Annotated in this window: 39 protein-coding genes and 1 pseudogene (1 of these 40 only partly in view); 9 read left to right on the top strand and 31 right to left on the bottom strand. The window is 41.5% G+C overall.

The window, feature by feature from the left end; translation table 11 throughout:
* A protein-coding gene (locus N482_RS02430) for an enoyl-CoA hydratase-related protein (protein ID WP_063375571.1) crosses the window boundary here: on the bottom strand, positions 1–459 show its 5' portion. Its footprint begins 330 nt before the window's first position; only the first 459 of its 789 coding nucleotides appear in the window; its start codon is at positions 457–459; the stop codon falls past the left edge of the window.
* Positions 460–619: 160 nt separating this feature from the next.
* On the opposite strand from N482_RS02430, the gene N482_RS02435 reads away from it, so the two are divergent.
* A complete protein-coding gene (locus tag N482_RS02435; RefSeq protein WP_063375572.1) occupies positions 620–1,231 on the top strand; it encodes a FecR family protein in 612 nt (203 codons plus the stop codon).
* A gap of 467 nt (positions 1,232–1,698) precedes the next feature.
* Positions 1,699–2,487, top strand: a complete 789-nt coding sequence (locus tag N482_RS02440) for a hypothetical protein (RefSeq protein ID WP_063375573.1) — start codon at positions 1,699–1,701, stop codon at positions 2,485–2,487.
* Between the two features lie 50 nt (positions 2,488–2,537).
* Here N482_RS02440 and N482_RS02445 read toward each other — a convergent pair whose 3' ends face one another.
* From N482_RS02445 to N482_RS02520, 16 genes are all read right to left on the bottom strand, one after another.
* On the bottom strand, positions 2,538–3,653 hold the full coding sequence (locus N482_RS02445; protein WP_155730450.1) for a hypothetical protein: 1,116 nt from the start codon (positions 3,651–3,653) through the stop codon (positions 2,538–2,540).
* A 647-nt stretch (positions 3,654–4,300) separates the two neighbouring features.
* Positions 4,301–7,129, bottom strand: coding sequence for a hypothetical protein (locus N482_RS02450; protein ID WP_063375575.1), 2,829 nt, complete (start codon positions 7,127–7,129; stop codon positions 4,301–4,303).
* A 350-nt stretch (positions 7,130–7,479) separates the two neighbouring features.
* Positions 7,480–9,228: a hypothetical protein gene (locus tag N482_RS02455; protein WP_063375576.1), complete on the bottom strand. Its 1,749-nt coding sequence runs from the start codon at positions 9,226–9,228 to the stop codon at positions 7,480–7,482.
* A gap of 148 nt (positions 9,229–9,376) precedes the next feature.
* Complete coding sequence (locus N482_RS02460; protein ID WP_063375577.1) at positions 9,377–10,543, bottom strand: hypothetical protein; 1,167 nt, start codon at positions 10,541–10,543, stop codon at positions 9,377–9,379.
* Between the two features lie 70 nt (positions 10,544–10,613).
* Positions 10,614–12,881, bottom strand: coding sequence for a GNAT family N-acetyltransferase (locus tag N482_RS02465; protein ID WP_063375578.1), 2,268 nt, complete (start codon positions 12,879–12,881; stop codon positions 10,614–10,616).
* Between the two features lie 40 nt (positions 12,882–12,921).
* Complete coding sequence (locus tag N482_RS02470) at positions 12,922–13,320, bottom strand: hypothetical protein (protein ID WP_063375579.1); 399 nt, start codon at positions 13,318–13,320, stop codon at positions 12,922–12,924.
* A gap of 37 nt (positions 13,321–13,357) precedes the next feature.
* Positions 13,358–13,714: a hypothetical protein gene (locus N482_RS02475; protein WP_063375580.1), complete on the bottom strand. Its 357-nt coding sequence runs from the start codon at positions 13,712–13,714 to the stop codon at positions 13,358–13,360.
* A 54-nt stretch (positions 13,715–13,768) separates the two neighbouring features.
* Positions 13,769–14,188, bottom strand: a complete 420-nt coding sequence (locus tag N482_RS02480; protein WP_063375581.1) for a hypothetical protein — start codon at positions 14,186–14,188, stop codon at positions 13,769–13,771.
* A 145-nt stretch (positions 14,189–14,333) separates the two neighbouring features.
* Positions 14,334–16,358, bottom strand: a complete 2,025-nt coding sequence (locus N482_RS02485; protein ID WP_063375582.1) for an Ig-like domain-containing protein — start codon at positions 16,356–16,358, stop codon at positions 14,334–14,336.
* A gap of 17 nt (positions 16,359–16,375) precedes the next feature.
* Positions 16,376–18,439, bottom strand: coding sequence for a tail fiber domain-containing protein (locus N482_RS02490; RefSeq protein ID WP_063375583.1), 2,064 nt, complete (start codon positions 18,437–18,439; stop codon positions 16,376–16,378).
* 99 nt (positions 18,440–18,538) lie between these two features.
* Entirely contained in the window at positions 18,539–19,174 is a 636-nt protein-coding gene (locus N482_RS02495; protein WP_063375584.1) for a DUF4255 domain-containing protein, read from the bottom strand.
* A gap of 1 nt (position 19,175) precedes the next feature.
* A complete protein-coding gene (locus N482_RS02500; protein WP_063375585.1) occupies positions 19,176–21,116 on the bottom strand; it encodes an ATP-binding protein in 1,941 nt (646 codons plus the stop codon).
* Positions 21,117–21,119: 3 nt separating this feature from the next.
* Positions 21,120–21,554, bottom strand: a complete 435-nt coding sequence (locus N482_RS02505; protein ID WP_081227668.1) for a glycoside hydrolase family protein — start codon at positions 21,552–21,554, stop codon at positions 21,120–21,122.
* A complete protein-coding gene (gene nusG / locus N482_RS02510; RefSeq protein WP_063375586.1) occupies positions 21,551–22,066 on the bottom strand; it encodes a transcription termination/antitermination protein NusG in 516 nt (171 codons plus the stop codon). Before nusG ends, N482_RS02505 begins: the two co-directional genes overlap by 4 nt.
* Before the next feature lie 371 nt (positions 22,067–22,437).
* Positions 22,438–23,019, bottom strand: coding sequence for an RNA polymerase sigma factor (locus N482_RS02515; RefSeq protein WP_081227670.1), 582 nt, complete (start codon positions 23,017–23,019; stop codon positions 22,438–22,440).
* Positions 23,020–23,318: 299 nt separating this feature from the next.
* Positions 23,319–24,572, bottom strand: a complete 1,254-nt coding sequence (locus tag N482_RS02520; RefSeq protein ID WP_063375588.1) for a hypothetical protein — start codon at positions 24,570–24,572, stop codon at positions 23,319–23,321.
* 208 nt (positions 24,573–24,780) lie between these two features.
* Here N482_RS02520 and N482_RS02525 point away from each other — a divergent pair, with 208 nt between their 5' ends.
* Positions 24,781–25,851 (top strand): DUF3083 family protein, encoded by a 1,071-nt coding sequence (locus N482_RS02525; RefSeq protein ID WP_063375589.1) that lies wholly within the window; start codon positions 24,781–24,783, stop codon positions 25,849–25,851.
* A 29-nt stretch (positions 25,852–25,880) separates the two neighbouring features.
* Here the strand turns inward: N482_RS02525 and N482_RS02530 are convergent, their stop codons facing one another.
* Together N482_RS02530 and N482_RS02535 are read right to left on the bottom strand one after the other, a co-directional pair.
* Entirely contained in the window at positions 25,881–27,689 is a 1,809-nt protein-coding gene (locus tag N482_RS02530) for a diguanylate cyclase domain-containing protein (RefSeq protein ID WP_196765289.1), read from the bottom strand.
* A gap of 86 nt (positions 27,690–27,775) precedes the next feature.
* Entirely contained in the window at positions 27,776–28,810 is a 1,035-nt protein-coding gene (locus N482_RS02535; protein WP_063375591.1) for a hypothetical protein, read from the bottom strand.
* A 364-nt stretch (positions 28,811–29,174) separates the two neighbouring features.
* Here N482_RS02535 and N482_RS25415 point away from each other — a divergent pair.
* A pseudogene (locus N482_RS25415) lies at positions 29,175–30,329 on the top strand (IS4 family transposase); the annotation flags it as partial.
* Positions 30,330–30,376: 47 nt separating this feature from the next.
* On the opposite strand, the gene sucD reads toward N482_RS25415, so the two are convergent.
* From sucD to sdhC, 8 genes are all read right to left on the bottom strand, one after another.
* Positions 30,377–31,249 (bottom strand): succinate--CoA ligase subunit alpha, encoded by an 873-nt coding sequence (sucD, locus tag N482_RS02545; protein WP_063375593.1) that lies wholly within the window; start codon positions 31,247–31,249, stop codon positions 30,377–30,379.
* Positions 31,249–32,415: an ADP-forming succinate--CoA ligase subunit beta gene (sucC, locus tag N482_RS02550; protein ID WP_023399327.1), complete on the bottom strand. Its 1,167-nt coding sequence runs from the start codon at positions 32,413–32,415 to the stop codon at positions 31,249–31,251. The genes sucD and sucC overlap by 1 nt, the downstream gene beginning before the upstream one ends.
* Positions 32,416–32,600: 185 nt before the next feature.
* Positions 32,601–34,082 (bottom strand): 2-oxoglutarate dehydrogenase complex dihydrolipoyllysine-residue succinyltransferase, encoded by a 1,482-nt coding sequence (odhB, locus tag N482_RS02555; protein WP_063375594.1) that lies wholly within the window; start codon positions 34,080–34,082, stop codon positions 32,601–32,603.
* 10 nt (positions 34,083–34,092) lie between these two features.
* A complete protein-coding gene (gene sucA / locus N482_RS02560; protein WP_063375595.1) occupies positions 34,093–36,906 on the bottom strand; it encodes a 2-oxoglutarate dehydrogenase E1 component in 2,814 nt (937 codons plus the stop codon).
* A gap of 88 nt (positions 36,907–36,994) precedes the next feature.
* Complete coding sequence (locus tag N482_RS02565; protein ID WP_063375596.1) at positions 36,995–37,720, bottom strand: succinate dehydrogenase iron-sulfur subunit; 726 nt, start codon at positions 37,718–37,720, stop codon at positions 36,995–36,997.
* A gap of 10 nt (positions 37,721–37,730) precedes the next feature.
* A complete protein-coding gene (gene sdhA / locus N482_RS02570) occupies positions 37,731–39,503 on the bottom strand; it encodes a succinate dehydrogenase flavoprotein subunit (RefSeq protein ID WP_063375597.1) in 1,773 nt (590 codons plus the stop codon).
* The gene (gene sdhD, locus N482_RS02575) at positions 39,504–39,851 is read right to left on the bottom strand and encodes a succinate dehydrogenase, hydrophobic membrane anchor protein (RefSeq protein WP_063375598.1); all 348 of its coding nucleotides are present in this window, start codon (positions 39,849–39,851) and stop codon (positions 39,504–39,506) included.
* Positions 39,842–40,219, bottom strand: coding sequence for a succinate dehydrogenase, cytochrome b556 subunit (sdhC, locus tag N482_RS02580; RefSeq protein WP_081227671.1), 378 nt, complete (start codon positions 40,217–40,219; stop codon positions 39,842–39,844). Before sdhC ends, sdhD begins: the two co-directional genes overlap by 10 nt.
* A 415-nt stretch (positions 40,220–40,634) precedes the next feature.
* On the opposite strand from sdhC, the gene N482_RS02585 reads away from it, so the two are divergent.
* On the top strand, positions 40,635–41,921 hold the full coding sequence (locus N482_RS02585; protein ID WP_063375600.1) for a citrate synthase: 1,287 nt from the start codon (positions 40,635–40,637) through the stop codon (positions 41,919–41,921).
* A gap of 116 nt (positions 41,922–42,037) precedes the next feature.
* On the opposite strand, the gene yccX is transcribed toward N482_RS02585, so the two are convergent.
* The 3 genes from yccX to N482_RS02600 form a co-directional block, all read right to left on the bottom strand.
* Positions 42,038–42,304: an acylphosphatase gene (gene yccX, locus N482_RS02590; protein WP_063375601.1), complete on the bottom strand. Its 267-nt coding sequence runs from the start codon at positions 42,302–42,304 to the stop codon at positions 42,038–42,040.
* 182 nt (positions 42,305–42,486) lie between these two features.
* Positions 42,487–45,153: a TonB-dependent receptor plug domain-containing protein gene (locus tag N482_RS02595; protein ID WP_063375602.1), complete on the bottom strand. Its 2,667-nt coding sequence runs from the start codon at positions 45,151–45,153 to the stop codon at positions 42,487–42,489.
* A gap of 230 nt (positions 45,154–45,383) precedes the next feature.
* Positions 45,384–45,827 (bottom strand): hypothetical protein, encoded by a 444-nt coding sequence (locus N482_RS02600; protein ID WP_063375603.1) that lies wholly within the window; start codon positions 45,825–45,827, stop codon positions 45,384–45,386.
* Positions 45,828–46,066: 239 nt separating this feature from the next.
* Here N482_RS02600 and xthA point away from each other — a divergent pair, with 239 nt between their 5' ends.
* The 3 genes from xthA to N482_RS02615 are packed head-to-tail and all read left to right on the top strand — an operon-like array spanning position 46,067 to position 48,348.
* Positions 46,067–46,876 (top strand): exodeoxyribonuclease III, encoded by an 810-nt coding sequence (gene xthA, locus N482_RS02605; RefSeq protein WP_063375604.1) that lies wholly within the window; start codon positions 46,067–46,069, stop codon positions 46,874–46,876.
* A 39-nt stretch (positions 46,877–46,915) separates the two neighbouring features.
* Positions 46,916–47,539 carry an energy-coupling factor ABC transporter permease gene (locus N482_RS02610; protein WP_063375605.1) on the top strand — a complete coding sequence of 208 codons (624 nt, stop codon included), beginning with the start codon at positions 46,916–46,918 and terminating at the stop codon, positions 47,537–47,539.
* Entirely contained in the window at positions 47,536–48,348 is an 813-nt protein-coding gene (locus N482_RS02615; protein ID WP_063375606.1) for a putative RNA methyltransferase, read from the top strand. Before N482_RS02610 ends, N482_RS02615 begins: the two co-directional genes overlap by 4 nt.
* A 104-nt stretch (positions 48,349–48,452) precedes the next feature.
* Here N482_RS02615 and N482_RS02620 read toward each other — a convergent pair whose 3' ends face one another.
* Complete coding sequence (locus N482_RS02620; protein ID WP_063375607.1) at positions 48,453–52,214, bottom strand: M4 family metallopeptidase; 3,762 nt, start codon at positions 52,212–52,214, stop codon at positions 48,453–48,455.
* 213 nt (positions 52,215–52,427) lie between these two features.
* On the opposite strand from N482_RS02620, the gene N482_RS02625 reads away from it, so the two are divergent.
* A partial coding sequence (locus tag N482_RS02625) for an IS1595 family transposase (protein ID WP_063375608.1) occupies positions 52,428–53,315 on the top strand: 888 nt, incomplete at its 3' end.

The raw sequence follows: 53,315 nt of genomic DNA on the forward strand, positions 1-53,315 counted from the left end.
CGCTAACACCGCACATGGGTATTCTTCGAATAACATACTTGAGTTCATAAATTCAGCTTGAGACTCAACAACCACAATGTCCGCAGCAAGCGCAACCAACATACCAGCGCCAAAAGCACGCCCCTGCACCACCGCAACACTCGTAAAGTTTTCTCTCGAGCCACAAAGTAGTTGATTAACAAGTGTTAAGTAGTTTGTTGCATAACTATATAACCCTCTTTTATCTCTTCGCTCAACGAGCTCTGCTAACAATGTTAAATCACCACCTAAACAAAAATCACCGTCCATATTACTGCTAAGTACTTTAAAAATAGGAGAGTGAAGTATTGGTTCAGGCCTAAAGAAATGATTCAGTTGACCTAAAATAGAATCGTTCAGGCAAGACTTGGTGTGCAGTTGCATACGCGCCCACTGCATTGCACTTGTTTTCATTACAGCCAAAGGCTCACTTTGTTGCATTGATGTATTCACACGCACAAAAAATCGCTACCGTTTTTGTTTCTTTCACTCTGACGACGTAGCCGTCTTGAATTTGTGATTGATTATTTGCGCTAAATTTATAAAAGGACTAAAACCTTAGTTATGGATAAAATTTGTTGATGTCAGGTTTGAGGAACGAATGAAGCTTATTACAGCATTATGTTTTTGCTTTCTTTCACTTTCAGTAAGCTCTGAGCAAGTCGCGAAAACCATGTTAGCCAAACATTTCGTGGTAGCAGAGCAAAATAAAAATCAACGAAAGTTAAAGCGAAAGTCTGCAATTTACAATAACGATCTCATTTTTACAGGGGACAAAGCCCGCGCGCAAATAAAGTTTAGTGAAGGCACCATCCTCACATTAGGCGCGGAAACGCAGTTTTCAGTCTTAGAATTTAATCATGGAGCGCATCATCAAACGCCCAATGCCACTCTCGAATTTGTAACTGGTGCTTTTAGAGTTGTAACAGGAGAAATAACTAAAGTTGCACGGCCTAATTTCAAAATTAAAACACCATTGGGATCAATCGGTATTAGGGGCACTGACTTTTGGGGCGGTAACCTTTATAGCCAAGAAACAATTGATGTTATCTTGCTTGACAGCGAACACCCCCTCATCATTGAAAACCAATTTGGGCGAGTCGTTATTTCCGAGCCGGGTACTGGATCAACTTTACGTCAAGGAGAAGCCCCTTCAAAACCAGAGAAATGGTCAGAGCAAAAATTACAAGACGCTGTAAAAACTATTCAATAAAAGGTTACTAGCCTTACCATACAACTACGTAGCGTCTCTACAGCTTAACTTTCACCTCTAAAATACGTGTTCACAGAGCTATACGACAAGAACAACAAATGCGCACTTTTCGCTCTCGGTAACATATCACCCCAGATGCATATTCAGTAAAGCGCTTTTGCGAACATATAATTCATTACCTTAGTAAAATGAGTTACGCAGAATCCATGAGGGTTCATTATGAATTATTTCATTTACCTTAATTCAGTTTACGATCTTCACTTACAAAAAGCCTACCCAACTGTTTTTTATAAAAATAAATATTAATAAACACATAAATTGAAAAAGACACACCTGATTTGCCGACCTTATTTTTGTTTGCTACTTTTACTACGCGTTACCGCTTTGGGCCCAAGTGATAACTAAAACTGACAAGTGAAAGTCCAGCACAATGAGGCTGGTTTTAAAAACTATCCAAAGGATTAAAAATGAAAATGTTTAAATTAGGTACGTTCGCTGCTGCAATGTTAACTTCTGTAAGTGCGGTTGCTGCGCCTATCAATATCGCTGATACAAATGGTTATGATCGCCACACTGTATATGCTGATGGCCCTGTTAGCCGTGTAGTGATCACAAGTGAATTTGCTCATAACTTCTCAGCTGACATTGAGTTGCGTGACGGTGCACGTTGTGAGTACGGCAACCTATATTCAAACGTTGATGGCAGCCACATTGTTAATGCCGCTGTTCAACCAGATGCTAACATCGTTGGTCAAGCAACAATCGGTATTAATAACGGTATCCCTGAAGAGCGCCTAACAGATTCTAAATTACTTAAACTTGGCTGTTATGATGCCGACAACACTTGGTACCACGTACTTGTAAATGTACCTGGTGCACCAATTGTAAATTGGGATATTACAGTTGAGCCGGCTGGTGAATTCGTAAACCAACCATATTCTTTTGGTTACCATTCTGCATATCGTGTGAAGAGCACACTTAATGTAGATAACCAAAACCGTTCTCAATCATACTGCCACACAGTTGCAAACCGTGGTGTTTCACTGGGCTTATTCCACGGCGAAGATACATCTAATGTTTTCCACGCTGATGTATTCACTCAAGATAAAGTATACACAAATGACACTGCACAGCCTGTGCTTTATCAAATCATCGAGTGTGAAAATGCTGCGGGCAAAACAATGGCTGTTAAAGTGTTCAACCTAACAGATCCAAATGGCATCTATACTTACGAAGATCAACTTATCATCAAGTAATTGTCTTCTAAGTTTATATAGAAAAATGGCAGCTAAATAGCTGCCATTTTTTAATTCATCTGAAGCCTCTGTGTGGTACTAATAAATACCTTATCTCCTAATGAAGTCTTACCAAGATGTTTTTGAACATATTGTCTATAATCAACGACGTTCATTGGTGCACCATCGTAACCTGATAAATGAAGGGATGCACTTCGGGTGACACTTTTATTCGAAGCCTGAAACTCTTCTCCAAACGTTAACTTTGGGATCTCTGAATTTAAGGCGCTAGAAAAGCTCCATTGTAGATTTTTGTATGGTGAGCCGAGTAATTCAAAATTCATAGTTATTGTCGCATGTTGTAAGCGTGTATCTAAGCCCGTGAAGTTATAGGTATACACCTCTCCTTGTTCTTGCATTAACACAGCCTTAGTTAGCTCACCTGCAAGTTCAAACTGCGCTTCTGGTAGCGCGAATTCGTTTGTTTTTCCCACATTGTCAAGGTTTGCAATGACTCCCCATGAGTGAATAACGGGTAATTCTTCAGGATAAGTTAATACACTTTTATAGTTAAGCAGCTCATTAATGCTAGAAAGTGAGGGGTAAATTTTTAAATTAGAATGCTCGCTAGCATTATCGTAATTCAGTAAAATCTTCTCACCAACACTATCAAGGCCATTCACATGAACTTTCGACTTCTCAGCAAAATGTGCGGTCGGGACATTCACGCTGTCATGGGCAAAATCACTCCCTGTGACTACCACACTCGATGACGCTTTTGGTACATCAATGACCGCTAATCTGCTCATATCGTAGCCAGATTGGCTTATGGAATAATATAATTTTGGATTGTGTCCACATACGCTGGTGGAGTCTTGATAACCCTCGATAATCCCACTTCCAAACTTTGAAATATTGTAGTCACTATGAGTAACTGCGAGTTCACTAAAATCGACCGTTACATCTTGGCATGGGCACGAGCCAGTGACATCAAAAAACTCAATTGTTTCTAATTGTGCGCCCTCAGAGATTTCCAATGCGGTATGTATTTTGCGCACCTTACCTGTGTTGCCTGTCCCCACTCGATTGTTGCCATAATCTTCGACACCTAACACTGAAGCGTGCTCGGCACCAGCTGGTACATCTTGACTAAAAAAGCCCACGCTATCAGTTATATATGTCGCCATGGCGTTACCGTCTGCATCATGGAACACCACACTTGCATTGGGATAAGGAATGGTACCGCAGTCCGTACGAGTCTTAACATAGAATGTCAGTTTTGGCTTCTCTTAAACAACAGATAAATTCGGCTTATTTTCTGCAGAACTATCAGATGAGCCGCCACACCCTGCGAGCATCAAAAAACCAGTCATTAGCGCTGGTTTATACATTTTATTCACTATATTACTTCTCAAACTTATAGTTTTAGCGATTGTACCATAGAAATCTACCTATATCTTTCATGACTTTCCAAGTAATTCGGCACAAAAACAGGAAAATTCGAATTCATGGCTCTGTCCCTAAAACTACTAATCCCTTATCATCGGGCATATTAACTTAATAATTTTAATTATAAAAAAAGCAGCTCGTGGCTGCTTTACATTTTGACTCGCGTTTAAAAAACTAAAAGTGTGTAGATTGAGTCACGAAGTGTTAGATCCAATTAGATTAGACATACCTGTGTTCCTTTTACATGTTATATCGGTGTAGTTGAAAACCCGCCAAATGATGGACGATTACCCAACTTGCAGAAACCATAACTCTAAAAATTAACACTAGGTATTACACTCACCTTACATCTATTGTGGTAATATCAATAGAGAACGTGGTGCTACTACATCAAAATTAGCCTTTCTTTGTCAATGCTATCTAAGAACTCTTGTGCAGCGGCCTTATTTTCCTCACTTTTCGAGCGATTGGCCCGATAATCAGTGGCTATTTCTTCAAGCTTTTGTAAGATCATTCTTCGGTCTAGAATAGACTTCGCCTTGTGATACTGATCGAGTTTGTCAGCCACTTTTGCTTTACTCCAACTCAACTCAATGAACCAGAAGTTCTTACGCTGTACAGCTTCGCTCCATACCTTTGAAGTCCAAATATATGTGCCGCTGTTTGGCAGCTTTTCTCGCTCAGCCTTAAATTTCTGATAAATTTTCCCAAATTTCAATTGCTGTGGCATCAGCTTAAGTAAGTTTGTATACCTTTCTTTAATATCCTCTTTTTGATCTCGGCTTAGAGGGCTGTAAACAGTTTTTCTCGCGACTTCAGGTAACTTCCTTTTAGCTTCTTCATCTGTGTACTCTATGTGACTGCCATCTTTCTCTAACTGTGTAACCCACTTATCGACACCTAAGTTTTCTTTTGTAACTTTCACTGGCTTTTTGTTAGTAAATACCCCGCTGGAGCGTTCAATATGATAGCCTTTACCATCTGGGCTCTTTTTAATAGTACCATCCAAGGTATATTCACCTAATGTCCAATCACCAATAGAAATTGAAGCGATTTCCTTCTCAAATGTCAGTACTTTGGCTTTAATGGACGCTCCCACCTCAGCTTCGAGAGATCCGGTTAAACTAAAGTCACCTTGCATCGGCCAGTCTTTATCAATACCAAAATGGCCGAAGCTGTCTCCTCCTTTACCACGCGTATACTTTAGCCTTCCTGAAGCCAGAACTTTACCTTCTACCCCGCCTCTAATCTCACCAAATAGGCCACCCTGCACTTTTGCAAGGTAAGGTACTCCAACAAATGCGCCAGCTTCTATCCTTGCTTTTGCCTTAGCACTGGCAGATGCCTCACCAATAACGTTAAATATCATTTCGGTTTCGGTGTTTTCTTCTTCTTTATTGTTTAAGGTTGCGCCAATTCCTGCACCAAACTCAAACCCACCACTAACATCAATAGCAACCCCAGCAAACCCAGCCCCGACTGGAAAGTCTAATGAAAACGCAGGAAAATCAATGCCTTTTTTCCATTCCCCTTTAATGCCGCCTTCTCGCTTATCATTATCATAATAAGCCTCAAGACCTAAAATTCGGGCACGGAGTAGTTGCAGACCATTATTTTCATCTTTCTCATAAGTAAATTTACCCCCTTCAAACTTGATTGATGATAACCCTTGATGCACTTTTAACTGCTTGAGTTCAAAAACTTTACCAAAGTCGAAATTACCGGAGAAAAAACTAGAATCCACAATCGCCTTATCATTGGCTATCTTTGAGTTATCGTGGTCCAGCTCCATATACGCATTTTCTGCTTCAATTTTATCTTTCGTGAATTTTGCTTTACTCAAAGCCAGCGTCATTGTGGTATGCTTACTTACAGGTATTTCAACTTCAGCTTCCTCTATTTCACCGCCGAGCTGCTCATCGTGATACATAACCTTTGCTTGTGTTACCGAAGTTTTAACCCCTGCTGGCAAGCCATACAATGAAACATCTGTTCCTACCTCGAATTCAGGAACCGTATCCTTAGCAACTTCGACTTCACCGGAAAGGTTACTTACCGACAAATGATTTGGGATAACTTCAAACGTATCGGTTGACGAGATTTTTGCTCGTGAAGATTTAAATTTACCGGCTGTATCTAGCTTTAAATTAAAGTCACCATCGAGCTTTTTCTTATCCCAAAGCGGCACATGGGCATCACCTGAAAAATGTACATCTTTTTGCTGTTTGTTGTAGTGCAATGACAATAGGTCTGAATAAACGCGTTTATCCGCAATATCTAACCCGACAATACTGGCTTTAAAGCTAGATAACCCCTCTTCATTTACAACAAGCTCATCACCTACCACTTGATGCGCGCTGATAAACCCACTAAAACCAACACCTTGCTGGCTGGCAAACACAGGCGCGACTGAAACTTCCCAGCCTGAGCCAAATGGCAATTTAATATCAATGTCACCGCCAAACTGCTGGCCTAGCAGATTTACCTTCGCCACGCCCGTACCATGAAGCCCAGCTCGCTTCGGTCGATTTACACCGTCTTCCCACTCCATTAGGTCCGGCTGATTAATACCCAATGAAATAAACTTATTGTCTACAATGTTTGGCGATGTCTCAGAGTCGGAGTCTGTATCAGATGGTTGCTCCTCAGAGAGATCGCTATCAGCGCTCACTCCGATTAAGCCCGCCACTCTGCTCGATAACTTATCTTGAATATACTTAACCCACGCTTCTAGGTTTTCTACTAATGCACTTAATGCTGCGTGGGCATCTTTACCTTTTTTGAGCCACTGATAGATATACGCTTCATCTATATCACCCCAGGCCATGGCTACCCAGCCTCCATTGTAAAATTTATTGGCTACCCACAACCACATTTTACCGATAGCCCATAAAACGGCAGACACGACTCCCGCAGGTACTTTAGCCAGAAAAACCAACGCCTGAGCAATGGCTGTCACCCATGGATTTAAAGACTTAAGTGAAGTCATTGCGTAGTTAAAAACACTGGCAATGATTAACTTTGCTGTTTGGTCTCCATTAAAGTGATCCCAAACAACTTGAGATGCATAACGTTTTGCAACGTCGACGCCTGAAGACAGTAAATCGACACTTACAGAATCTGCATCAAGTGCCTTGCTGACTGATAGCGCTGTTTTGGTGGGGTAAAGTTGCGAAACAGGGTTTAACTCCTGTTCTTGCTGTTGCTTTTGCATTTAAAAGTTTTCCTTTTTTTGAGACAAGAAATATGAAGAGGTGTGAATAGAATTAAAAAGGCTTGAAAACCTGCGCTATAGAAAAGCCAACTTACACTTAAATTGGCTACCTGCTGCGGACAGCACTTACATACCTTCGACAGTGTAATTCATAGCCCTTTCAGGTTGTTGCGGAGCAACGCGGTAACTTAGGTTTGGTAGGTGCTCCAAAGCGGCTTCGAAATCTAGATGAAGCGTTCAATGTAATAGGTTAAGTAGGCAGCAATTGAGGTGAAATTTTAAGGACCTGATTTAAGTGATATATTTTGAATGCCCTCTAGCCCTGTATTAAAAATAGAGCTATTTTTTAATTAAGCGTAATCGCTTTTAACTTGATCTGTATACGCACTTATCGCTGTGTTAATTTCACCAAGATATTTAATATATTCGGTTTCACCAGTCACGTAATCTAGTTCGAATGGGTTTTCAGTTCGGCTCGTATTTTGGCTATCTGTTAACGCATCAACAACGTCAGCATAATCAACTTCTTCAAAATTCATATGTTCACTAAAAGTTTCATTCACATATTTCACAGTATCGAGCACTTTTTCTTCCCAGTAGCGCTTAACAACATCTATATAATCGATTAGCTGCGCTTCTTTTTCCGGTGACATTAGAGACTTATACCAAGCGTCAGATTTCTCTTCCAAGGCGCGTAAAATTTTATCTGCCTTGCTGCTTTCTGGAGTCTCTGTATCTTCAATCACGCTTTTGACAAATTTAGTGACTTTAGGCAGAACATACTTTATGAATGACTGAGCACTCCTTGATGAGCTGTTTAATGGGTGATATTTATTTCTTTTAATGTAAGTGTGGATTAAGTCTTGTACGGCGTTAAGATCTAGACTTTTTAGATTAATACCGTCATTTTTACCTAGTATCTCTGTCTTGGCGAGACTGCTCATATCAACCGAAAAGAAACCACTACTTCTGATTGGTACCTTATATTTGGCCGCATTTTTAGTGAGACCTTTGCGCTGAGCAATCATGTAACTCGAAAACATCGCGGCAAATGCTCTTCCTTCTTTTGACTCAACACGTGCAGCCTGTTGCTTTTTACCGTATGAAGGCAATTCCTGTAGGTTGTTGTGCTCTACTCCCCATGGGTTCTGAGTTAAAAATTCACGCCATACATTCTCTTCTACATCTTTACTATACGTAAATGTTAACCCAGGTTCAGATGGATAAGCATCTTCTGTGATCCTCCCCCCAATATGGCTTAAAATACTCGCCGTGTACTCAAGTAAGTTTGACTCCATATTATATATATACCCAGGGGTTGAAAAAGCGACTCCATGGGGTTCCTTCCGCGTACTAGATACTTCAGAGTCAGCTCTAACTTCATTTTCTTCGAGTATTGTTTTTACAATACTCGGATCTTTGATTTGCATATCATCATCTAAGTGAATGATGGATAGATAATCGTATTCTCCAACAGTGGCTTTATTGATGATTTTTAAGCTTTCGATATGCTTAATGGTTTCATTTCTAAGGCCACGATGCGGAATAACAAAGTTCTTATTTTCTGACCAATACTTTTTAGTCAGATATCTGAGTACATGCTTGGCATTATCAGGGCCCATACTATTGTTGCCATCCATTTCCTCTTCAGGGTCAAAAGGAAACTTCTGCCAATGCGTCAATACTTTTAGATGATCTTTTTCATAATCGTCAGCATCTGAATACGGATTTAATTTATAAGGCAATGCCCATCCGCTGCCAAATGTCGTCATATGTTTTTGTTCGCTACTTGTTGGGATATCTCCAAACCCTGGAGTTTGATAAGTATTTACATTAGCAATAATATGAAAGTTTGGGTCATCTTCTGAAAAACCTGCCATACCTCTAATACGAGAAACATTGTGATTTAACCCAGCTACATCCCATTTAAAATACCCCTTAGGAGGCACATAATTAATTCCTCCACGATGCACACTTTTATTAAATACTTTATCGGTCGGAACATCTTTCCATTTCCCAACTTCTTTATTGAAAGCCGGGTTATCTTGGCCCTTTATCATTGCGCCAATTAAAACATGTTTCTTTTGTTCTGTTTCCATTTTGATACTCCTTGACCGCACTAAGTCAGAGAAATCAATTACCTCTGCTTATTCGTTTCGTTCTTTTTTCGTGTTTGGCGATAACCTAAAAGATGACCAAAGTGACAGTGTCTGTAGGATCATCTACCCAAATAAGTAGTTAGAAAGGTCATTTGGGCAGTTTGAATATACCTTTTTCTAAAACAACTTTAGTTATGTCATCACCTGACTCATCTTCTTTTATGACATCTTCAATCACGCCTTGCATTTTCTCTGTAAAATACTGCCTCAGCTTTTGCTTGCTCTTTTCACTGTCTTTACTTTGCAAGTTGAACCCGTGGTTTTTTCCTAAAGATAGAACCTCATAGTCAAACGTTTCATAAAAAATTAAGCTTGCACGTTTTTTATCTGAAAGACCGAGTATTTCTTTATGTGCAGATTCCGATAGTTCGATAATGCGTTTGGCCAGCACGGTATCTTCGAAATAGGTGCCCGACCCCAATTTACGTTCAATCTCTTTATCGTCTTTCTCGTAAATTGAAGACAACATCGCTTGAATTTTTCCACTCTCCGTTGCGATGTGCTGATCTTTCGCTTCATCCGCTTGTTGTTGCTGCAATTTTTGAAAGCGTGCATGCTCCTGCGCTTGTACAACCCTTAACCTGTCTTTCTCAATGACTCGGTCTGCCTCTGTTTCTGGCCTCTCTCCTGAAGGGTCCAGCTGGTTCGAAAAACGATTTAACTTACTTATTAACAGCGATAAGAAATTTGCACAGTGATGCACGCATGACGCCATCGGCTGCTCCTTACGCCATGGCGCTTTATCTGGGCCAAACCACACTTCACTCATAAAGTAAGGGCCCGACGATTTACGCTCTATAGAGTCCATTAGTAATTTGGGTGCTGCACATGTCCAATCACTGTCTTCAAATGCGGTTGAAACTGCACTTTGAGCTGCTTTTTGCTCCTCCGCTGTATCTAATTTTAATTCATTTTCTAAACTGGCTAGGAAGGAGCGTTTAGTCATTGGGTCTCTACTTACCGGCAATAGACCATACTCACTGGCAACTCTATCCTTAAATACACTGGCTTTAACAGATGCCTTTTCTCCCGAAACAGCGCCCAAAGAGTGAGGCCCGGCAAACATGACGCCCAAAGCTCCATTTTCACTGTTTGGCACCTCTATACTCATTTTTTTCGCCGCGCTTTGAGCCACAGAAAGTGATGTTTGAGTTTGATATATCGTCTTCCCCAATTGTTGTAGCTGTGTGTTTTCAGCACCATATTTAACGTTATCGTCTAGTCGTGCGTCTTTTACTTTTGTACTGGCTTGCATGTTTCCTCCAAAGACATTTCCTGCGCGCCTTACCTAGTTTGCGATTTTATACACGCAATAAAACTCGAAGCTAAAGACTCAATTCATAAAAAACCTCCTGTGTGCTGCCGCCTGCTTTTATTCGCTTGTTTTCGGTAAAACCGGTTCGCGTCAATATGCGCCTAGATGCAAAATTGTGTAGCCAGGCTGAAGTCTTGATTTTGGAGAACTGTAAAGGCTTTGCAAGCTGTTGAGTTTGAGAAATCGCTAATTGTACACCCGCCGTACCAAAGCCTTGGTTTTGATAGTCTCGACCAATCCAAAATGACATATGGGCTGCTCTAAATAAGCCATCAGCTGCTTGTTCGTCTTCGCACTGTTCCTGCGAATCAAAGTCGACAACCACACCACCAATTAAACCAAAGTCTTCGTGTACTAGCGCAAAGTGAGCCTTTTGATTCAGATCCCCTTCCTCAAGCCAAATTGGCCAAATAGACTCCAGTTGAGCAAAATTGTTTAACCGCACACTACGTAATCGCTCAGCAATATCTGAGCGACTATACTGTAAGAAAAACTCACCGAGTTGATGCTGGCCAAGAGGCAAAAGCTTTAACTCCCCTTCGTCTATTTGCTCATCTTTTATTGAAGGGTCAAACCAAGCTAGCTGTGCGCAGCGTTTTCGATAGGCCAAAATATCAGATTTTAGTCCCTGAACTTGAGTGTCTTCAGGGTTCAAATCTAGCGCCAAAGTGATGCTTTGTTTCGCGATATCGAGCTCTCCCGTAGCCCAAGCCGATAAAGCTAAATTGTGTAAACAGGCCGTGCTTGGACCACTGATCTCCATACGCATTAGCATGCAGGATTTTGCAAGCGCCCAATGGCTCAGATCTATGGCTAAAAGGCCCAGCTCAAATGTAAAGGTCTCATACTCCATGTCTACAACATGGTTCTGCCAAACAGTATCGAGCATTTCACACCAAGATAAGCGTGATAAAACAGACACCCCTTTTTTCAATAAGCGAGGTAAGAATATGGCAAGTACTTTTGGGTCATACCCACTTTGGACAAGATGCGCTTGGATCTGATCCTCGCTTAATACATCCGCTGCATTACTCAAGCTATTAATGACATGCGTGCTCGTTACAGGTGAACTGGACTTACATGTTCGCTCGAAGACATGTCGTGTATAGGCAAAGTTGCTGCTCAACCGATGACTCATCGACAAGCTCACTTGCTCATGACCACACGGTAGTTCTATGGTTTTCACTTTATTGTCATCGACTAACAATTGGTTAAGCGCCATAAAATCAAGTGGAAGAGTTATCTCACAACTGCGCATGTTCACAGGTAGCGTGGTCCCTTGTGCTTGCTGCGCGCCATCACTAATAAGCTGCATACTTCCTTTGGAAAATGTCCTCTCAAATTCACGTATCACTTTGACGGCCTTGTCTGGGACAGCAATCGTTTTACTCACTCCATCTACGGTATGATGCTGAAGTACTTTTTTTACCCATTCATTGAGTTCTTCATGGCGCTTGGTGGCTTCTTCATCAACAGATGTTTGTAGCCAGCATACTGCCACTTCTTGGTTATTGTGTTGCGCTACGCTTTTTAATGTGTGTTGTTTTTGCATCTCCCAAAGCAATGGCATTTCGCTTTGCTCTTGCTGAGAATGAGACGCTTTGTTTAAGGCATCCCCATAATTTGAAATTAAAGCCAGCTCCGCCCGGAAAATTTGTTGGTAATGAATATGATAAATAGTCTGGGGGAGTTGAGAGAAGACCTTATGGCCAATGAGTATTGCTGGGTTTGCATCGGTGAATAAGGCAGTGCCATCTAGTGCATGAGTCGGTACCGGGCTCGAAGATGACGTGTCCCAATTAACTATCAGCGCCTGTTGTCTTTCGTAAAAGTAGCTAAAGTCAGGGTGGTTAGATAAAAGTATTTGGTTATGCTTGCCATCAACAGTAAAAACCATGCATAGCTTTGTTTCTATCAGTCCCTGTGAAGCCTGTTCATGCAACAGTCTACGTAGCAAGGCTAACCCAAGACGATAGTTAGCAGCGCCTAGTAGCAATAAATAAACTGATTTTGATAGGTCAAGCACCTTACTTTGATTAGCTTCATGCAACCAAGCCAGTATAGACTCAGCATACAGTTCAATCCACGCTTGATTGTACCCAAGGTTTCGAATCGTTTTGGGCCAAACCTTTGCTTCTAAAGCAGGCTTAAAAGAGCATGCGTGTTTTTGCTCCTCTGTTAAGGGCGTTGACTGAGGCGCCACACTGAGCGTTGCGTATTCCACGCCTTTAAACTCCTTACCTAAAATATCCAGATTTGCTTCATTTCTTTCTGTCATTGTTCATTTCTGTTGTGGTTGTTCCAGGTATTAGCCCTCACTACTCCGCTAGCCTGATGATGTAATTTAACTTACCCGAACCATGACTTGGTGGCTCGATAAAAGGCCGTCCCGCTATTCCGTCGCATTTTGCAAAGCCATGAGGTAAATCGTCTCCAAACCATAACAAAACAACTCCCATTGGTACTTGACCTAAAATTGGGGTAGCCAGCGAGTTACTTTCTGTTTGTGGTGATGCGGCTAACCAAAACGTGCCATCTACAATCAAACTGCCTTTGACAATGAGGTTTTCGGTTATTTCAATACCTGAGTCTCGTTTGTTGATTCCATCTTCACCAAACATGACGCAGGCATCTATCAACTTTGCAAATTGAGACTCTGTAGGTTTGGCACCTCGACGAAAAAAAGACTTGAGCGTTTCTCTCAACAGCTTTGTCATGATGGGTTCTCAATTAATTTTTATTCCGAGCTACTGGCTATATCAGGTTAAATGCTTGCCAACGCTGTTTATTTGCATTCAAATCAACCAGTTTAAAAAACTTACTAGGCTCTCCACGCAACGCTGTAACATTACCCACTTCAAGCTCACCTTCAATGCGCTGCCAAAGGCCTGTTTCTGTAATTTCATACAGTCCATTTTGCGTTTCATCTGCTTGTGCCATTAAGAGCACTTTAGATTGCCAGTACCTTGGCGGCAGTGGTTTACTTAATACTTGATCGGTTTCAAATACAAAGTCCACAGTGCCAAGAAAGCCGATATACCTTTCCATGTGTTGTTGATGAGCGTTAAAACGATTAAGTAGCGCGTTGACGTTTAGATATTCAAAAGCCATATTTGCCAGCCTCATAAGATCAAAGTGGCCAAGTTTTACACTTGGCCACTTTGGTTATGCTATGACCGCACCGTCACTGATTAAGACGTGGGACCACTGATCACCTTCCATCAACTTATAGAACTCGGTCGATGATGTAGGTGGCATGCCCAGAAGCTCCACTAGGTTGCCTAACTCAATATTTGGATAGGTGATTCTGTTCAGAGTATCCGCTATTCTCTGATAAACGCCGTTTTGAGAAGGTGTAGACTGCTTCGTCAGTAGTATCTTATCTCCGTCTGCAAGATTTAAGGTGTTGGTTAAAAAGTTATCATTGTTTGCTGTAGACAAATCAACATTCGCATCTGTTTTAACTACATTGACGCGGTCAATGATACCCGCGTACCTATAAAGTGATTTAGTCGCAGTCATATTCACCGCGATTTGCTCAGCATCAATGGCTGCGAGAATACCAGAAAGTGTTTTCTGTGCCATTACGGCCTCCTTGGTTTAGGTAGCTAAAGTTTCTAAAATAGCTACACGTTAAAAAATTAAAGTGAGAAAAAGCGAACTACTGACCTTGGCTTCAAACCAAAGTTCGCTTTGTACTGTGATAACAGGGATTAAAAAGCAGGGGTCATCAGCTTTTATCGAAAAGGCGGTAGCCTGTTACTTGGTAATGGATAAATGCGCTTGTACCATTGTCGTTACCAATGCTGGTAATACGGCCAACAACGCCTCCTTCAAACGCGACTGTACCTTGAGTAAAGTCGGTTGTGTTGAGATCAATACCGTTATCTGCAAACCAATTTTTGCCACCAATATTGTTGAACCCAGGGTTTGAGGTATTATGGCTATGGGCTGAGGTTGTAGATACACTGGCCTTTCCATTGAGATAATTTTTTTCCTCTTTACCAGCCATGTATAGCGCCACAACTCGTCGGCTTGCAGGCGCGCCATTTTGTGCAACATCTTGGTCATAAAGCACGTTTTGGCGCTCATCTAACAACTTGCTGTTATCCCATTGGTTGTTTTCAACCAGCTTACCCAAATATGTGACTACGTTTTGTGCGATTAAGAACCGTTCTTTACTCGACGGGTTGAACACTTTCCGAATAAAGCCTAAATGACTTTGTAGACTGCCAGAAATCTGTTGCCAATTACCGTTAATGTACTCCCAAACAGTGTTATTTTGCGCATCATAAATTTTAGAGACATCTAATCCACCGCGCAGATCTGTCTCAAGATAGGTAGAGTTTGGCTGAGAGTAAGTAATGTAGCCATATGACTGCTTACCTTTAAAGCGATGTAGCGCAGAGTCTGAGTTCAAGTCCACAACAATTTCACTGGCAGATTGAAAATCACCCAGTTGGTTCCAAGGTGTCACATAGAACTTGAAAATGTCACCCTGCCTTTGCACTTTTACGCGGACTTTTTTGCTATTCCATCCACCACCGGTGCCTATATTATATTGACCGAGCAGTTTATCTGACCCACTTCCTACTCCTACGTAGCCAAAGTAAACACCACAACCTGTCGAGCTAGGCGGTGTACCTCCGGTATTTAATACCAAAGTCAGTACATAGTTGATGTTCCCTTCTCGAACAAAAGCTGCAACAACCCCAATGGTATCGTTGTCGCTGTTATCCGAAGAAAGTGTGGCCTCTAAGGTGTAGTTATCGACTTTTTCTGATGAAACAAACCCGTTTGGTGGCGAGACATTAAGTGGCATAACAACACTGTCAGAAGGTGCATTGTAGTACCAAGCTGTCGCATTTGAGCTGCCTCGGGATTCCGCATCTTGTTTGTTTGTAAAGTACTCATTGCCATTGAATCGTGCCCAATTGTTGAATATGTCCTGCATCGTCGGAGGGCTATAGCTTTGACGAGCTTGCTCAGCCTGTTGCTGGGTACGATATACAAACGATTCTAACTCTGGCAGAGGAGTAATATTAATGTATGCAATGCCTGTTTGCTCAATGCCGTGGCCATTGCGCACGTGGTAGTTAAACTGCGCTGGCTGTTCGGCAAGTCCTGTTGACGTAAAGGTAATTGTATTACCACTCAATGACACCGTACCACCTTGCGCATTACTTACTGAAGTTAATGTCAGCCCAGTACCCGAGCCATCTTCATCATTGTGGGTAAGTTGCTGCTTGCTGATCAGTAATGCTTCACCTTGTTGTAGACTAAAGGTATCTGGGTTACACACAATTGGCGGTACCGCGATTACTGACATAGTTACAAAATGCGTTTTCCTAATGCCGCTACTGTTCTCTACCGTATAATCAAAACGAGCTGCACTGCCTACGGTATCCGTCGACGTAAACTCCACGTTAGCACTATCAATCCTCACTGTGCCAAATTGGGCATTCTGCACAGTAATAAGGTTGACTGGGTCATTACCATTACTGTATTCATCAAAGCTACCAGTAAGAATATTCGCGATCGGGATAATCGCTTTGCGTTGAGTGTAAACCTCAAAAGTTTTGTCGAGCAGTCGAATTGTCATGGCGGACCTGCCGTAAAATTCACTGATGGCAATGGTTTCTCCGGGCGACTTTTCCACATGCTCGCTATAAAAGCCTAACTCATAAGGTAAAGTATCACGGTACTCATCACCAATATCCTCTAAAGAGATCGGTCCATTACTTTGTAAAGTCATAGTGCTTAACCCCGCTGCTATTTGGAATCAAGCGTAACTAGCTTACTTTGTAGGCTAGCAACTTTACCGTTGAGCTCTTTTATACTTTCAACCAGTAGCCCAACCAAATTACCGTAAGCAACCGAGTAGTATTCTCCGTCTTGATGAACAGCTTCAGGAAAAACCCCCTTAACTTGCTGTGCAACTAAGCCGGTATAACGCCTGTTATCGTCGAAATCTACACGCTCGAAAGTCACACCATCGAGTTTGTTGACAATATCCAATGCATTTTCGATATTTTTAATGTCCGACTTTAAGCGCTCATCTGAAAATGCAGTAACATCGTTAGTTGCAGTGATTGCACCCGTTACATTCAAATCACCATTAAAAGTCGCTTCAGTAATATCTACTTGGCCAACGAGTTTGGTGTTGAGTGATTTTAAGAATCGCTGGTCTGACTCCGCCTTAGTATAGCGATTAGCTGATTCTGCAGTACGAGTAGAGACCTCTAGCTGTATACTAGACTGCAACCCTGCAACCTGTTGCTGCCTTGTCGTGATTTCCCCGTCTAGATCTTCCTCTATTTTTTGGCTTCGAGCATCATTTTCCAACACATAAGTTGCAAATGCGTCATCCGATTCGGTATCTATCGAGTTAATTAAGTCCACGATCTCTTTAAAAGAATCAGCATCCGCATCACTGGCATGTAAAATACTGTCAATACGATCCTTTTGTTCATTTATCTTAGCGGTGTAGTCAGCCGTTATCCCTTGTTCAGAGGCGGTAAGTTTTTGTTTAAACAGGGCTGCATCAAGTAGTTTATAAGCTCGTTCGGCTTCGACATCCGCTGAAGATGCAATATCAGCTGCATGTTGATTGTTCGTAACTTGTATACCCTCACCCGCGAGCGTTATTTGTGCACTGGATTGCCACTCGTTATCTATTTCGCCATCTGCGTTTTCAAATCGCGAGAGCAATACAAAGACTTTACGCTGATGCCTTGCGCCTTCCTGTATCTCTACAGCATAACCGTGACGCAATAAAATCGCATGGGCAGGATCCGGTTCTACTAACTTGGCGTTGGCTTGATACTGCCAAATGCGATTTTCGGCCGCATTTGATTGAGCAGTTAGCAACACTAAATCGCCTGATTGCAATGTAACACCATCTATTTGATTGGGTGCAGATGACAAGTCAAGATCCGCCTCTGTCTCTACACATGCAACATTGACTGAACTTAGTAGCGGGTTGGCAATTCTATCCATTTTTTGGTCTAACCATTGACCGTGATCAGCATTGAGCACTTTCTCTGAACTGCCATCGCGAATGTCTGTTAAGTGCGCAAAATCCAACATATCTGGAGGCACTTGCCCGCCCTTCAATTCATTGGCATTCAATGAGGTCAGTAAATTTCCATTACCTTCAAAGTATTTCGCTTTTACTTTTGAATCATCGGCAATCACAGTTAAATCCACTTGGGACGGTAAACTGGCATTATTTAAGTTAGAAATGTCATAGCCATTGCCAACAATGCGATCCGCGGTTAAAACAGAGCTTGTTGACATGCCTCCCTGGGTTAAATCTACCGATTCAGGAAAGCGGGCATTTCTGAAACTTGACGCGTAATAATCTGGGACATCAAAATTTTCAACTTTTTCCCACTGCGGGTTTTGCCCTACTTCATTACTTACATAATGAAAAAAACTTGCGTCATTATCTTTTGAGCGATTGGCTTTGATTAACATGCCATCAAACTCGTCGATCGTTTGCTTAGTCAAAGTCGCAATTACCCCACTATCTTCTTGACGATAACCGAACTTATATACGCCATTTTCTGACTGCTTATCCTGTAGGTATAAAAGCACTGATTCGCCCACTGCCAACTGATATTGCGCCAGCACTTCGGCCAGATCCTCGTTCAGGTCTGCTAGCGGCTCTGTAACAGCACAATCTACGACCATGCCAAAGATGTGCGCCACTAAACTGAATGTGGTTCGATTGTCTGTCGCTGCGTCGATGAGTTTACGAAACTCGTCCTCAGTCGGGATGTCCCCGTTTTCAAAATAGCCTCGAAGCTCCGTATTAAGCTCTGAATGTTTCATATTTTACCTTTGGTGATTAATCATTTATGTGAAGAAGCGCAGCTACTCAGAATGGCTATGAGTAGCTGTTTTTAATTGGCGTACAATCGCGTGGAAAACTTAAGTCGATTTATTTTCCATATCTGTTTCGATTTCTTGAATAACTGGCAATATATCCGGGGTAAATACAGGGACTGGTACAGATAGAGAAAGCAACAGTGTAGGCTTTGGTGTCGAACCCAGCGCTTGCCAAACCTGCCCACTGACCTTTTCACTATGCTCATTGCCGAAGAGTTGCGTTCTAATACCGTAAGGTTTATCTTCTACACCGTAGCTATTTACAATCTCTTCTGGTAAAAAATCATAAGCGCCAAGACCGCAAAGCAAATAACTGAGTACTAAGTGCTCTAGCTCAGCGCTTCCCGCCTCAGCCTTACTCCATACGGTGAGCATATAGGTAAGGGAAACAAACCTCGGCTCTTTTTGGTAAACTCGGTGCGTTTGTGCAGTGTTTAAGTAAGTTCTAGGTGGTTCACTTTGTCGCCTTGTAACATCTTCAGCTATACCGATGAGATAGCAATTTACAGTGGGCTCATCACTGACAGTCTTATCATAAAAATTCTTATCTGGTGCCACAAAACTCAATGCAATCTCTGTGTTTTGCACACTTTCAATGTCGAGATCCACAGCCAAGATCCGTTCATTTATAAAAGTTTTGAGCGCTTGTTGCACCTTATAAACAATTTTAGGGTCCATTTTAGTTTCCTTCTAGCCAAGCTTTAATTTCGTGTTGCGCCATAAAGCCTTCGTGCTGTTTCGACAACTCTCTAAGTAGGGCTTTAGCGATATTTTCCCTTTTGATGCTCGTTTGTTTCAGCATTAGGCTTTGCAGTAGCGCGGTTTCAGTAATGTTAATGATCTGTGCAGCACTCAGTTCGAATCGTTTAGCCAACCTCTCAATACCGCTTAGTAGCTCTCTACTTGCATTGCTTCCAATCACGCGCTTCCATATCGCGAGCCGTTGGTTTGGATCAGGCAAAGTAAACTCAACTACACTGTGAAAACGACGCAGAAATGCTTCGTCTAAATTTGCTTTGAGATTAGTACTCAACAGGAGTAGACCAGAGTACCTTTCCATCCTTTGTAATAGATAGCTGACGCCCATATTGGCGTTTTTATCGTGGCTAGACTCAACCTCACTTCGCTTGGCAAATACCGCATCAGCCTCATCAAACATCAATACGGCATTGTATCGCTCAGCTTCGTCAAACAGCTTAGCCAGATGCTTTTCTGTTTCTCCTATCCATTTACTGGCAATGTTTGCCAAATTGACTTCGTAAATGGGAAGCTGTAACTCTCCAGCTATGGCCTGTGCCGCCATTGACTTTCCGGTCCCCGGGCGCCCCCAAAAAAGCGCCTTACAACCTTCTGTAAATCTCGGTAGTCTGCTTTTTAATTCGGATTGATAATTAATGCGTGAGACTAACTCATGAAGCTGTTGATTAACTCCTTCGGATAGCACCATATCTTTAAGTTTAAATCTAGACTCTGTTAGGGTTGCTAACCCTTCAGGGCCTTTTTGCTGCTCTTTGAGACACGAAGCTTTCAAAACTTGCCAAAACTGTGCGCTCGGTTGTTCAAGTGCTTCAGTCGCGATATCTGACATCTTGTATATAGGTACTGGATACCTAATAGCCACTTGCCCAGCGCTGCTTCTATCTTCGATACTAGGCGCATTCCTTTTAGATATCTCTAACCATATTTGTGCTAGCGCATCGATAGTTGGAGCTTTGGGTGTAAACTCATATACATTAGGCAGTACCGAAGGCTGCGTCTCATTTGAAAAGAAAAAGTACAAATTTCCCTGTCCTCTTAACAATTCAAATAGCTCGCTCCCTGCTACAAAGTAACGGCTAACCCAATTGGGCAAAACAACAAATACTTTTTTACCACCTGATGCCAAAAGCAGCGCCGATAGGCTTTTGATTATAGGAGTCTTGGCCACATCATTTGGCATATCAAATGGCATACAGCTGACAAGTGCTGAATGCACATTAGCAAGCTGCTCAACGTACCAACGAATGAAATTGACATCATAATCATTTATTACGCAATTATGATTGCTGTCTACATTGCTTTGCTGACCTTTGAACAATGAAAAAGCGCAATCTACCGGAGTGTTGTAAGGGTATGAGACCAAGCAGCTCTCTGAAAATAATACCTCTTTAGCCTGTAAAAAAGAGAGGAGTTCAGGTAACAAACGAATACTCTGAGTCAACCCAAATTGCTCATGCGACTGAAAAAGTCCCCATTTAAACGCAAACTTGTGATAAATACCTGAATTTAACATGGCGCGTTTTTGAGATGATGGGTTAGACAAAACCAATAATTTATCGAGGCTCAAATAAGGCCCCTGTTCATACCAAGTCAATCCCAAATATGGCGTCAGGCAATCCGGTTCAATCTCTTGGATAAAAACAAGCGCAATGAGCTTTAGTTCACAGTAACTTAGACTAAAACACGCTTTAACAAAGCGAAACTTGTCTAAGGCAATTACCTTGTCCAAAACATCATTAAGTTTTGACAAACTATCGCCAAAGTTTTCCTCATTATTTTGCAGCGCAACACCCGCTTGATAAAAGCTTCTTGCAAGCACTCTCTCTAGTTCAAATTGCGCTTCATCAGAATAAACATCCATGGCTCACCCCGCCTTCATCATCATAGATAACTCGGCTTTTCTGTCAGCATCTCCTGGTATCCTGTTAGAGTGTAAAATTTCCTGTGCCGCCAGCGTGAAATCTTCTATGCACAATGCAGCAAGTAATTTTTTGAGAGCCTTTAATCCATCGATTTTGATTGAAAACGCAATATTCATCAAAACAAGTTTACGCACTTCACTTAGCAGTTGAAAAACAGGCAGTTCTTTTTCAATATTTTGAAGCAACTCAGCTAAATCATGCTCTAACATTTGCTCAGCTTCAGCTTCACTTATACCTGTTTGAGATAAATTTCTACCGACGCCAATGGTAACCTCACCAGCGTCATTCTCCTTCGGCATAAATGTTAGGCCTTCATGACAAATTAGCTGAACCTTCAGAGCTTCCATGTTTTTATTAGAAATGCCAATGCCTGTCATGCTTCCTCCGCAAAACTTAACAGCGAAGCTGGAACCGACATCAATAGATTTTGATCTATCCCTTGAACTTCTATCGCGAATACGGCGTCGTTTTTAATATCAACTAACTTACCCTGATAACCTCTTAAGCTGCCTGATTTAATTTCGACAGATTGACCAAGCGCAAACTTACGAGTTGTAGGTTCACATGGAAAACCAGATGCAATAATTGTTTTTATTTTTTCGACTTCCAAAGAACTGACTACACTTGGTTTTCCATTAAACTTAATGTACTCAACAAACCCACTTAAACGTTTAATATAGTGATACTCGTCATCATTTAAATAAACAAAAACATATGATTTAAAAAGTGGCCTGGAGACTAGCTTTACTCTATCACTCCACTGCCTATTTTCAGTTATGAGTGGCAAGTAAACATCACAACCGGTAGTAAACTGATTAACTTGATCGGCGAATTTTTTTTCGGCGTTGGGCCTAGTATAAACTACATACCACTTTCTATTTATTGTCATTATTAATTCCAAGTATGCTCCGCCGCATCGCTCACATGGTGAGCCAAGTAAATTTGGAGCCATTTTTTATTGAATGGCCAGCAATGGAATAAACCAACTTTGGCCGTCTTAGTAATCAACTGACGCAGAGACGCATGATTCGTGAACTTAAATTGAAAATAAATTTACTTGCGAAATAAAGTCGATAAATTATGGGTAAGAAAGAAGAAAGTGATGACTGGCTGCCAGTCATCACTTTAAAGGTTGGGCTATAGTTCAAAAACCTAGCTCTTATATGACGCTGCTAATTTAATTTTGTGATTTTCCTTTTGTTATTAAAAAATCAACCCGTTATAACCGAATTTAAGCAATAGCATCAAGCTAATAAATTCTTAGCTCAACACTCTATATTCATCCTTTAATACAGATAAGCGTTTGCGAGCTAATTGGACTCTTTTTCTTACATTCTCAGGTGATAGCTGTAAGCGGCTAGCTATTTCATTGTATTCCATCTCATACATGAACTTATATTGCATAACCAGTCTTAATTCTTTTGGTAAAACATCGATTTCTTTAATAATTTTATTATATAAGCTGAGGTTTAGATGCTCATTCTCTAGAGATGTAGATTGGTTGTCTGCAAAATAGAATTGATTTGGAAGTTCTGAAACGTGATTAACAATATCTTGATGTTTAGCATTTGCTCTATGCACGTCCATACATAGGTTGTGCGCTATTCTACACAGCCAGGCAAATTCGTTTTCAATTATAGCACTGGAGCGAGTATAAGCTTTAAAAGCTTTTTCGCAGGTTTGAGCAATGACGTCTTCTATTTTATCACTGTCATTCCTCAGCCAACGATAACAACAACTTAATAATTTCTCTTTATTTTCTAACCAGAGTCTCCAAAACTCACTATGTCCTTCTAGCTGCTTTTGTTCTGCTGCAACTAACTCCCCTGTATGTAACATCATTTCTCCAATAAAAAAATTTATATCGGAGGAAAGACGGGGTCTCAAAGGCTCTGTGAAAACAAAATTAACACATTTTGTAAACCGTTGTATCTAGAAGTTCTTACATTTATATAAATAAATACAATAAATTAAAATAAAAACATAACCCTATCATCAAAACAAGGTAGTAAATACTCTAGTTGAGATTAGTTTTCGTATAGCAAAAACCTTTAAAAGCAAGCTACCTCCTTGCAACCACCTTTAAAGAAAGTATAAAAACTCACACCATTATTTTCTGTGGTGTGCAAACTTAAGAGTACTTATTTAATCGATAAGATATTCGCTTCTATCGCTTTCATAAAGTCAGAGATATCATCACCTCTATGCGCAAAAGAAATTCTTAGTTTTTGCCGATAAGTACTCACAACAATAGCTAAACCAGCGGGAGGTAAAGGCACGCTAAAGTTATAGACATCGACGATTTCATACTTTCCTACATGGCTCAAATCAAAATCTACCACGCCTAAATTTGAAAGAATTACATTCCCCTTTAAGAAAAACCGTTTATATATTCTAACCAATCTCTTTAATGCCACTCTGGGCAGTAAGTTAATTGATATAGCTTGAATTTCTTGCTGAGCTTGGAAAGCTCTATAACCTTCACATTTAAGTTTTTGTAGATGTTTAGCATACTCGTCAATCCAAGTATTACTTCCGCCAATATATGACTCAAAAACAATGACTAGATTGTTATAGGCGTATTCAAGCGACTGCTTAGATATGTCTCGAACTGACATAGTTTCTAGTACCCCTAACCTTCGACCGCCACAAAGCGACTCACTAAGTATGTAATTAAGCGCAACGTTTACAGAGCAACCTCGCTGTTTTGACCAGTCAACTAGACTTTTTGTTGCTCCCTCTCCCAGATCGACATACTCCACCTGACACTTATTTGATTTACCCTTGTTCAACACCACCTTTGAGCAAGGTCTAACTAAATTGCGCGCTAGCTGTTTAGCTGCTGTTAGGTAAGCTTTTGTACCACATGAGTCAAATAGCGTAGGTTCACGTGCAAAGCTATTGTCCGCCACCGCGATAGGCTCTGAATTGAGATAAGCACTCAGTTGCTTGAACAACAGATAACCGCTGCTTCCATCAGAAGCGATATGGGATGATAGAAATAACAGTGCAAAATATTGCCTATACTGAATGCAAATAAACTTAACAGGCGATGAGTTGAACGGTTCTACGATGTCTTTAAAGAGGTGATTACGCAACGCACTGTGCCACAATTCAAAACAGTCGAATTCATAGGACCAATTTAAAAATTCTTTTTCGGGCAATAAATGTTCGTCAAATTGCCAATAATACCGCAAGTTTTTGCGTACAATACGACTTTGCATAACAGGATGAGTCTTGGCTATTTTGTCTACGGCCTGTGTGAGCCCCAGTTTATCTGGACACCCCTTCAGAATAACTAGGTCACACGAATTACCGTTGTCATTGGCATCTGCCAAAGCTAGAAAGTTGAGCGACCGAGCACTAAGTGGAATAAGAGGATACGGATCTTTCATGGTAGTTCCTTTTTTCAACAAACATTAAACAAGAATCATTACCATGTCCACAAACTGTTGCCAAATCGGATATAAATTCCATCGCAATTGTAATTTTTTGTTTGTTTTGCGTAATAAGTAGTGTGACAAATTTTGTTCTAGCGCAATAAAATCGTCATGTAAATTCAATAATATAAGGCCAATTAAGATGTATCGTTAAGGACTAAAAATGGCATCAATGAATTTACACCGCGTCTACATTCCCACAAATGCACGAAATAATCACTATATTTTGGCTGAGTTTAAACCAGAAGATTCGTTTTACACCTGTTTTGACGATATCGAAAGTGCTTATCAAAGGCTCGCACGAAAATTGTTTGCCCTGTGTGATGAGTTTGAGTTGTATAACGTACAATTGATAGTCAATGATAAGCTGCCTGTAGTTCGCTATCACGAAGAGGCTTATAACCTGCAAACTGATAAGCAGCTTTTATTTTTCTACAATCCGAAATACCATGAAGCTCATAAAATCTATAGTGATAAAGGCCATAAAGCGCGTAAAATCCGTTTTCTGTTTCTTGCTACAGGCGATGAACTACGTGCAAATGCAGCCGCTTTTCATAGCAAGGTAAAGCGCACACTCGATGCTCTACAGTCACAATACTCCGAGCAAGGTTTACATTTTAGAGTACGAGATCACCAACATCTCACTTATGATATTTTTTCAAAAATAAAAGGTCACAGGGAAACATATGGATATAAGCTCCGCAGCCTGTATCCAAGGTATCAAGCGAGAAACTGTACACTACCAGAAGTTCACAGTGAAATAACTTATGTAAGTTTCTCTATCCCTATCACGCGTGCCATAAAAACTGAGTATCAACATCTATTAAGGCCTGGTGACTATGCATCTTTTTACCAGTCGGTTGAAGACAAGTTACTGACCATTTGTAGTCAGTTGCAATTAAGCCATATTGGCTTTGTGGCGGATGGTAGAATGCCTATTGTTAGAAGCAGTCAAATTGATAAGTCTGCTCACAATAGAGAACTGCAAAAGTTGAGCTTTGATACCTCTTTGGAGGATGGACAAACGCATACAATCTGGGACCCAGAGCACCTGTGTGAAGCGATGCATTTTGTAATCGTTGCCAGCGACAAAGACAATAAAGATGCAGGGTACGGTAAATTTATGAACAATGTTGAAACCATGGTGAGGCGATTTACCACTCAATTGCCAATCAACCCAGAAAAGCAAGATATTACAATGCGCTTCTTTCAGCATATTAGTTATACCTATTAACGTCATCCCTGCAAATTCACCTGGACAGTTCAGAAAGCCACTACTTGTCCAGGTGCGTTTCTTTTTACATGAACCAAACGGCTTTCTAGTTCGGCAAATATATTGCCAAAGTCACCTTCTTCTGAGCATATAAGCGCGCCCGAAAAACTAACATCATCCAATGTTTCCTGTTCTATAAGCGCTTGCTTAAAAACAGCTAGCCGCTTCTGTAGAACGGCCTTTTTCATCCCTTCACACAAAATAACAAACTCTTCTTCACTCACCCTGCAAACTAAATCACCATCATCCCTAAACTGCTTTAAAATTAATTCTGCGGCCAGTTTAAGTTTACCGTCTGCGCTTTTATATCTCAGATCTGAACTCCTGAGGCCATCTAGCTCTATTAGTGCCATTGCATAGTCTGCTGCACGGTTAGAAACTACATCAAACTGCTCTACAAAATAGCGCCGATTGTAAAGTCCAGTATCAAAGTCTTTATAATTTAATACAGCCGTTAAATTACTCTTAGAACGCCGGTAATAAGCCACCACCATCACCAAGGTAACTATCAATATTGCTATGACTATATAGGCTTTTACTAAATCGTGGCTTTTTGCTTCACCATTCCTTGAGCTTGCTTCCATTCCTGCATCTTTATTCGAAGATGCGAGCTTAATCTTTTGTCGTTGTGCTTCTAATGCGCCCTGCGTTTCATATTCAACCTTGTTGTTTACCAAAGCGTCATTTTCTTCCAAAAATTTTACATAAGTTCGCAGTGAGGCGATTGTCTGAGGCAGGTCTCTCTTTGCTTGATATACATCGGCTTCAATTTTTAAAGTTTGCCGAGTATACCTATTATTGAGTGTATTCTGATAAGACTTTAATAACTCTTTAGAAGATGCAAGCTGCATCAATGCATTATCAAATTGTTTAACTTCGGCAAAAGCCAAAGCAAGATTATTGTTTAAGACTATAAGATGTGCAGGGTTAATTATTGCATTATCTTGGATAGAATAAGCCCGCTTCAGGTAATCGATAGCTTGTGAAAACTCTTTTTTACTTAAAGCGATTTTTCCGAGCCCGGAAAGCCCCCAAAATTTATATCGAGGTAAGTTTTTTGCGTGTGCTACCTCATGTATTTCTTGATAACAATGCTCGGCTTTATCATTTAGGTTAGATCTGAGCAAAGCTAGGCATAGGTTATATTTTATGGGTAGCCCGTCTAAAATATTTGATGCTTCTAGCGCCAAATCCCTCGCCTGATAAGCATAACTTAACGCTTTGACATAAAATTGCAGTGTTAAGTAATACGCCGTGAGGCTGTCATATACCATTAATTTTGTAGTTCCGTCGATCTCGTCTGCACTTCTAGAGATATAGCTTTGCGCCGCCTGCAACGACTTAAGAGCTTGGCTATATTCCTCCCGCCATACAGCAATGATGGCTTCCATTGCATAGGTTCTGATCAGTAAGTCTGACGCTTTTTGCTGAGTGAAGCTCAATCTCGCTTGTTTGATATATTGCTTCGCTTTTTCAAGCTCCCCCTGCTCCACGGAGAAAAAGGCACGATATAAGTACCAATAGCCAGAGCTTAAACTCAAAGGGCTTTCTTTTACGTGTAGTTTTGCGCCATCAAAATGCTGTTTCGCAGCTTGAATGTCGCCTTTAAAGAAGGCTGCACGCGCCTTTATAGTGAGCCAAAATGCTTGATTGACTAATTCTGGTTTGTCTTGCGCTGTTAAAATTTCTAAAGGTGCTTTAATCGCTAGAGACTCGAATTCAAGCATCTGTTGCTTTGTCATAGCAACAGAAAGGCTTGAAAACATTAATAACGAAAAGATAATAAACTGTAAATTCAAAAAGGGAGATCCCAGCATTTTATACTAGTTTAAATGTAATCCTTTATTTTGAAATATACAATATTTGAAGCGCCCACTTTAACTTCTCAAACAACTTCATGTTCATTCGTCACTTTGTTTTGTTCAACCTTCTTGCTATTCTCTGCCGTACTTTGAGCATGGCTAAGCTGCTCTAATAAAACCTGTTTCTTATAACTAGGTACGTTCATCTCATCGGCAATAAGAGAAAGCAACTGCTGATTAGTATTTTGTGCTGTTGCCATGCTTTCTTTCAAATCTTTGTTTTGTTGATGTAACTGCTCTGCTAAATCAGCTTGTGTAATCGTGTTTTTAGCATGTTCTTTGGCTTTTTGGTCTGAGCTACCCAATAACTGATTGAATACATCAACTAATCTATTCAACACACTGTAAATCACATCTGCGGAAAAACCACCTAATAGCGCAGCCAATGGTTTGTGAAAGTCACTGATAGTAGGATTATTTTGTGCAAGATCAGCGGTGGGTATAAGTTCAGCAATCATCAAGCCGGCCATAAACCCCATAATCACCATTGACCAATAAGTAGAATCAAATTTAGGATCATAATTACACTGACGAATATAGTTACGAAATTTATGCAAACAAGCAAATGTAGCACCTAATCCCGCACAACATAGCAGGAACAACTGATTCAACAGCAAAGTCTTGCCTTCCGAATTAAACAAGCCTTCATTGATCGTTTTTTGGTTCACTTCAGGGGAAATAGATAACCCAATAATCGAAAATAAAAAGAAAATGGCCAATACAGACATATGCCTAACTAGCTTAACTGGACCAAGGAACCTTATCCATCCTACAGATGCAGACTCTTTATCCATAATTGCAAGCGTGAGTGGCTTGGCTGGGTAAACCAATACAGAAAGCTCTTTATGACACTTTGTCAGCTCAGATAACTCATGTTCGTAGAATCCAATCCCCCCATCAACACTCGCGCCATCGGCCGCTATTACATCTTGCTTTCGTTGAAGTTGATAAACTGTGTTTGGCATATAGCTGGGTATTGTTTTCCCCTGCCCTGACGCATAACGAATCATAACATCACACTCTATTAATAAGTGGCTTATAAAATCCTTTTGAGACATAGTCTTACCTATCAGTAAAATGGGAGATTGCGTTTATATCAGTTAACAATACTTAACTTCAAGTGCATTTAGTTATGATTTCAAAAGATTTTTAGGAGATGAAAAGTCATAATTGGGATTTCTAAGAACAAATAAGTGTTTGGTAAAAATAACCTAATACGTTAATTTGAGAAGCGCACTCACTTACACTGTGTGCCATTTGCAAAGCCAGCCAACACTTTAACGACCTGTTTTTGCTTAATGCAAACTCTCCTAAAACTGTGCCAATTCAAATAACCGATGCAAAAAGCAAAGGTAAAAACTAAAAAAGGCTCCATAAGGCTGTCTCTTATACACAAATCCTCGCTAAAAAATTAGCGGGGATTTTATTCGTAACGAACACATAGCCGCAAGCGCCATTGCAGAATCTGGCTTTAAAGCGACGACAGAGCAAGCCCAAACGCACCATTTATTACTCGCATTTAGAAGATACAACAACCCTTGTTTAGCGCCATACATCAATCCGAGAAGACTTAGGACACATTAACCAGCGCCATACTAACAGTGGGTTATTTGCACACAGTGTGTTGTTGTTCGCACCTAAAGCTAAGCAAGTGGTCGGCCTGATTGAGCAAGCTAGATGGAGTCGAGACATTACTACGCGCGGAAAGCGACACCAACATGCCAGTCCCCCCTAAAAGAGAAAGAAAGCTATAAATGGGAGTTCGCATCACAAGCAATGGCAAAACGGCTTCAAGCGCAGATATCTAAGGTTATCTCCGTATGTGAGCGTGAAGCTGACATTTATGAATACCTTCAATACAAGCTACATGAACAGCAACGATTCATTGTACGGTCGATGCAAAGTCGTCATATTGAAGAGGGAGAAGATAAACTTTATACATTTGCCAGCGAATTAAAAGGCGCAGGAACGAACTATATTGAAATAGCGCAAAAAGGAGACCGAAAATCGCGCACAGCCACATTGGATATCACCTTCGCCCCAGTGACGTTAAATTACGTAGGGTGTGCAGAACGGAATAATCCCGATAGAGGCTTAAACTGGTATTTACTCACCAGCGAGCCTGTTACCAACAAAGAAGAAGCACTCGAAATTATTAAATATCGTTAGTGAGTTGAAGAGTACCACAAGGCCTGGAAAAGCGAGGGTACAGACATAGAAGGGTTACGATTACAAAGCCAAGACAACATGGAACGACTGGTAACCATTAATGGTTTTATAACGACACGAATATGACAACTGAAGTTCGCAAATAACCTTCCGGAGAATCGAAGTTGTGAAGAAATATTATCTATTAAAGGGTGGAAATCACTGTGGTTAAAAAGGATAAAAACAAAGCTGCCAGATAGCGCTCCAGACATAAAATAGGCGTATCAAGAACTAGCCAAATTGGGAGGCTGGAAAGATACAAAACGCACAGGGTGATCATCAGTTAAAGTGATATGGTAAGGATGGCTCAAATTACAAGCCATCCTTGAGGGCTACAATTTAGCAAAGTCTCTTGAGTCAGACTTGTGATCAAGAGACAGCCATAAGGAGCCTTTTAGCTGATTGGAAATCGTAGATTACCAGCCAGCTTTTTCTTTAAGTGCAGCGCCGATCTCAGCTAGAGAGCGAACAGTCTTAACGCCTGCTTCTTCTAGAGCTGCGAACTTCTCATCAGCAGTACCTTTACCGCCTGAGATGATTGCACCTGCGTGACCCATACGCTTGCCCGGAGGAGCAGTAACACCAGCGATGTAAGAAACAACTGGCTTAGTCACGTTATGCTTGATGTACTCTGCTGCTTCTTCTTCTGCTGTACCACCGATTTCACCGATCATTACGATTGCTTCTGTCTTAGGATCGTTCTGGAACATTTCTAGGACGTCGATGAAATTAGTACCTGGAATTGGGTCACCACCGATACCAACACATGTTGATTGACCGAAGCCAGCGTCAGTAGTTTGCTTAACCGCTTCGTAAGTAAGAGTACCTGAACGAGATACAATACCTACTTTACCAGGAAGATGGATGTGACCAGGCATAATACCGATCTTACACTCACCCGGAGTGATAACACCTGGGCAGTTAGGACCGATCATACGAACGCCAGTTTCTTCTAGCTTCACTTTAACATCAACCATATCTAGTGTAGGGATGCCTTCAGTGATACAAACGATTAGCTCGATGCCGCCGTCAATCGCTTCTAAGATAGCGTCTTTACAGAATGCCGCTGGTACGTAGATTACAGTTGCAGTTGCGCCTGTAGTTTCTACAGCTTCACGTACCGTGTTGAATACAGGAAGACCTAGATGAGTTTGACCACCTTTACCTGGTGAAACACCACCAACCATCTGCGTACCATACTGGATAGCTTGCTCTGAGTGGAAAGTACCTTGACCACCAGTGAAACCCTGACAGATTACTTTAGTATCTTTATTAATTAGTACAGACATTATTTGCCCTCCGCAGCAGCAACTACTTTCTCTGCAGCATCAGTTAGTGATTCAGCAGCGATGATGTCAAGACCAGAGTTAGCTAGTACTTCACGGCCAGCTTCAGCGTTAGTACCTTCAAGACGTACAACTACTGGTACGCTTACGCCAACTTCTTTAACTGCCCCGATAATACCTTCAGCGATCATGTCACAACGAACGATACCGCCGAAGATATTTACTAGTACGGCTTTAACATTGTCATCAGATAGGATGATCTTGAACGCTTCAGATACACGCTCTTTAGTCGCGCCGCCACCAACGTCAAGGAAGTTAGCTGGCTTACCACCGTGTAGGTTTACGATGTCCATTGTACCCATTGCTAGGCCGGCACCGTTAACCATACAACCAACATTACCGTCTAGAGCAACGTAGTTTAGTTCGAAACTTGCAGCGTGCGCTTCACGTGCATCTTCTTGTGAAGGATCGTGGAATTCACGGATCTTAGGCTGACGGAATAGCGCGTTGCCATCAACACCAATCTTACCGTCTAGGCAGTGTAGGTTGTTTTCGTCAGTGATTACTAGAGGGTTAATTTCTAGTAGAGCGAAATCGTGATCGATGAACATGTTCGCAAGACCTAGGAAGATCTTAGTGAACTGTTTGATTTGAGCTGGGTTAAGACCAAGCTTGAAACCTAACTCGCGACCTTGGTAAGCCTGAGGGCCTACTAGTGGATCGATTTCAGCTTTGTGAATTAGTTCTGGTGTTTCTTCAGCAACTTGCTCGATTTCTACACCACCTTCAGTTGAAGCCATGAACACGATCTTACGTGAAGCACGGTCAACAACAGCACCAAGGTATAGCTCATTTGCAATATCAGTGCAGCTTTCTACTAAGATCTTAGCAACAGGCTGACCTTTTTCGTCAGTCTGATAAGTAACTAGGTTTTTACCTAACCAGTTTTCAGCAAATGCGCGGATCTCGTCTTTGCTATCAGCTAGCTTAACACCGCCAGCTTTACCGCGGCCACCCGCGTGTACTTGACATTTAACGACCCACTTGTCGCCACCAATCTTACCAGCAGCTTCAACCGCTTCCTGAGGAGTGTCACAAGCGTAACCCTCAGATACAGGTAAACCATATTCGGCAAAAAGTTGTTTTGCCTGATACTCATGCAAATTCATGATGCTTTATCCAATTTTTTATACTAAAAAAGCTGAATATTTATGCAAATAATCAGCTATCCCAAATTGCGCCCATAGTATAGATCCCACGGACTAGTAAGAAAACCCCAGTAAGACCAAAGGCGCAAAAAAAAAGCTGTATGTTGCTTTATTGCACTCATACAGCTTAAGATTTAATCTTTTGCTTAAACGTCTAGAAGTAGACGAGTTGGATCTTCAAGTAACTCTTTAATTGTTACTAGGAAACCAACTGACTCTTTACCATCAATTTGACGGTGGTCATAAGAAAGCGCTAAGTACATCATAGGTAGAATTTCTACTTTACCGTTCACAGCCATAGGACGCTCTTGGATTTTGTGCATACCAAGAATAGAAGACTGAGGTAGGTTAATGATTGGCGTAGATAGTAACGAACCGAAAACACCACCGTTTGTGATAGTGAAGTTACCACCGGTCATGTCATCAACTGTTAATTTACCGTCGCGACCTTTAAGCGCTAATTCACGGATGCCCTTCTCGATTTCAGCAACTGATAATTTGTCACAGTCACGTAGAACCGGAGTTACAAGACCACGAGGAGTTGAAACCGCGATGCTGATATCGAAGTAGTTGTGGTATACGATATCATCGCCATCGATTGAAGCATTTACTTCAGGGAAACGTTTAAGGGCTTCAGTTACTGCTTTGACGTAGAAAGACATGAAACCTAGGCGAATTCCATGACGCTCTTCGAATACGTCTTTATATTGCTTACGAAGATCCATGATTGGTTTCATGTTCACTTCATTGAAAGTTGTAAGCATGGCTGTTGAATTCTTCGCTTCAAGAAGACGGTTAGCGATTGTCTTACGTAGGCGAGTCATTGGTACTCGTTTTTGTGTACGGTCACCAACTGGTGCGGTTGGCGCAGCAGCAGCTTTAGCAGGTGCCGCAGCTGGCTTAGCAGCCGGTGCTTTTAAGAATGCATCAACATCTTCTTTTGTGATACGACCGCCTTTACCAGTGCCTTTGATTTGTGATGCATCTAGGCCTTTTTCAGCAATTAAACGGCGTACTGAAGGAGTAAGAACATCAGCGTTCTCGTCAGAACCTGCTGGAGCTGCATCTGCTTGAGCTGCTGGTGCGCCACCTGCTGAAAGCTTACCGATTACCTGCTCGCCAAGTACTGTATCGCCTTCTGCATGTAGTTGCTCACCCATTACACCGTCTTCAGGTGCAACAACTTCAAGAACTACTTTATCAGTTTCGATGTCAACTAGGTTTTGATCACGGCTTACTGCCTCACCTGGTTGAACGTGCCAAGTTGCGATTGTAGCGTCTGCTACTGACTCTGGAAGTACTGGTACTTTTATGTCCACTTCTTTACCTTCTGCTGCTGGCGCCGCTGCTGGCGCTGCTGGTTGTTCATTTGATTGAGCTGGTGCTGCACCTGCAGCACCTATTTGTGCGATTACTTGCTCACCTAGTACAGTTGCGCCTTCTTCTTCTGAAATTGCAACGATTACACCGTCTTCAGGTGCAACAACTTCCAAAACTACTTTGTCAGTTTCGATGTCAACTAGGTTTTGGTCACGGCTTACAGTGTCACCAACGCTTACGTGCCAAGTTGCTACTGTCGCGTCAGCAACTGACTCAGGAAGAACAGGAACCTTAATTTCGGTTGTCATCTCTTATTCCTTATTTCTTAATTGTTAATGCGTCAGCAATCAACGCGTTTTGTTCTTTAGTGTGGGTAGACATGTAACCACAAGCTGGAGCAGCAGAAGCCTGACGACCTGCATAAGTAAGTTTTGCTCCACTTGGGATAGCTTCCCAGAAATGGTGTTGAGAACAGTACCAAGCGCCTTGGTTCTGCGGCTCTTCCTGACACCATACGAAATCTTTCACATGCTGGTAACGCGCCATAACTTCATCCATTTCTTTGTGTGGGAATGGATATAGCTGCTCAACACGGACAATTGCAACGTTATTTAGTTCAAGCTTGCGACGCTCTTGTAGTAGCTCGTAGTAAACTTTACCACTACAGAAAACAACACGTTCAACATTCTCGGGATTGATCTCGTCAATCTCGTCAATCATGTTGTGGAACACACCATCAGAAAGCTCTTCTAAACTAGAAACCGCTAGTGGGTGACGTAACAATGATTTAGGTGTCATAACAATCAGTGGACGACGTAGTGGACGTACTGATTGGCGACGAAGCATTGCATAAACCTGTGCAGGTGTTGTAGGAACACACACTTGCATATTGTGGTCAGCACATAATTGAAGGTAACGCTCCATACGTGCGGAGCTGTGCTCAGGGCCCTGGCCTTCATAACCATGTGGAAGTAATAAAGTCAAACCACATAGACGACCCCACTTTTGCTCGCCTGAACTTAAGAATTGGTCAAATACAACTTGAGCACCGTTTGCAAAGTCACCAAATTGCGCTTCCCAAAGTACTAAAGAAGTAGGTTCTGCTGTTGCATAACCATATTCGAATGCAAGTACCGCTTCTTCAGAAAGTACAGAGTCATATACTTCAAAAGTACCTTGCTCTGGGCTAATGTTTTGCAGAGGCAAATATGTTGAAGCGTCATTTTGATTATGAACTACTGCGTGACGGTGGAAGAAAGTACCACGACCAGAGTCCTGACCAGTAAAACGAATATCAGTGCCTTGATCAACCATCGTAGCGTATGCCAATGTCTCAGCCATACCCCAGTCTAGAAGTTTGTCACCCTTCGCCATTGCTTTACGGTCATCGTATATTTTCTTAACACGAGACTGTGCTTTGTGGTCTTCTGGGTAACTAGCGACTATTTCGCCCAGCTCTTTTAGCTTCTCAACAGGTACGCCTGTTTCGTAAGGCGTATCCCAGTCATGGCCAACGTACTTTGACCACTCAGAAGAGTGCTTAGTTTCTGGTTGAATTTCATCAACAACACACACGCCATTATCTAGACCATTACGGTAGTCATCTGCTAGTTGTTTAGCTTCTTGCGCAGATAAAACACCTTCAGCTACTAGCTTGTCAGAATATAACTGACGAGGTACTGGGTGCTTTTTGATCTTCTGGTACATCAGAGGCTGAGTCGCATTTGGCTCATCTGCCTCGTTGTGACCGTGACGACGGTAACAAACTAAGTCGATAACAACATCACGCTTAAACTTGTTACGGAAATCTAGAGCAACCTGAGTCACTAAAGCAACTGCTTCTGGGTCGTCCGAGTTCACGTGGAAGATTGGCGCCTGAACCATTTTCGCGATGTCAGTACAATATTCTGTAGAGCGCGTGTCTTCAGCTTTAGATGTTGTGAAACCTACCTGATTGTTAACAACGATGCGTACCGTACCACCAACGCCGTATGCACGCGTCTTCGATAGGTTAAATGTTTCTTGCACAACACCTTGACCCGCAATTGCAGAGTCACCGTGGATAGTAATTGGCAATGCTTTTGAACCACTTGCACAATTTAATCGGTCTAAACGTGCTCTTACTGAGCCCATTACCACTGGATTTACGATTTCTAGGTGAGACGGGTTGAAGGCCAATGCCATGTGAACATCGCCACCCTTAGTACCGAAATCAGATGAGTAACCCATGTGGTACTTAACGTCACCAGAACCTGCAGACTCACCGTATTTACCGGCAAACTCATCAAATAGTTCTTGGGGGTTCTTACCTAATACGTTCACTAGCACGTTAAGGCGACCACGGTGAGCCATACCAATAACGACTTCTTCTTGGCCGCTTTCACCTGCCCTGTGAACCAGTTCTTTGAGCATAGGTACTAGTGCATCACCACCTTCAAGTGAGAAACGTTTTGCACCAGGGAATTTTGCACCAAGATATTTTTCTAGGCCGTCAGCTGCAATCAAGCCTTGTAAAAGACGTAATTTATTTTCTTTGCTGAATTGGGTCTGTGAGAAACCAGCTTCCAAGCGTTGTTGCAACCAACGCTTTTCTTCTGTTGATGTGATGTGCATATATTCAGCGCCGACAGAGCCACAATATGTAGACTTAAGCGCTGCGTATAAATCTTTTAATTTCATTGTCTCTTTGCCACAAGCAAAAGAGCCAACATTGAATTCTTTATCGAGATCTGCATCATCTAGATTGTGGTAAGCCAAGTCGAGCTCTCTCACTCGATCTCTCTGCCATAAACCCAATGGATCTAGGTTGGCATTTTGGTGGCCCCTAAATCTAAATGCATTAATAAGCTGCAACACACGCACTTGTTTTGCATCTGCCGCACCTTCTGCAGAAACTACTACTTCTCTGTGTTTGTTCTTAGCAAGCTCAGCAAATTGTGCTCTTACATCCGAATGTTTAATATCAACATCAACACCTTCTACTTTAGGTAGTTGATCAAACACTTCTCGCCATTCTTCTGGCACTGAAGCCGCATCATCAAGATACGCCTCATATAAATCCTCTACATACGCAACGTTGCCGCCGTATAAGTGAGAAGATTCTAGCCATGCCTTCATCACACCTTCGTGCATTTATTAGCCCTTTTCTCTAGCGCAGAAACTTTAACTTAAACGAAAACAAGACGGCATGCCCAGCATGCCATCTTAAGATAATTATGCTTTAAACCGAACGGTTTAATAGCATAGATTTAATATGTCCAATTGCCTTGGTTGGATTCAAACCTTTTGGACAAACGCTAACACAGTTCATAATACTGTGACAACGGAATACGCTGAACGCGTCATCAAGACCAGCTAATCGTTCTTCTGTTGCTGTATCGCGGCTATCTGCCAAGAAACGATAAGCATGAAGAAGTCCAGCAGGACCGATAAATTTATCTGGATTCCACCAGAATGATGGGCATGAAGTTGAACAACATGCACATAAAATACACTCATAAAGGCCATCAAGCTTTTCACGATCTTCGACAGACTGAAGACGCTCTTCGCCACCTGTTGGCTTATCATTGATCAAGTAAGGTTTTACTTTCTCGTATTGAGTATAGAACTGACTCATGTCGATTACCAAGTCACGAATAACAGGAAGACCTGGTAGTGGACGAATGATAATTTTACCTTTGCCATTCTTTTGCAATGCTGATAATGGAGTGATACATGCAAGGCCATTTTTACCGTTCATGTTTACGCCATCAGAACCACATACACCTTCACGACATGAACGACGGAATGAAAGAGTTGAGTCTTGCTCTTTCAACATTAACAGTGCATCAAGCACCATCATGTCACGCCCTTCTTCAACCTCAAGTGTGTATTCCTGCATACGAGGTGCAGTATCTACATCTGGGTTGTAACGATAAACAGAGAATTCTAAAGTTGCTGTTGCCATCGTTTAACTCCTAGTACGTACGAGCTTTAGGTGGGAATGCTTCACGAGTCGTCGGCGCGAAGTTTACATCACGCTTCGTCATTGAATCGCTATCAGGGTGGTACATTGAGTGACATAGCCAGTTTTCGTCATCACGATCTGGGAAGTCAAATCTCGAGTGCGCACCACGGCTCTCAGTACGGAAGTTTGCAGCAACCGCTGTTGAGTATGCTGTTTCCATCAAGTTGTCTAACTCTAAACACTCGATACGTTGTGTATTGAATTCAGTTGACTTATCGTCAAGACGTGCATACTGAAGACGCTCACGGATTTCTTTAAGCTCTTTCAAGCCATCCGCCATTGAATCACCTTCACGGAATACCGAGAAGTTGAGTTGCATACACTCTTGTAAGTCTTTCTTAATTTGTACCGGATCTTCACCCTTACCAACTTCCGACGTTTCCCAACGGTTGTAACGCGCGAATGCAGCATCAACATCGTCTTTAGAAGCTTCACCAGTTGATTCGAAATCTTTCAGGTAAGAACCTAAGAAGTTACCCGCAGCACGACCGAATACAACCAAATCTAGAAGTGAGTTACCACCTAGACGGTTTGCACCGTGTACAGATACACATGCGATTTCACCTACCGCGAATAGACCTTCTACGATGCGCTCTTTACCGTTCACATCAACGTCAAGTACCTGACCGTTAACGTTTGTTGGTACACCACCCATCATGTAGTGACAAGTTGGGATTACTGGAATTGGCTCTTTTGCAGGGTCAACGTGCGCGAAAGTCTTAGACAGGTCACAAACACCAGGTAGACGAAGGTTAAGCATTTCTTCACCAAGGTGATCAAGCTTAAGTTTGATGTGAATACCCCAAGGGCCTTCACAACCACGGCCTTCACGAATTTCTGTCATCATTGCACGTGCAACAACGTCACGACCAGCAAGATCTTTAGCGTTAGGCGCATAACGCTCCATGAAACGTTCGCCATCTTTGTTTAGAAGATAACCACCTTCACCACGACAACCTTCAGTTACTAGTGTACCCGCACCTGCGATACCTGTCGGGTGGAACTGCCACATTTCCATGTCTTGCATGCCAATGCCAGCGCGCACAGCCATACCAACACCGTCACCAGTATTGATGTGAGCATTTGTTGTAGATGCATAGATACGACCAGCACCACCAGTTGCAAGTACTACAGCCTTAGACTTGAAGTAAACAACTTCGCCAGTCTCAATTTCGATTGCAGTAACACCAACAACGTCGCCCTTGTCGTTTTTAACTAGGTCAAGTGCGTACCACTCAGAGAATACGTTAGTTTTGTTCTTAACGTTCTGCTGGTATAGACAGTGAAGAAGTGCGTGACCAGTACGGTCAGCAGCCGCCGCTGTACGTGCAGCCTGCTCGCCACCAAAGTTCTTAGACTGACCACCGAAAGGACGTTGATAAACACGGCCATTTTCAAAACGAGAAAATGGTAGACCCATGTTTTCTAATTCAGTAATAGCTTCGGGACCTGTTTTAGTCATGTATTCGATAGCGTCTTGGTCCCCGATGTAATCAGAACCTTTAACAGTATCGTACATGTGCCATTCCCAGTTATCTTCATGAGAATTACCTAGCGCAACAGTAATACCACCCTGCGCAGATACGGTATGAGAACGAGTTGGGAATACTTTTGAAATAAGCGCACATGTCTTACCAGACTCAGAAATCGCTAGTGCTGCACGCATGCCTGCACCACCGGCGCCAACAACTACAGCATCAAATTCACGGACATTATATTTCACTTAAACACCCCACAGAACAAACAAACCAACAGCAACGTATGCAAGTGCCATTAGATTCAATACAAAGCCTAAAACTGTACGCATTGTTGAACACTCAACGTAATCAGTCAGTACTTGCCATAGGCCAATACGAGTATGAACCATAATACAAATTAAAGTAATAATAGTTGCCGCTTTCATTGCTAGGTTATCAAATAGCCCAGACCAAGCTTCATACGTTAGTTCAGGTGTTAATGCTAGGTAGCCAACAATAAATACAGCATATGCTGCAATGATTAATGCTGTAGCGCGAAGTGATACATAATCTTGTACACCATCACGTTTAAGAGTTGCTTGATTTAAGACCATATCCACACTCCACCAAGGATAGCCACGATTACCCATAGAGCGATTGCAATGTTAGCACTTGCATTGCCAGACTCTAATTCTTCCCAGTGCCCCATGTCTTGGATCATGTGACGGATACCGCCAATGATGTGGTAAGACAATACAGCGAAGGTGCCCCACGCAATAAACTTAGCAATAAAGCCCGTCATAAGCTCTTTTACAAAGTTAAAACCTTCAGGAGAAGAGAGAGATTCAGACCACGCCCAAATGACAAATGTCAGCGCGAAGAACAACGCGACACCAGTGACACGATGTAATATCGACGCCTTTGCCGTTGGCGGCATAGATATAGTCGTAAGATCTAGATTTACAGGTCTTTGCTTTTTCACAGTTACTTGCCCATCTTTGCTCGATTAGAGCTTCATCTACTTGTTTTTATCAACCCACTTGCACGACATGCACAAATGGCACACTCTAGATAAACCTGTTTAAACACTTAAAAGATCACTTGCCTGTAAAACTTCGATGTAAAAATAGGTTTACCCACAGACGACACGGTATAAAACCGTTGACAGTATATAAGGCTATCCGTGTTTTTACAATTCTTGTTTAGTTTCGTACGCTTGCGAATTAGCCAATGGTATAATATTTAATCTGCTTAGAATATTTATTATACATTTTTGCATAATTCTGAGAAAAATTGACTTTTCACCCCATTTATAAGTTACAATGATCTGAATTTGCTTAACATTAGTATCACAACATAACAATCAGAATGTTGTTATTTCATAGGAGATAAAATAGATGGCAGATAAGAAAGCCACAGTCCATATTGATGGGCACGATCCAATCGAACTACCGATCCACTCTGGCACAGCTGGCCAAGACGTTATCGACGTTCGTACGTTAGGTGCTCACGGCTTCTTCACATACGACCCTGGTTTCATGTCGACTGGCTCTTGTGAATCATCTATTACTTACATTGATGGCGCGAAAGGAGTACTTCTACATCGTGGCTATCCAATTGAACAATTGGCTGATAACTCAAACTACATTGAGCTTTGCTACCTACTATTAAACGGTGAACTACCTAACAAAGAACAGCTTGCAAGCTTCTCTGAAGAAATCACACGCAACACGATGATGCACGAGAAAATCGCTGCATTCTTCCAAGGTTTCCGTGTTGATTCTCACCCAATGGCAATGCTTTGTGGTGTGGTTGGTGCTCTATCATCGTTCTACCACGATGATTTAGACATCTCAGATGCAGAGCAACGCATGCGCTGTGCAACTAAACTAGTTGCTAAGCTGCCTACTATCGCGGCAATGGCATACAAATACAACGTAGGTCAACCATTTGTATATCCTCGCAACGACCTTAGCTATGCAGAAAACTTCCTACACATGATGTTCTCTGTACCAGCTGAAGAGTACAAAGTAAGCCCAGTTCTAGCAAAAGCAATGGATCGTATTTTCATGCTTCACGCTGACCACGAACAAAACGCTTCGACTTCTACGGTTCGTTTAGCTGGCTCTTCTGGTGCAAATCCGTACGCATGTATCGCGGCAGGTATCGCTTCACTTTGGGGTCCAGCGCACGGTGGTGCAAACGAAGCGTGTTTGAACATGCTTGAAGAGATTGGCTCAGTTGATCGTATCGACGAGTTCGTAGCTAAAGCGAAAGACAAGAACGACCCGTTCCGTCTAATGGGCTTTGGTCACCGCGTATACAAAAACTTCGATCCACGCGCGACAGTAATGCGTCAAACATGCCACGAAGTTTTAGAAGAGCTGAACATCCAAGATCCTCTTCTAGACGTTGCAATGAAACTAGAGCAAATTGCTCTGGAAGACCCGTACTTCGTTGAAAAGAAACTATACCCTAACGTAGACTTCTACTCTGGTATCATCTTGAAAGCTATCGGTATTCCTACAAGCATGTTCACTGTAATCTTTGCAATGTCTCGCACCGTTGGTTGGATTTCACACTGGAACGAAATGCTTTCTCAAGCAGGCCACAAAATTGGTCGCCCACGTCAGCTGTACACAGGCTATACTGTACGCGACTATGAGGACCGAGGCGAACGTTAATCATCGCTTTGTTGAGAAAAGGGCCTAAGAGCCCTTTTTTTCGGCTTTTTTTAACCACAACATTAAATTGTACGCCTTTCTTTACATCAGCAGCCGTGGAAATATTTTCCCCAAATTTAGTAAATCTCAAAACTTGAGTAGATTTCTTGTACAATATCCTCTTCTTGTACACTCTCAACGCTTGCCAACGCAGGACCTTGTTGTAACCAATTAGCAAGTTTGTCAATTTGGCTCTGCTCTCCATACACGACAACTGCGACACTTCTATCTGGTAAGTTTTTCACGAACCCAAATAGACCCAGTCTCGTTGCCATTTGTTTGGTGTGATAGCGAAAGCCAACGCCCTGTACTACTCCTGTCACAATAAATTTTGAACTTTTCATTTATCCGAACTCGTTGGTAACTTCAAAAACAAGCTTAGTTTCCAACTTACTGGATTTGAAGGTCTTGAAAAAGGTACTCTTGATATGTTCGAAAGAACAAACTCCGAGATTTACAGAGCTGCATATAAAAAGGCCCCAATGGGGCCTTTAGATTTTAAAGATGCTCGAAAAATTACTTTTGTTTAGAATTTATAAGCAAACTTCACGTAAACTTGGCGACCTAATATACTGTGCGTCTTATTATCTACACCCATAGACTCTGAAGGCGCAAATGGCGCTTCTTCATTTGTTAGGTTAGAAGCACCTAGCGTTGCTGTAAGCTTGTCAAAACCCACATATGTCACACTTGTATCGATTGTAGTCCAAGAGTCTATTTCAAACTTATTTCCTGCACTGTCAGCCAAATCGTTGTATGAATTAATATAATTCACGCTAACATTTGCAATCCAATCATCAAGTGCCCAATCTACACGCGCATTCCAACGCAGATCAGGGTGTTGGTACTCACCGTTTTCATCTACAATAACTGATACTGAATTGCCACTTTCATCTGTTCGAATAAGTTCTTCGTCAAAGTTCAAGACATAAGTTACGTTATAGCCAAACTTGAATTCGCCCATACCTTGCGTTTCAAGCCTGTACTCTAGGTCAAGGTCAATACCATCCGTTTTTCGACCACCAATGTTGACGAACGTATCGTTAATTTGGCGAATACGTCCAGGCGTACCACCAGTGGTTGCCTCTCGTATTACCAAGTTTGTATCATCACCACAACAGTCTACAATGTCTTGTGCGCCAATCTTCTTAATTAGGTTTTCTTGATCATAGTTCCAGTAATCGATACCCACACTAAAGTCGTCCGTAGCCTGCCAAATCACACCTAAGTTATAGTTTGTAGACTCTTCCGGCTTAAGGTTTTTATTACCAGCAACTTGCGCTGTGTATTCAAACGGTTCACAATCCAATGGATCCTTGGTAATTATACAACGATCTCGGTCAATCACGCTTGGCGATTCGTCGGTTCTACCTAGGTGGAGTTGAACGAGAGAAGGCGCTCTAAACGCTGTCCCCCAAGAACCACGCACTACAATTTCTTCTATTGGAGTCCAACGAAATGCTACTTTTGGATCTGTCGTGTTACCAAAGTCACTGTAATCTTCATATCGCAGCGCAAGCTGTAGTTCTAAGCTTTCTGTGGCAGGAACATTGAACTCAGCGAACAAAGCGGTGTTGTCTCTATCACCATTAGCTTGTGTTGCTTCAGTACCAAAGATTTCGTTATTCAAGTATTGACTATCGGGGTTGTCTTCAATTTTTTCATAGCGGTGTTCTAAACCAAATGCAGCTGCAACATAACCATCCCCAAACTCAAATAACTCGCCAGAAATTGTCGCGTCGAATGATTGCATCGTTGAAGCACCGTAACGCGTGGTGGTTGTCTCGATTTTATCCAATACTTCCTGAGAGTTTTGGCTAGGTTCAAACGGGTTCCATTCTCCGCTATCAATTGCCGCTTGTGCTCTTAATTTATTCGGGAAACCATCAAAGCCTTTTTCCACTGCACTTGAACGAATTGCTGAATAGGCAAACTCCCAGTCCCAATCCTGAAACTCGCCGCGCATACCCATAACTGCACGATAGTATTCAGAGTCCACATCTTTTTTACGATTACCAATATCAACAGTACGACGACGCATCGAAATATCCACGCCGTGTAAGAAGTGGTCAGGTAATGCAGCAAGTGGATGATTAGGATTGTCGCCGGCCATCGTTAGTTCAGTAAAGCTTGGGCTAGCCGCACCTTGAATGAAAGTAGAAGTATGTTGTGCAGAGAACTCAGCGAAACCCTCTACTCCATCCATAATTTCTTGTACGCCATTGTAGTTAAAACTAATACGTTCAGTAGAAGGAATTAGTGTCATGTGCGGCGCATAATCATATCGACAAATATCACCGATGATCATATTTTCCGGGCATTTATCGTTACCCCAAACGTCTGCAAAGATTGTTTGTCTAACTTTGGTTCCATCATCTTCAACACGCGTCACAGGCAAAGCTTCCCATTGCGCATCTGTAAGTTGGTTTCTTACAACTTCAATACTGCCAGGAAAACCTGAAGAGCTTAGCGCGTTATTACCACCTCTGAACCTTTGGTCTGCGGTAGAAGCATAGTCACGGTCCGCATAAAATACATCACCACGTTTGAAATAATCTATTGAGAAATTGTGGTGCCCTTTATCTGTTGAGCTTCCCCAAAGTAACGTGAAGTTTTCTTCTTCAGCACCACCATCCGCAGTGTCGGAGATTTTACCTGCAACTTCAAAACCATCGATATCATCACGTAGGATGATATTGATAACACCTGCAACCGCATCCGAACCATAAGTCGCTGATGCACCATCTTTTAAAACATCGATTCTTTTTACTGAAGAAACAGGAATTGTGTTTAAGTCAACGAATGACGTTTCAATATCTTTTGCAAATGGGCTCACTGCGACACGACGACCATTGATCAAAACAAGTGTTGATGATGCACCTAAACCTCGAAGTGCAACACTCGAGCCGCCATTAGCCGTATCATCACTTGAGTTACCCTGTGTGCTAAACGTCCCAGCCCCTGCAACTGGTAACTTTTGCAGCGCACCAATTAGATCTGTAGAGCCCGTTGCAGCAAGATCACCTGCTGAAATAGTCTGTACAGGTGATGGCCCTTCTAAATCTGACCGCTTGATATGTGACCCTGTCACTTCAATACGTTCAACCTCAGATTCATTTGCATTTGCTATACTTGCTCCCCCAAGCAATGCAAAACTCACTGAAGATGCTATTAGCGTAAACCCCTTTTTCATTATCTTTATTCTCCGTAGTGTATAAAACATCTTTTTAACTTTTATAGTACACTAAAAAAACAATAAAAACAATAAAAACAATAAAAACCTTAGCGAATTTACAATTATTCAATTAAATCGCTTGCATTTTAAACAACTTCGGTCTGTAGGGCATAGGAATAGCGGCTTTAACGGCATTTGGGCAAAAAAAAGCCCAACTAAATAGCTGGGCTTTTTTCATTTGTAAACTTTTAGATAGCAGTATTTTTAACTTCTTTAACAAATTGTTTTACTGGTAAATTATTACACTGTAAGCTTCTAGCTTGGCTGCGGTATTTGTGTAGACTCGCAACACCTTCTTTAGCTGCTTTCATGCATAGCTCAGTTGCTCTAGACGTGTTTTCAGCTACCAATTTAGCTTTAACTGATTGTTGACTATTTTGCACACGTTGATTGGCTTTCGCGAATGTACGAATATCTTCACCATTGCACTCTACTGATGGAGAAAAGCGTGAAACAAACACACCTTGTTGCGCACCAAACTTGCGCGCTGCGCTTAAACCTTGGTTTGCAGCAATCTCACATACCTTTGAAATTGTAGACGCATCGCTCGCCACAAAGTTCTGGCTACCGCCAGCAAATGCAGAAGTTGAAGCGATAGTAATAAGAGTAGCAATTGAGAGAGACTTAAACATAATTTACCTCGAAAGAACGAATTAGTGCGCATTATATAGCCAACTTAATCCTTGTAAATGGTAAATATAAACTTTTTTGAACATTTAATGAGCTATTTACATACCTATAAACTCATGCTTCAAACCTGCTAAATTTTGCGCTTTAATTAACAAATCTTCGTATTAGGAAACATACTTTTTCCCCTATAAGACAAACATAATGATACACTCCCACATCATTCACTCTCCAAAATTAAAATATGAAAGTTATCTCATTCAACATCAACGGCCTTCGCGCCCGCCTACACCAATTACAAGCCATCATAGATAAACATCAGCCTGATGTGATTGGCCTACAAGAAATCAAAGTACATGATGAAGCGTTCCCAATAGAAGACGTAGAAGCTATGGGCTACCACGTCTATTTTCATGGTCAAAAAGCACATTATGGCGTTGCTTTGTTATCAAAAATGCCCGCTAAATCCATTCAAAAAGGCTTTGCAACTGATACAGATGAAGCACAGAGACGCATGATCACGGGAACTTTTGAGAGTTCAAATGGTAATGACGTTACGGTAATGAATGGTTACTTCCCACAGGGGGACAATATTAGTCATGAAACAAAATTCCCGTACAAGCGTCAGTTTTATATAGATTTAATGACCCATCTCAATACTTATGAAAAACCAGATAGTAATCTTATTGTGATGGGAGATATCAATATTTCACCAACTGAAAGCGATATCGGTATTGGTGAAGCAAATCGCAAACGCTGGTTAAAGACGGGTAAATGCTCTTTCCAGCCCGAGGAAAGGGAATGGCTTAAAACGTTAATGGATTGGGGCTTCAAAGATACGTTTAGAGAACTGACGCCAGAAGTAGAAGATAAGTTTTCGTGGTTTGACTATCGTTCAAAAGGTTTTAATGACAATCGAGGCCTAAGAATTGACGTCGTTTTGGCCACTGAATGTCTCATGAAAACATGTAAAGAAAGTGATATCGATTATGAGTTGAGAGGGATCGAAAAGCCTTCTGATCATGCTCCAATCTGGGCGACTTTTGAGATCTAACGGTTAAATAATACTTAACGTACATTTGGATGTTAGCGCATGACAACATTTGTGTTTGCTATACTTGCATTCTTACTAAGTTTGGATAAACAACAGTATGAAACGCTAATAAAGACCCCGCAAAGACAAATTGGCGTCCTAAGTTGTGCTTTAGTGATGGCGTTATTATGGCAGATAAAGGCTGGCATTTTACCTAACTTGAACATCCATATATTGGCCGTAACGACGGTAACTTTAGTGCTCGGCTGGCGGTTGTCCTTATTAAGTACATTGCTGGCCGCAATACTTTGCTATTTCTTTGCATCTTTTGAAGTAAGCTTTTTCTCTTTTTGGTTACTAAATGGGATCCTACCAGTTTATCTAAGCTATGCATTGTTTGTGTTGTGTTATCACTATTTACCTCGACATTTTTTTATTTATATTTTTGTTTGTGCGTTTATTTCAGCAGGTTTGGTTGCTGCAATTAAAATCATCTTGTCTGCAACATATTACTGGTCAGTTGGCCAGTACGACTGGTACGTATTGACGGACAATTATATGTTTTATGCCGTGATCATGTGGTTTCCTGAAGCTATGCTAAATGGTATGGCTGTTACACTCTTGATCACTTATCGCCCACAATGGGTGCGAACCTTTTACGATAAGGAATACCTAGATAGATGACTGTAGAATACCGTTGTCCAATATGCTCTGAGTCACTTGTCCCAACAGGCAACAGTTTAGGGTGTACTAACCGTCATCAGTTCGACTTTGCAAAAGAAGGCTATATAAACCTACTTCCGGTGCAATTTAAACGCTCAAAGCAGCCCGGAGACAACTTAGACATGGTACAAGCAAGGCGTACTTTCTTTGCCACACCTCACTATCAGTTTTTACAACAGTCATTAGCTAAACTCGTCGCTAGTAAACAACCGAAAACTGTCATTGATTTGGGATGCGGAGAGGGGTTTTATACCCAAGCAATCGCCAATGAATTGGAAGAACAAATATCAATTTATGGTTTAGACATCAGCAAACCCGCGATAAAATACGCCGCCAAACGCTATGATAAGCCTAATTTTAGTGTTGCTTCCAGTAAAGACGCACCATTTAAAGACGCTTTAGCCAATGTTGTCTTGAGCATATTTGCTCCTGTTTTTGACAAAGAATCTGCAAGGCTTTTGTCACCTGAAGGAACATTGATAATAGTAAGTCCAGGCCCTCATCACCTGTATGAATTAAAACAACAAATATATGATGATGTGCGTTTACACCAAGCGCCAGATTGTCCAGAAGGATTTATTGAAACGGAACAAACATTGTTCCAAGAAGTGCACTCTATTTCAACTGAAGTCATATTTCATTTAATTAAAATGACACCTTTTGCTTGGAAGTTTAAGGGTTCTCACTTTGAAGCGTTATCAAGCAAAACCCACCATGATATCACTCTGTCATTCTTGGTTACCCAATTCAACAAAGCACACCCTGAATAAATTTACGGTTAAAAGTTGATTAAAATAGCTTTGAACGTTAAAAATTATGCCCGATAAGCGTCTGCTATATCGGGCAGTTTGTTGTCTAAAAGTAGAGTTACGGATTACTTAGACACAGAAAAATCGAAGTTCAACGTATTTGGTTTATGTAACTTCCAAACAAAGTCCAAACCGATATCTGGATACCCAACCACTACTGCATCGATCTCTCTTACGATACCGTTATTTTTCATGATTTGCAGCTGGACATTGTACTCCCCCCCTAGCTCTCCGATATCATAACTTACTATTTTCCCAGATAGCCTTTCAGAACCAATAAACCAAACAAAGCTAATATCAGGCGAGATTTCGCCTGTTGCTTCCAATTTAATCGTTCGATTGTGTTGGCTTGAACTTACTTCAATAGTAGAAATAGGGTTATCTATTATCAACTCCTTGCTCACCGTAAACTCTGCACTTTCATTCACGATTAGCGTTAAACTCGCAAAATAGATGCTTGAATTTTCATACGTATGCGAAACAGTTGGCGTTTCAGTTAAGGCAGTGGCTCCATCTCCAAATACCCAGTTGTATTTAAAGTTTTGCCCCACATCTTCGTGCTCTGCGGTAAATAGGCAAGTATTTCCTTCGACTAAGCAAGTGAAAGCCAGTTGTGGGCTATCAATATAGTCGATGTGCAATGGCGCTTGTTTAATCACAACGCCATTTCTCTTTACAACAAAGCTCACTTGGGATGGCTTTTCAGGCATATTGATAATCGTTCCGAGTGCATCGTACTGATACTCGACACCGTCAATCATCAACACTACGTCATACCCATCAGGAAGTTCTTGCGCGATATCGAACGTAAAGTTCATATTCTGTTGCGTTACTTTAATGTCTAAATCTGGTGCTTCGTGCAGCTCTATACTTTGTTCATAAGTAAATTGAGTTGCTCCACCGTTTGCCGACATCAATACTGTTATTGTTTGCTGTCCATACCCTTCAAAATCGTACTCAAATGCAGTTAAGTCACCGCGTTCAAATGTATCTCCATTAATTTCCCAAGTGTACGTCGCCCCAGCAACTTGATTATCGTAATTTAGACTCAATTGACACTTAGTACCATTTTGAACGCACTGAATACCAAAATTAGGTTCATTCATTACTGCCACGTGCTTATTAAAGCGATTTACTTCTTCACCGTCTCTTAGCAATACTAGGCTCACTTCAGTGCTTTCAAGCATCTGCAACGCGTAATTATAGCTATCCGTGTCAAATTGCTCTCCATCAATCAACCATCGAAATGAATGAGCATTACTATACTGGTGAGGAATATCAAAGTTAATCGTGCGATTATATTGCTCATAGGTAAAACTCAAGGCCGGGGCCACATACTCACCAACCTGGTAGGCAAACTTTATATCAACCGTCTGCGCTTCCATCTCGTTTGAACAGGCGGAAGGGCCACTTTGCTCCCCTACAACTAACCGTACTATAGCCGGCCCTTTCTGTAATTCACCAAAAGGTTCTTCAGGCAATAATATTTCATTCGTTATTTCGGTTGGTAAAGTTATCTCCTCTGAATCAAAATAACCGTTCCGATCCAAATCAATATAAGCCTTAATTGACAACTGGCTTATATCTATAGGCAGCTGAATTTTTAAAGGTGCTTGTGAGTATACTGCGTCGACCAGTTGAACATTTCCGTAACCATCCGTTACTTCAACTTTTTCTCCATTTACGGTGAGACTGTTGATATGCGATCCGGCTGCGTTTTCAGGCTTACAAACAGCTTGCTCAATCAAGGACGCAATGCGATAGCTCTCTAAAGTTGAGCCGTTGTTTAATTCTGCTTGCCAGTGCAATTCATGGTCGCCTTCACTTAATGTGATTTCCCCTTTTGAAGCCTCCAACCAAGTACCTTGGGCGTTGGGAGTCCACTCTAACAAGGTCTCTTCTCCTTGGCGTATGACTAGTTTATCTACTGTATCGCCAGACAAACGAGCATCAGCGATATTATAAGATATTTGCTCAAATAAGCGCTCTATTGACACCTCTAAAGTGGTCGCCCTGCTATCTTGTGGAATTAGACCAACTCGCTTAGCCATTGCCGCAATCTGCTGTTTGTCTTCAGCATTGGCTACTTCGATAAGACATTGAGAAGCCTCTAGCATACCAGTTGTTTCATTGAAGCAGGCAGTCATCGCCTTTATAACTAGCCCGTAAGCTCTTTCAACACTCCACCCGTCGCTGGTAGCTATTAAATAGAAGAGCTTGTTAAATGCACCCGCTCTTTGATGGGAGCCCGTCACACTTTCGAAGTCGCGATAGTCATCAATACTGACACCGTCTCGCCTTGGTTGCTTGAGAAATCTAGAATAAGCATTTCTAAGACGCGCATCCCAACCAATTGCCCAAAAATATTCGTCCTCTTTGGATAACTGCGAAAATACGGGAGTTTGTAGCCAATTGGAATCTGACGGCTCCGGTTGCAGGTTTTTATAATAGTGATCCTTAACCGCAATTGCCGTAATATCCGCAAAGCTTTCATGTAAAGCGCTTCTTTGCGCTCTACTGCCATCATCATCGCCAATATTATCTACATTTGAAATAATATTGCCGGTGTTCCACTCTAAGATCGCATGCCCAATTTCGTGTGCCACAATGTCAATAGAACTCCCATGAGGAAATGGAGCGCCTCGAAAACCACTGGCATAATTAGTAAACTCGCCATCCCAACTACTTTGGCTAATGTGTCCTGAGTCAGTCCTTTGCTTAATTACATTCAGGCAATAACTTCCTCCATCTGGGCATCGCTCGTTTTGTTCCGGATAAAGGTTAGAGAAATGACCGTATAAGACCTGAGCTGTTATACCAGCGTAGAAATGTGCATCGTTAACTGCTTTAAAAGCCCCTTTCGCCAAGTAATAAAAATAAGGTTCTCCCTCTATACCATGACTTTCTGTAACGCCACTAGAGCAGTCATAGGAATGTGGTGTTGTGCTACTTCCATAATAAGTCTCTACCAAGTTATTGCTATAGACACATTGTCCATTGTCTAGTTTAACTACCATTGGATAGCCCGCAAATTCAGAAAAAGCTCCCCCCTTATCGCTTCTAAAATAGAGGTTACTGATCGTAGGTACAATTGGGTAATACAACTGAGCGAGTGGATGTTCATTTGGGAGGACAGTATTTTGGCACTTTTCACTTGCCATATTGGGAGACTGATGACAATTAAAGCCAACTTTATAGTTACCCATGGTCGTTGCTACGGCATAGTAGCTCTCAGAGTGAGGACTAAGAAACGACGCAGTTGCATTAACATCTTCAATTACATTAAGCGAAGCCGCATCTAAAGTTATAAGTCTTCTCTGTCTTTTGTCATCAATCAGTTCTATTTTATATATGGGAATGAAATTGCCAAATTTATTTTTGGAAATATACTGCTTCACATTTCTAATTTTCGACCTTTCAATTTCATAGTATTTAGCTATCTCCGCTGACAGAACCCCAAAATCTTGAGGATATGCCTTCGAGATTGACTGATAATTCAATAGACTAGAGCGCAAATCGTTATCTCCCAGCACTCTACCTGAGATAACTTTTCGACCAAGGCGTTTATCAACACGTATCACTAAATCACTACCCTGTACTTTAATACCGCGCCAGTAAAGAGCGTAATGATCTAGCCTGTCGTCTTCGGAAATTTGCACCGATTTAGTTTGCTTATAATCAAACGGAGATGAATTATTAAGAACTCCCAAATTTGAAACATCAGCTGGGAGTATGTGATTGATTTCATTTTGAAACTGATTTGATGATTGACTACTCGCTGCCGAGAAGCAAGCAAATAGTGCAACGACACTTCCTAGTATACGCACTGCCTAGTCCTTATTTCTTTAAGTTAACCTCTATTTTACACAACTAATTATTATGTTCTACATACACCCCTTTAAAAAAATACTTTTTATCTAATTCATGATTTAAAATCGAATACTCAACAAACAAATTAACCCGAATTTTGGCTGAGTTCGCGAAATTTGTTGAACTGTATATAATTACAGTTTAAATAGTTTCGTTTACTGGATCTGGCGATGAATGCTGAAGAGTTTTCCATTTTAAAACAAGTTGTTATTGATTTATCTCCAAAGCAGAAAAAGCAACTTGAAAATATCCTTAACAAACCCGACGACATTTCATGTATCACAAAAATACTCGATGCCAATGTCAATAAATGTCCATATTGCCAAGGTGAGAAGCTTTATAAATGGGGAACCAGCGGCAGTAGACAGCGATATCGTTGTAAATCTTGTGAACGAACATTTAATGGCCTCACCGGAACGGAACTAAACGGATTACACCACCAAGACAAATGGGATCATTACATTGAAACCATGATTGATGGCCAGTTTTTGCGTCAAGCAGCGCATGAATGCGGTATAGCGCTTAGTACGTCATTCAGATGGCGTCATAAAATGCTTAAATTGACTGAAAACCTGACAGACCAGCGCTTGGATGGCATTGTTGAGATTGATGAAACACAGTTTAATTTATCAGAAAAAGGCTGTCGTAGCTTGAATCGTGAACCTAGGAAACGCGGTACAGACAAAGCAGAGCAAAAGATAAAGGTTGTTGTTGCAAAGGATAGAAGTGGGCATATTTTCGATAAAGTTATGACACACTTTAAGTTAGATGAGCTAAAACCCGCGTTATTACCAAGGTTAGAGCCAGACATCGTGCTGTGTAGCGATGGGCATCTTAACTATTACTGGTTGGCAGAAAAGGAAAAAATCAAGCATGTTGTTTTAAATGGGTGTGACAATGAACGGGTAAAAGATGAGGTTTTTCATATACAAAATGTGAATAGCTACCATGGAAGATTGAAAAGTTGGGTATCACGTTTTCGTGGTGTCGCGACAAAGAACCTGCACAAGTATATAGGTTGGATGCGGTGGTTTGAACGTAAGCGTATAGCAAAGTGC

The sequence above is a fragment of the Pseudoalteromonas luteoviolacea NCIMB 1942 genome (assembly GCF_001625595.1).
GTDB classification, from domain to species: domain Bacteria; phylum Pseudomonadota; class Gammaproteobacteria; order Enterobacterales; family Alteromonadaceae; genus Pseudoalteromonas; species Pseudoalteromonas luteoviolacea_A.

Excerpts from the sequence above, each read along its gene's own strand:
- N482_RS02515 (WP_081227670.1), bottom strand. The coding sequence starts at position 23,019 with ATGATGTTACATACAGGGGAGTTAGTTGCAGCAGAACAAAAGCAGCTA.
- N482_RS02450 (WP_063375575.1), bottom strand. The coding sequence starts at position 7,129 with ATGCAAAAGCAACAGCAAGAACAGGAGTTAAACCCTGTTTCGCAACTT.
- xthA (WP_063375604.1), top strand. The coding sequence starts at position 46,067 with ATGAAAGTTATCTCATTCAACATCAACGGCCTTCGCGCCCGCCTACAC.
- N482_RS02445 (WP_155730450.1), bottom strand. The coding sequence starts at position 3,653 with ATGGCGACATATATAACTGATAGCGTGGGCTTTTTTAGTCAAGATGTA.
- nusG (WP_063375586.1), bottom strand. The coding sequence starts at position 22,066 with ATGACAATAAATAGAAAGTGGTATGTAGTTTATACTAGGCCCAACGCC.
- yccX (WP_063375601.1), bottom strand. The coding sequence starts at position 42,304 with ATGAAAAGTTCAAAATTTATTGTGACAGGAGTAGTACAGGGCGTTGGC.
- N482_RS02490 (WP_063375583.1), bottom strand. The coding sequence starts at position 18,439 with ATGAAACATTCAGAGCTTAATACGGAGCTTCGAGGCTATTTTGAAAAC.
- N482_RS02565 (WP_063375596.1), bottom strand. The coding sequence starts at position 37,720 with ATGGCAACAGCAACTTTAGAATTCTCTGTTTATCGTTACAACCCAGAT.
- N482_RS02495 (WP_063375584.1), bottom strand. The coding sequence starts at position 19,174 with ATGGACCCTAAAATTGTTTATAAGGTGCAACAAGCGCTCAAAACTTTT.
- N482_RS02600 (WP_063375603.1), bottom strand. The coding sequence starts at position 45,827 with ATGTTTAAGTCTCTCTCAATTGCTACTCTTATTACTATCGCTTCAACT.
- N482_RS02465 (WP_063375578.1), bottom strand. The coding sequence starts at position 12,881 with ATGACAGAAAGAAATGAAGCAAATCTGGATATTTTAGGTAAGGAGTTT.
- N482_RS02435 (WP_063375572.1), top strand. The coding sequence starts at position 620 with ATGAAGCTTATTACAGCATTATGTTTTTGCTTTCTTTCACTTTCAGTA.
- N482_RS02595 (WP_063375602.1), bottom strand. The coding sequence starts at position 45,153 with ATGAAAAAGGGGTTTACGCTAATAGCATCTTCAGTGAGTTTTGCATTG.
- N482_RS02525 (WP_063375589.1), top strand. The coding sequence starts at position 24,781 with ATGGCATCAATGAATTTACACCGCGTCTACATTCCCACAAATGCACGA.
- N482_RS02610 (WP_063375605.1), top strand. The coding sequence starts at position 46,916 with ATGACAACATTTGTGTTTGCTATACTTGCATTCTTACTAAGTTTGGAT.
- N482_RS02480 (WP_063375581.1), bottom strand. The coding sequence starts at position 14,188 with ATGGCACAGAAAACACTTTCTGGTATTCTCGCAGCCATTGATGCTGAG.
- N482_RS02475 (WP_063375580.1), bottom strand. The coding sequence starts at position 13,714 with ATGGCTTTTGAATATCTAAACGTCAACGCGCTACTTAATCGTTTTAAC.
- sucD (WP_063375593.1), bottom strand. The coding sequence starts at position 31,249 with ATGTCTGTACTAATTAATAAAGATACTAAAGTAATCTGTCAGGGTTTC.
- N482_RS02615 (WP_063375606.1), top strand. The coding sequence starts at position 47,536 with ATGACTGTAGAATACCGTTGTCCAATATGCTCTGAGTCACTTGTCCCA.
- N482_RS02500 (WP_063375585.1), bottom strand. The coding sequence starts at position 21,116 with ATGGATGTTTATTCTGATGAAGCGCAATTTGAACTAGAGAGAGTGCTT.
- N482_RS02585 (WP_063375600.1), top strand. The coding sequence starts at position 40,635 with ATGGCAGATAAGAAAGCCACAGTCCATATTGATGGGCACGATCCAATC.
- N482_RS02460 (WP_063375577.1), bottom strand. The coding sequence starts at position 10,543 with ATGCAAGCCAGTACAAAAGTAAAAGACGCACGACTAGACGATAACGTT.
- N482_RS02485 (WP_063375582.1), bottom strand. The coding sequence starts at position 16,358 with ATGACTTTACAAAGTAATGGACCGATCTCTTTAGAGGATATTGGTGAT.
- sdhD (WP_063375598.1), bottom strand. The coding sequence starts at position 39,851 with ATGGTCTTAAATCAAGCAACTCTTAAACGTGATGGTGTACAAGATTAT.
- N482_RS02535 (WP_063375591.1), bottom strand. The coding sequence starts at position 28,810 with ATGTCTCAAAAGGATTTTATAAGCCACTTATTAATAGAGTGTGATGTT.
- sucC (WP_023399327.1), bottom strand. The coding sequence starts at position 32,415 with ATGAATTTGCATGAGTATCAGGCAAAACAACTTTTTGCCGAATATGGT.
- sucA (WP_063375595.1), bottom strand. The coding sequence starts at position 36,906 with ATGCACGAAGGTGTGATGAAGGCATGGCTAGAATCTTCTCACTTATAC.
- N482_RS02520 (WP_063375588.1), bottom strand. The coding sequence starts at position 24,572 with ATGAAAGATCCGTATCCTCTTATTCCACTTAGTGCTCGGTCGCTCAAC.
- N482_RS02505 (WP_081227668.1), bottom strand. The coding sequence starts at position 21,554 with ATGACAGGCATTGGCATTTCTAATAAAAACATGGAAGCTCTGAAGGTT.
- N482_RS02470 (WP_063375579.1), bottom strand. The coding sequence starts at position 13,320 with ATGACAAAGCTGTTGAGAGAAACGCTCAAGTCTTTTTTTCGTCGAGGT.
- N482_RS02440 (WP_063375573.1), top strand. The coding sequence starts at position 1,699 with ATGAAAATGTTTAAATTAGGTACGTTCGCTGCTGCAATGTTAACTTCT.
- odhB (WP_063375594.1), bottom strand. The coding sequence starts at position 34,082 with ATGACAACCGAAATTAAGGTTCCTGTTCTTCCTGAGTCAGTTGCTGAC.
- N482_RS02455 (WP_063375576.1), bottom strand. The coding sequence starts at position 9,228 with ATGGAAACAGAACAAAAGAAACATGTTTTAATTGGCGCAATGATAAAG.